Annotated in this window: 49 protein-coding genes and 1 pseudogene (1 of these 50 cut by a window edge); 22 read left to right on the top strand and 28 right to left on the bottom strand. The window is 73.4% G+C overall.

The annotated features are described in order from the left end of the window. Window positions 1-130 precede the first annotated feature (130 nt). Window positions 131-532, bottom strand: a complete 402-nt coding sequence (locus tag AB0F77_RS30485) for a hypothetical protein (protein WP_361954908.1) — start codon at window positions 530-532, stop codon at window positions 131-133. An 86-nt stretch (window positions 533-618) separates the two neighbouring features. Between AB0F77_RS30485 and AB0F77_RS30480 the strand changes: the two genes are divergently transcribed. Both AB0F77_RS30480 and AB0F77_RS30475 read left to right on the top strand, forming a co-directional pair. Continuing rightward, the gene (locus AB0F77_RS30480; protein WP_361954907.1) at window positions 619-1392 is read left to right on the top strand and encodes an MBL fold metallo-hydrolase; all 774 of its coding nucleotides are present in this window, start codon (window positions 619-621) and stop codon (window positions 1390-1392) included. Then, window positions 1389-2027 carry a VTT domain-containing protein gene (locus tag AB0F77_RS30475; RefSeq protein WP_361954906.1) on the top strand — a complete coding sequence of 213 codons (639 nt, stop codon included), beginning with the start codon at window positions 1389-1391 and terminating at the stop codon, window positions 2025-2027. The genes AB0F77_RS30480 and AB0F77_RS30475 overlap by 4 nt, the downstream gene beginning before the upstream one ends. Window positions 2028-2154: 127 nt before the next feature. Here the strand turns inward: AB0F77_RS30475 and AB0F77_RS30470 are convergent, their stop codons facing one another. The 6 genes from AB0F77_RS30470 to AB0F77_RS30445 form a co-directional block, all read right to left on the bottom strand. Continuing rightward, complete coding sequence (locus AB0F77_RS30470) at window positions 2155-3219, bottom strand: MBL fold metallo-hydrolase (RefSeq protein WP_361954905.1); 1065 nt, start codon at window positions 3217-3219, stop codon at window positions 2155-2157. Continuing rightward, the gene (locus tag AB0F77_RS30465; RefSeq protein ID WP_361954904.1) at window positions 3216-4475 is read right to left on the bottom strand and encodes an aminotransferase class I/II-fold pyridoxal phosphate-dependent enzyme; all 1260 of its coding nucleotides are present in this window, start codon (window positions 4473-4475) and stop codon (window positions 3216-3218) included. Before AB0F77_RS30465 ends, AB0F77_RS30470 begins: the two co-directional genes overlap by 4 nt. A 68-nt stretch (window positions 4476-4543) precedes the next feature. Next, a complete protein-coding gene (locus AB0F77_RS30460) occupies window positions 4544-5851 on the bottom strand; it encodes a hypothetical protein (RefSeq protein ID WP_361954903.1) in 1308 nt (435 codons plus the stop codon). A gap of 186 nt (window positions 5852-6037) precedes the next feature. Then, window positions 6038-6295 carry a DUF6158 family protein gene (locus tag AB0F77_RS30455; RefSeq protein WP_361954902.1) on the bottom strand — a complete coding sequence of 86 codons (258 nt, stop codon included), beginning with the start codon at window positions 6293-6295 and terminating at the stop codon, window positions 6038-6040. A 137-nt stretch (window positions 6296-6432) separates the two neighbouring features. Next, on the bottom strand, window positions 6433-8052 hold the full coding sequence (locus AB0F77_RS30450; protein ID WP_361954901.1) for an ATP-binding cassette domain-containing protein: 1620 nt from the start codon (window positions 8050-8052) through the stop codon (window positions 6433-6435). 42 nt (window positions 8053-8094) lie between these two features. Continuing rightward, on the bottom strand, window positions 8095-8769 hold the full coding sequence (locus AB0F77_RS30445) for a histidine phosphatase family protein (protein WP_361954900.1): 675 nt from the start codon (window positions 8767-8769) through the stop codon (window positions 8095-8097). Between the two features lie 70 nt (window positions 8770-8839). Between AB0F77_RS30445 and AB0F77_RS30440 the strand changes: the two genes are divergently transcribed. The 4 genes from AB0F77_RS30440 (at window position 8840) to AB0F77_RS30425 (ending at window position 12157) form a co-directional block, all read left to right on the top strand. Further along, window positions 8840-10363: a phosphatase PAP2 family protein gene (locus tag AB0F77_RS30440; protein ID WP_361954899.1), complete on the top strand. Its 1524-nt coding sequence runs from the start codon at window positions 8840-8842 to the stop codon at window positions 10361-10363. An 80-nt stretch (window positions 10364-10443) separates the two neighbouring features. Next, a complete protein-coding gene (locus AB0F77_RS30435) occupies window positions 10444-11265 on the top strand; it encodes a methyltransferase domain-containing protein (protein WP_361954898.1) in 822 nt (273 codons plus the stop codon). A gap of 97 nt (window positions 11266-11362) precedes the next feature. Continuing rightward, the gene (locus AB0F77_RS30430) at window positions 11363-11710 is read left to right on the top strand and encodes a VOC family protein (RefSeq protein WP_361954897.1); all 348 of its coding nucleotides are present in this window, start codon (window positions 11363-11365) and stop codon (window positions 11708-11710) included. A gap of 99 nt (window positions 11711-11809) precedes the next feature. Continuing rightward, window positions 11810-12157, top strand: coding sequence for a DUF6204 family protein (locus AB0F77_RS30425; RefSeq protein ID WP_361954896.1), 348 nt, complete (start codon window positions 11810-11812; stop codon window positions 12155-12157). Here the strand turns inward: AB0F77_RS30425 and AB0F77_RS30420 are convergent. The 8 genes and pseudogenes from AB0F77_RS30420 to AB0F77_RS30385 all read right to left on the bottom strand — a co-directional run bounded on the left by AB0F77_RS30420 (window position 12129) and on the right by AB0F77_RS30385 (window position 21860). Next, on the bottom strand, window positions 12129-12680 hold the full coding sequence (locus AB0F77_RS30420) for a GNAT family protein (protein ID WP_361954895.1): 552 nt from the start codon (window positions 12678-12680) through the stop codon (window positions 12129-12131). The genes AB0F77_RS30425 and AB0F77_RS30420 overlap by 29 nt on opposite strands. A 36-nt stretch (window positions 12681-12716) precedes the next feature. Then, window positions 12717-13640, bottom strand: coding sequence for an LD-carboxypeptidase (locus AB0F77_RS30415; protein WP_361954894.1), 924 nt, complete (start codon window positions 13638-13640; stop codon window positions 12717-12719). Beyond that, window positions 13637-15601, bottom strand: coding sequence for a prolyl oligopeptidase family serine peptidase (locus AB0F77_RS30410; protein ID WP_361954893.1), 1965 nt, complete (start codon window positions 15599-15601; stop codon window positions 13637-13639). Before AB0F77_RS30410 ends, AB0F77_RS30415 begins: the two co-directional genes overlap by 4 nt. 18 nt (window positions 15602-15619) lie before the next feature. Continuing rightward, window positions 15620-16933 carry a M20/M25/M40 family metallo-hydrolase gene (locus tag AB0F77_RS30405; RefSeq protein WP_361954892.1) on the bottom strand — a complete coding sequence of 438 codons (1314 nt, stop codon included), beginning with the start codon at window positions 16931-16933 and terminating at the stop codon, window positions 15620-15622. Beyond that, window positions 16926-17759 carry a M55 family metallopeptidase gene (locus AB0F77_RS30400; RefSeq protein ID WP_361954891.1) on the bottom strand — a complete coding sequence of 278 codons (834 nt, stop codon included), beginning with the start codon at window positions 17757-17759 and terminating at the stop codon, window positions 16926-16928. The genes AB0F77_RS30405 and AB0F77_RS30400 overlap by 8 nt, the downstream gene beginning before the upstream one ends. Window positions 17760-18011: 252 nt before the next feature. Then, window positions 18012-18662 (bottom strand): annotated as a pseudogene (locus AB0F77_RS30395) (PAS domain-containing protein); the annotation flags it as partial. A 164-nt stretch (window positions 18663-18826) separates the two neighbouring features. Further along, window positions 18827-21235 (bottom strand): MFS transporter, encoded by a 2409-nt coding sequence (locus AB0F77_RS30390; RefSeq protein ID WP_361954890.1) that lies wholly within the window; start codon window positions 21233-21235, stop codon window positions 18827-18829. A gap of 181 nt (window positions 21236-21416) precedes the next feature. After that, the gene (locus AB0F77_RS30385) at window positions 21417-21860 is read right to left on the bottom strand and encodes an SRPBCC family protein (protein WP_361954889.1); all 444 of its coding nucleotides are present in this window, start codon (window positions 21858-21860) and stop codon (window positions 21417-21419) included. Window positions 21861-22018: 158 nt separating this feature from the next. Between AB0F77_RS30385 and AB0F77_RS30380 the strand changes: the two genes are divergently transcribed. The 3 genes from AB0F77_RS30380 (at window position 22019) to AB0F77_RS30370 (ending at window position 25653) form a co-directional block, all read left to right on the top strand. After that, window positions 22019-23068 (top strand): Rv2578c family radical SAM protein, encoded by a 1050-nt coding sequence (locus AB0F77_RS30380; RefSeq protein WP_361954888.1) that lies wholly within the window; start codon window positions 22019-22021, stop codon window positions 23066-23068. A 135-nt stretch (window positions 23069-23203) separates the two neighbouring features. Continuing rightward, entirely contained in the window at window positions 23204-24781 is a 1578-nt protein-coding gene (locus tag AB0F77_RS30375; protein WP_361954887.1) for an alpha/beta hydrolase, read from the top strand. Window positions 24782-25257: 476 nt separating this feature from the next. Continuing rightward, a complete protein-coding gene (locus tag AB0F77_RS30370) occupies window positions 25258-25653 on the top strand; it encodes a RidA family protein (RefSeq protein WP_361954886.1) in 396 nt (131 codons plus the stop codon). A 12-nt stretch (window positions 25654-25665) separates the two neighbouring features. On the opposite strand, the gene AB0F77_RS30365 is transcribed toward AB0F77_RS30370, so the two are convergent. Beyond that, window positions 25666-26241: an adenylosuccinate lyase gene (locus tag AB0F77_RS30365; protein ID WP_361954885.1), complete on the bottom strand. Its 576-nt coding sequence runs from the start codon at window positions 26239-26241 to the stop codon at window positions 25666-25668. Window positions 26242-26582: 341 nt separating this feature from the next. Between AB0F77_RS30365 and AB0F77_RS30360 the strand changes: the two genes are divergently transcribed. From AB0F77_RS30360 to pssA, 9 genes are all read left to right on the top strand, one after another. Beyond that, window positions 26583-28388 carry a 3-hydroxybutyryl-CoA dehydrogenase gene (locus tag AB0F77_RS30360; protein ID WP_361954884.1) on the top strand — a complete coding sequence of 602 codons (1806 nt, stop codon included), beginning with the start codon at window positions 26583-26585 and terminating at the stop codon, window positions 28386-28388. Between the two features lie 172 nt (window positions 28389-28560). Then, entirely contained in the window at window positions 28561-29376 is an 816-nt protein-coding gene (locus AB0F77_RS30355; RefSeq protein ID WP_361954883.1) for a TetR family transcriptional regulator, read from the top strand. 421 nt (window positions 29377-29797) lie between these two features. After that, a complete protein-coding gene (ccrA, locus tag AB0F77_RS30350; RefSeq protein WP_361954914.1) occupies window positions 29798-31135 on the top strand; it encodes a crotonyl-CoA carboxylase/reductase in 1338 nt (445 codons plus the stop codon). A gap of 8 nt (window positions 31136-31143) precedes the next feature. Further along, a complete protein-coding gene (locus AB0F77_RS30345; RefSeq protein WP_361954882.1) occupies window positions 31144-33171 on the top strand; it encodes a protein meaA in 2028 nt (675 codons plus the stop codon). Next, window positions 33168-34130 carry a CoA ester lyase gene (locus AB0F77_RS30340; RefSeq protein WP_361954881.1) on the top strand — a complete coding sequence of 321 codons (963 nt, stop codon included), beginning with the start codon at window positions 33168-33170 and terminating at the stop codon, window positions 34128-34130. The genes AB0F77_RS30345 and AB0F77_RS30340 overlap by 4 nt, the downstream gene beginning before the upstream one ends. A 5-nt stretch (window positions 34131-34135) precedes the next feature. Further along, window positions 34136-34660 carry a MaoC family dehydratase gene (locus AB0F77_RS30335; protein WP_361954880.1) on the top strand — a complete coding sequence of 175 codons (525 nt, stop codon included), beginning with the start codon at window positions 34136-34138 and terminating at the stop codon, window positions 34658-34660. A 3-nt stretch (window positions 34661-34663) separates the two neighbouring features. Further along, window positions 34664-35869, top strand: coding sequence for an acyl-CoA dehydrogenase family protein (locus tag AB0F77_RS30330; protein ID WP_361954879.1), 1206 nt, complete (start codon window positions 34664-34666; stop codon window positions 35867-35869). 169 nt (window positions 35870-36038) lie between these two features. Next, the gene (locus AB0F77_RS30325; protein ID WP_361954878.1) at window positions 36039-36695 is read left to right on the top strand and encodes a phosphatidylserine decarboxylase; all 657 of its coding nucleotides are present in this window, start codon (window positions 36039-36041) and stop codon (window positions 36693-36695) included. A gap of 22 nt (window positions 36696-36717) precedes the next feature. After that, window positions 36718-37536, top strand: a complete 819-nt coding sequence (pssA, locus tag AB0F77_RS30320) for a CDP-diacylglycerol--serine O-phosphatidyltransferase (protein WP_361954913.1) — start codon at window positions 36718-36720, stop codon at window positions 37534-37536. Window positions 37537-37761: 225 nt separating this feature from the next. Here the strand turns inward: pssA and AB0F77_RS30315 are convergent, their stop codons facing one another. Further along, window positions 37762-38898, bottom strand: a complete 1137-nt coding sequence (locus tag AB0F77_RS30315; protein WP_361954912.1) for a glycerate kinase — start codon at window positions 38896-38898, stop codon at window positions 37762-37764. Between the two features lie 151 nt (window positions 38899-39049). On the opposite strand from AB0F77_RS30315, the gene AB0F77_RS30310 reads away from it, so the two are divergent. From AB0F77_RS30310 to AB0F77_RS30300, 3 genes are all read left to right on the top strand, one after another. Then, complete coding sequence (locus AB0F77_RS30310; RefSeq protein ID WP_361954877.1) at window positions 39050-40123, top strand: ADP-ribosylglycohydrolase family protein; 1074 nt, start codon at window positions 39050-39052, stop codon at window positions 40121-40123. Window positions 40124-40215: 92 nt separating this feature from the next. Next, complete coding sequence (locus tag AB0F77_RS30305; protein WP_361954876.1) at window positions 40216-40710, top strand: NUDIX hydrolase; 495 nt, start codon at window positions 40216-40218, stop codon at window positions 40708-40710. Window positions 40711-40776: 66 nt separating this feature from the next. After that, a complete protein-coding gene (locus AB0F77_RS30300) occupies window positions 40777-41511 on the top strand; it encodes a Sir2 family NAD-dependent protein deacetylase (RefSeq protein WP_361954875.1) in 735 nt (244 codons plus the stop codon). Between the two features lie 46 nt (window positions 41512-41557). On the opposite strand, the gene AB0F77_RS30295 is transcribed toward AB0F77_RS30300, so the two are convergent. From AB0F77_RS30295 to AB0F77_RS30280, 4 genes are all read right to left on the bottom strand, one after another. Further along, window positions 41558-42043, bottom strand: a complete 486-nt coding sequence (locus tag AB0F77_RS30295; protein ID WP_361954874.1) for a methylated-DNA--[protein]-cysteine S-methyltransferase — start codon at window positions 42041-42043, stop codon at window positions 41558-41560. A gap of 10 nt (window positions 42044-42053) precedes the next feature. Continuing rightward, window positions 42054-43553 (bottom strand): AlkA N-terminal domain-containing protein, encoded by a 1500-nt coding sequence (locus AB0F77_RS30290; protein WP_361954873.1) that lies wholly within the window; start codon window positions 43551-43553, stop codon window positions 42054-42056. Between the two features lie 84 nt (window positions 43554-43637). Next, the gene (locus AB0F77_RS30285) at window positions 43638-44516 is read right to left on the bottom strand and encodes a methylenetetrahydrofolate reductase (protein WP_361954872.1); all 879 of its coding nucleotides are present in this window, start codon (window positions 44514-44516) and stop codon (window positions 43638-43640) included. Between the two features lie 352 nt (window positions 44517-44868). Beyond that, window positions 44869-45474: a GPP34 family phosphoprotein gene (locus AB0F77_RS30280; RefSeq protein WP_361954871.1), complete on the bottom strand. Its 606-nt coding sequence runs from the start codon at window positions 45472-45474 to the stop codon at window positions 44869-44871. Window positions 45475-45679: 205 nt separating this feature from the next. Here AB0F77_RS30280 and AB0F77_RS30275 point away from each other — a divergent pair, with 205 nt between their 5' ends. Then, entirely contained in the window at window positions 45680-46444 is a 765-nt protein-coding gene (locus AB0F77_RS30275; protein ID WP_361954870.1) for a DUF4142 domain-containing protein, read from the top strand. An 82-nt stretch (window positions 46445-46526) separates the two neighbouring features. Here AB0F77_RS30275 and AB0F77_RS30270 read toward each other — a convergent pair whose 3' ends face one another. The 7 genes from AB0F77_RS30270 to AB0F77_RS30240 all read right to left on the bottom strand — a co-directional run. Next, complete coding sequence (locus tag AB0F77_RS30270; protein ID WP_361954869.1) at window positions 46527-49280, bottom strand: alkaline phosphatase family protein; 2754 nt, start codon at window positions 49278-49280, stop codon at window positions 46527-46529. A gap of 4 nt (window positions 49281-49284) precedes the next feature. Beyond that, complete coding sequence (locus AB0F77_RS30265; RefSeq protein WP_361954868.1) at window positions 49285-50664, bottom strand: ABC transporter permease; 1380 nt, start codon at window positions 50662-50664, stop codon at window positions 49285-49287. Further along, window positions 50661-51695, bottom strand: a complete 1035-nt coding sequence (locus tag AB0F77_RS30260; protein ID WP_361954867.1) for an ABC transporter ATP-binding protein — start codon at window positions 51693-51695, stop codon at window positions 50661-50663. The genes AB0F77_RS30265 and AB0F77_RS30260 overlap by 4 nt, the downstream gene beginning before the upstream one ends. Window positions 51696-51909: 214 nt before the next feature. Next, complete coding sequence (locus tag AB0F77_RS30255; RefSeq protein ID WP_361954866.1) at window positions 51910-52419, bottom strand: O-acetyl-ADP-ribose deacetylase; 510 nt, start codon at window positions 52417-52419, stop codon at window positions 51910-51912. After that, on the bottom strand, window positions 52416-53825 hold the full coding sequence (locus AB0F77_RS30250; RefSeq protein ID WP_361954865.1) for an NAD(P)/FAD-dependent oxidoreductase: 1410 nt from the start codon (window positions 53823-53825) through the stop codon (window positions 52416-52418). Before AB0F77_RS30250 ends, AB0F77_RS30255 begins: the two co-directional genes overlap by 4 nt. Before the next feature lie 283 nt (window positions 53826-54108). After that, entirely contained in the window at window positions 54109-54957 is an 849-nt protein-coding gene (locus AB0F77_RS30245) for an inositol monophosphatase family protein (RefSeq protein WP_361954864.1), read from the bottom strand. Between the two features lie 86 nt (window positions 54958-55043). After that, window positions 55044-56015 carry the 3' portion of a gamma-glutamyltransferase gene (locus tag AB0F77_RS30240; RefSeq protein WP_361954863.1) on the bottom strand. It continues 840 nt past the right edge of the window, so only the last 972 of its 1812 coding nucleotides appear in the window; its start codon lies off the right edge, out of view; its stop codon occupies window positions 55044-55046.

The raw sequence follows: 56015 nt of genomic DNA, 5'->3' as shown, positions 1-56015 counted from the left end.
CCGCGGCGTCTGGTGCGTGCAATCGCAAGGCGGAGGATCGCCCTCGTACTGGATGTACTCGGGCGTTCCGACAACGCAGCGAGTGTGCGTGCCAGACGCCGCGGGCCAGGCGGGACTTTCGAAACACGCCCTAGCGGCCGTCGTAGCCGGCCGTGGGCATCGAGAGGCGGCGGTGGACGCTGGCCTTCATCTGGGCGTCGTAGCGGGGCTCCGCACAGCCGACCGTCTCGACGCGCACCCCGCGCCGCGCGCACTCCGCGGTGAACTCCTCGACCGACGACAGGGCGCTCTCCAGCACCCGCCGGCTCGGCGCGACGAACAGGTCCGCGCCCGGCCGCACCCCGTCCCACAGGATGCTGTGGTCCGCCCGCAGCCCCCGCACGAGCAGTTCACGCGCGACCACGTACCCGCGCTCCACGGCCCAGCGGGCGCACATCGCGTGCTGGCTGCGCGAGTCCACGAGGAAGGGATCGGCCTCCAGCTCCTCCAGCGGAGTCAGGCTCGCGATCGCCGTGACGCGCACCGGTCCCATGGCGTCCCCCCTCACCTCCGGGTTTCGCCGCCGACCCTACTCCTGCCCGTAGGCTTCGGGGGAGTCGCGCGAAGGGGGCAAAGAAGGTGCCGGTGGAGATCACGTGGTGGGGTCACGCCACCTGCACGCTGGAGGACTCGGGCGTGCGCGTCCTCACGGACCCCCTTTTCGCGCGCCGGCTCGCGCATCTGCGCCGCCGCCGGGGCGCCCCGCCCCCGCCCGAGGCGGCCCTCGCGGACGTCGTCCTCGTGTCCCATCTGCACGCCGATCACCTGCACGTCCCCTCGCTGACCCGGCTCGCCCCGGGCACCCTCCTGCTCGTGCCGCGGGGGGCGCCGCGGGCGGTGCCGGGGCTGCGCCGGCTCTCCCACCTGCGGATCACCGAGGTGGCGCCGGGCGACGAGACGCCGGTGGGCGACCTGGTCGTGCGGGCGGTGCCCGCGCTGCACGACGGACGGCGGCTGCCGGTCGGCCCGCGCCGCTCCCCCGCCCTGGGGTACGTCGTGGAGGGCGAGGCGCGTACGTACTTCGCCGGGGACACCGGGCTGTACACGTCGATGACCGCGGAGGTCGGCCCGGTGGACGTGGCGCTGCTGCCGGTCGGCGGCTGGGGACCGTACCTCGGCCCGGAGCACCTGGACGCCGGGCGGGCGGCGCACGCCCTCGCCGCCCTTGCGCCCCGCAGCGCGGTGCCGGTCCACTACGGGACGTACTGGCCGATCGGGATGGACGCCGTGCGCCCCCATGAGTTCCATGCGCCGGGCGACGAGTTCGTGCGCCTGGCGGCCGAGCTGGCCCCGGGGGTGGCGGTGCACAGGCTCGGGCACGGCGAGTGCGTGCGCCCGAAGGTCGCCCGGTGAGCTGGTTCACGGCGGCGACGACGTCCGTGCCGCCGGAGTCGACCCAGCAGGCGCTCGGCTATCCGTCGTTGTTCCTGCTGGTGCTGATCGGCGCGCTGGTGCCGGTGGTCCCGACGGGGGCGCTGGTGAGTTCGGCGGGCGTGGTCGCCTTCCACCAGACGGCGCCGTTCTCGATGGCGCTGGTCTTCGTGACGGCGTCGCTGGCCGCGTTCCTCGGGGACGCCGCGCTGTACTGGCTGGGGCGGCGCGGCATGCGGTCGAAGAACGGCTCGCGCTGGCTGGAGGCCATACGGTCGCGGGCGCCCGAGGAGCGGCTGACGCAGGCGCAGGACAAGCTGGCCGAGCACGGGGTGGCGGTGCTGGTGCTGTCGCGGCTGGTCCCGGCGGGCCGCATCCCGGTGATGCTGGCCTGTCTGATGGCGGACTGGCCGCTGCGCCGCTTCGCCCGCGGCAACCTCCCGGCGTGCCTGGCGTGGGCGGCGACGTACCAGCTGATCGGCATTCTGGGCGGGTCGCTGTTCAACGAGCCGTGGGAGGGCGTGGTCGCGGCCGTCGCGCTGACGCTCGCCATCAGCCTGGTGCCGGGCCTCTGGCGGCGCCTGCGGGGAGCCACGCCGGCGCACCGGTCGGGGTGAGACCGGTCCGGGTGGGGTGCGTGGGGTGCGGAGCCGCGCCTGTGCCCGGCTCCACGGTCCCCGCGCTCCCCGGTCCGTCCGTCGTCAGCGTTGGTGCCACTGTCGGCGTCGGTGCCGGTGTCGGCGGCTAGTCGAGCACCCGGGAACCGCCCACCGGCAGGTCCCACAGGTCGTCCCGGTCCAGTCCCGCCCGTTCCCAGGCGGCCCGCACCCTGGTCAGGGGTTCGAGGACGGGTTCGGCGGACAGCACGAAGGTGCCCCAGTGCATGGGCGCCATCCGGCGGGCGCCGAGGTCGAGATGGGCCCGGACGGCCTCCTCCGGGTCGCAGTGGACGTCGCTGAGCCACCAGCGCGGGTCGTACGCCCCGATCGGCAGCAGGGCCAGGTCGATGCCGGGGTGGCGGCGGCCGATGCGGGAGAACCAGTGGCCGTATCCGGAGTCGCCGGCGAAGTAGACGCGCGGGCCGTCGGGCGCGGTGAGCACCCAACCGCCCCACAGGCTGCGGCAGGTGTCCGCGAGGCCGCGCCTGGACCAGTGGTGGGCGGGCACGAAGTCGAAGCGGACGCCGGAGAGTTCGGCCGCCTCCCACCAGTCCAGCTCGGTGACGGTGGTGAACCGGCGCCGCCGGAACCAGCGTCCGAGCCCGGCGGGCACGAACACCGGGGTGTCGCGCGGGAGTAGGCGCAGGGTCGGTGCGTCGAGGTGGTCGTAGTGGTTGTGGCTGATGACGACCGCGTCGATACGCGGCAGGGTGTCCCACTCCATGCCCACGGGGGTGATGCGGGCGGGGGTGCCGATGATGCGGCGGGACCACACCGGGTCGGTCAGGACGGTCAGTTCGCCGATCCGCACGACCCAGCTGGCGTGTCCCGCCCAGCCGACGGAGAGGGTGCCGGTGGCGACGGGGGGCGGCGGCCCCGGTTCGAACGGGATGTGCGGTACGTCGGCCAGGCCCTCGGGCCGGGGACGTACGGAACCCTCGCGGGCGAAGCGGGCGAGGGCCTTGAGGCCGGGGAGGGGAGCGGTGAGCCGGTCGTGGAAGGCCCGCGGCCAGACCCGGAGTTCGCCCAGCGGGCGGGGTTCGGCGAGCGGCGGGGACGGGGGCGCGAGGGGGGTGGCGGCCGCGGTGGCGGCCTCCGTGGGCGTCGTGATCGTGGTGGGTGACCCGGACTGCGGCAGCTGCTGCGTCATCGAGGAGGCTCCCATCGCTGAGCGTCGTCGCGGAGATCGTCGAAGACCGACCTCAAGGAGGTCAACGCGCGTTGCACGTGTGGCAGTTCCAACGGCGAGGGTGACGTGAGGCATTCCGCGCGCTCGGTGTCGCCACCGGCCAGGAGAGGCCCGGTGGACAGCCGTACGCGCAGCGCCGCGAGATCGTCGCCGAAGCGATGGCCGCCGGGGGCGGGCATGCCGAGCCGGGCGGTGAGGAAGTCCTCCAACTCCTGTGCGTCGCCCACCCCGTGCGCGCCGAGCGGGCCGCGCAGTTCGCCGAGGTCGATGTAGACGTGACGGCCGGCCCGCGGCGGGCGGGCGAGGGCACCCGCGGCGACGGCGGCGGCGTGGACGGCGGCGGCCAGGCGCGCGTGCAGCCGTACGACGGCGGCGCGGCGGTCGGCGACCGGGCCGGGTTCGCCGAGGGCGTGGGCGGCGGCGGCCGCGACGGGAGCGGCGACGGTCGCGTCCAGCGCGGTGAGCACGTCGAGCACGCGCGCGTGCAGGGAGCCGCCCTCGGGGCCCTCGGGGAAGCGGGCGACGGCGGCGGGCCAGCCGGGCGGCAGCAGGGCACCGGCGAGGTCGGTGACGACGGTGACCCGGTCGGGCAGCATCTCGGCCGGGCTGAGCAGCACCGTGTCGTGCGGGGCGTGCAGGGTGTCGCGCCAGGTCTCGTCGCTGACCAGGTGCATCCCCTCGCCCTGGGCGGCCTCGACGGTCTCGTGCAGGGCCTCGGGCGGGGCGACGGTGGCGGTGGGGTCGTCGGCGACGGACAGGACGAGCAGCCGGGGGTCGCCGCCCTCGGCACGGACCCGGCGGACGGTCTCCAGCAGGGCGTACGGGTCCGGGACGCCGCCGCTCTCGGGCGGGGTCGCGACGTGGAAGACCGGCCGGCCGAGCAGCCGCGCGTACGGCGCCCACCAGGCGGCGCAGGGGCGGGGCACCAGGACGTCGCCGCCGAGCGCCGCGGTCAGCGCCAGCAGCAGGGAGGGGGCGCCGGGTCCGGCGGCGACACGGGTGGGCCCGGCGGGGAGACCGCGTCTGGCCCAGTAGCCGCGGGCGGCATCGAGGAGCGTGTCCCCGCCGCCCGCCGGTTCGGCGTCCTCGCGGTGGGCGGCACGGGCCAGGGTCTCGGCCAGTTCGGGCAGGACGGGCAGTCCGTCACCGGGGAGGGAGGGGCCGTAGCGGACGGGGCCGTGGCTCTCGGTCGGGCTCTCGGGATCCGTGCGCCGCATGTCCGCCTCCGTGCCGTGGGTGCCGCCGTGTCGTATGCCCGCTGTCACGTGCGCTACGACCGTCCCGTTCAGCCGTGCGTGTCGTAGGCGTCCTGGCGGCGGCACAGGCGGTGCACGGCGGCGGCGAGGGCGCCGAGGACGAGGGCGAGGCCGGCGACGAGCGCGACGGTGGAACCGCCGAGGGACCCGCCCTCGCCGGCGTCCACACCCAGCAGCTCCCCGGCGGGGCGCTCCGCGGTCGGCCGGTCGCCCGCGGGGCGGCAGCCGGCGCCGTCGGCGGCCGGGGCGCACTCCCGCCCGTCCTCGCAGGACGCTCCGCGGGGTTCGGCGCAGGCGGAGGAATCGGCACAGGGCTCGGCACCGGCGCAGGCGTGGCCGCCGGAACAGGTCTGCCCGTCGTCACACTTCTCGGCGGAGCCGGTGCCGGTGCCGGTGCCCAAGCCGGAGCCGTCACCGCCGGTACCGGTGCCGTGGCCATTGTCGGTGCCCGTACCGGAGCCGGTGCCGTGGCCATTGTCGGTGCCCGTACCGGAGCCGGTGCCGTCGCCCTCCTCGGTACCGTCGCCGGTTCCGGTGCCCCGGCCGTCGCCCGTACCGGTGCCGGTTTCGTCGCCGTCCTCGGTGCCGGTGTCGGTGCCCCAGCTCTCGCCGGTGTCGGTGTCGGTGTCGTCGTCGGTGCCGGGTGCGGTCCGTTCCTGTCCTGCGCAGGACCTGGTTCCGGCGCACTCCCGCGTGCCGCCGATCCCGCCCCCGTCCTGGCCGACCCCGCCGGTCGGGTCCTGTCGCGGCCTGCCGGTCGGGTCCTGCCCGACCCCGCCGGTCCCGGCGCCTCCCAGGTCACCGGCGCCTCCCAGGTCACCGAGATCGCCCAGGTCGCCCAGGTCGCTGAAGTCGCCGAGCGGGGTGTCGATGTCGAACCTCCGGCTCCCGGTGTCGCCGTCGCCCTCGGTCCCGTCCTCCCCCTCCTCGCCCACCGCGCGTTCTCGGGGGACCCGGAACGTGGTCTCCCAGGATGTCCCCGTCGTGCCGGGTGCGGCCGGGCAGGTGCCGGTGACCGTCCGGGTGCCGTCCCCGGTGCCCCCGTCGGGGGCGACGCGGGCGGTGCCGCGGTAGGCGGCTCCCGTCGCGCCGCCGGCGCCGGTCACCCGGCTCAGCCGGACGACGCCCCCCTCGAAGGCGGTCGAGGCGGCGTTGACGGACACCGGGGCGGTGTCGGCGGCGGACGCGCAGGTCACGGAGACGGTGACGCTGCCGCCCGGTGCGGCGGTGGCGGGTCTGACCCGGGCGGCGGGGTCCGCCGACGCGGCCGGAGCGGTGCCCACGACCGCGCCGGCCAGGGCGACTGCGAGAACGACACGGGCTGCGGTGCGACGCATGGCGGGCTCCTTGGGGCCGACGGCGGCGGGAGCACGGCACTCGTGCTCCCGCCACCCATCACAGCCCGCCCGCGCCGGACCCGCCCGCCGCCGGGGTCCATTGGCGCAACGCGTCCGGCCTATCGGGTGACGCGCGGCCCCGGGCCGCCCGTAGCGGCGCCGGGTCCCCGGCCGGGCCCGCGGAGCTCAGGTCGCCGGGACCCCCGGGCCGGTCTCCCCGCCGCAGCCGCGCTCCCGGGCGCCCTCCCGGGTGCGGGACGCCGCGACCAGGCGGCGGGGGTTGCGGCGGAGGTACTCGCCCTCCAGTTGGGCCATGCGTTCGTTGTGGGCGCGCAGGGCGTCGTTCGAACCGTAGAGCAGCGTGTCGTGGCGGGTGCGGTGGATCGTCTCCAGCTCCTTCATGAGCTGCTGGTCGTCCAGCCGGTCCGGGTCGACTCCGGTCATGGTCTGCCCCGCTCGTCGTAGGGGTTCCAGGGGACCTCGCGTCCTGAGCTCCACTGTACGAATCCCCGCACAAGAACGCCCCGCACGGCAGCGCCCCGAAGAGGCGGCACCGGTGCGTCACGGCCGACCCGGCGGAGCTACCGCGCCCGCTCCACCCGGCGCTCGTCCCACACCGGCTCGGGCGTCTCCCGTACCCGTCCGTCGGAGCCGAAGACGAGGAACCGGTCGAAGGCGCGGGCGAACCACCGGTCGTGGGTGACCGCGAGCACCGTGCCGTCGAACGCCTCGAGACCCTCCTGCAGCGCCTCGGCCGACTCCAGGTCGAGGTTGTCGGTCGGCTCGTCCAGGAGCAGCGCGGTGACGCCCTGGAGTTCGAGCAGCAGGATCTGGAACCGGGCCTGCTGTCCGCCGGAGAGCCGGTCGAAGGACTGCTCGGACTGCTGGGTCAGTTCGTAGCGGCGCAGCCGGGACATGGCCGCGCCCCGGTCCTGGGAGTGCTCCTGCCACAGGATGTCGAGGAGTGTGCGGCCCGCGAGTTCGGGGTGCGCGTGGGTCTGCGCGAAGTGTCCGGGCAGCACCCGCGCCCCGAGCTTCCACTGCCCGGTGTGCGCGACGTCGTCGCCCGCGAGCAGCCGCAGGAAGTGCGACTTGCCGGACCCGTTGGAGCCGAGGACGGCGACGCGTTCGCCGTAGAACACCTCCAGGTCGAAGGGTTTCATCAGTCCGGTCAGCTCGAGTCCCGCGCAGGTGACGGCCCGTACGCCGGTGCGCCCGCCCTTGATGCGCATGGTGATGTCCTGCTCGCGCGGCGGCTCCGGGGGCGGCCCCGCCTCCTCGAACTTGCGCAGCCGGGTCTGCGCGGCCGCGTACCGGGAGGCCAGCTCGTGGCTGATGGAGGCGGCCTGGCGCAGGCTGAGCACCAGTTTCTTCAGTTGGGCGTGCTTCTCGTCCCAGCGTCTGCGCAACTCCTCGAAGCGGGCGAAGCGTTCGCGCCGCGCCTCGTGGTACGTGGCGAAGCCCGCGCCGTGCACCCACGCGTCGGCGCCGGCCGGGCCGGGCTCCACGGAGACGATCTTCTTGGCGGCGCGGGCGAGGAGTTCACGGTCGTGGGAGACGAACAGCACGGTCTTGCGGGTCTCCCCGAGGCGTTCCTCCAGCCAGCGCTTGCCGGGCACGTCGAGGTAGTTGTCGGGCTCGTCGAGCAGCAGCACCTCGTCGGTGCCGCGCAGCAGGGCCTCCAGGACCAGCCGCTTCTGCTCGCCCCCGGACAGGGTGCGCACCTGCCGCCACTGGGCGCGTTCGTAGGGCATGCCGAGCGCGGCCGTGGTGCACATGTCCCACAGGGTCTCGGACTCGTAGCCGCGCACCTCGGCCCAGTCGGCGAGGGCCTGCGCGTACCGCAGTTGGGCGTCCTCGTCGTCGACGGTCATGATCAGGTGCTCGGCCTCGTCGACGGCTCGGGCGGCCTCCCGGATGCGGGGCGGGGCGACGGACACCAGCAGGTCGCGGACGGTCGACTCGTCCCGTACGGACCCCACGAACTGCCGCATCACGCCGAGGCCGCCGCTCACGGTGACCGTGCCGCCGTGCGGCTTCAGCTCGCCGGAGATCAGCCGCAGCAGGGTGGTCTTGCCGGCGCCGTTGGGGCCGACCAGGGCGACCACGGCGCCCTCGCCGACGCGGAAGGACACGTCTCCGAGCAGCGTCCTCCCGTCGGGGAGGTGGTACTCGAGGTGCGCGGCTTCCAGATGTCCCATGGGCAGGCATTCTGCGGGGCCGGGCAAAGGTACGGCAAACCGTTATCCGGCCGCCGACGCCTCGCCCGGCGCGTCCAGGGGTTCCCCGGTGGGGCCGCTCGGCCCGGTGGGCGCCACGACCGCGCCGGCCCAGGACAGGGCCTTCCAGCCGTCGGCGGGCGAGCCCTCCAGGACGACGACCCCGGTGTTGTCGAGGTGGTGGGCGGCGGCGAAGGGCACGTCGACGTTGTCGGCGCGGGCGGCCGCCCACATCCGGATGGCGGCGCCGTGGCTGACCATCGCGACGGTGCCGGCGCCGGAGGCCGCGGCCTCCGCGATCACGGCGTCGTAGCGTCCGAGCGCCTCCTCGCCGCTCTCCCCGCCGGGCATCCGCAGCGCGGTGTCGCCCTCGGCCCAGGCGAACACGGTGGTCATGTACAGATGGGCGGCCTCGGAGTCGCCGGGCAGCATCTCCAGGTCGCCGGCCGAGATCTCGCGCAGACCGTCGCGGACGTACGGGTCGAGACCGCGGGCGGCGGCGAGCGGGGCGGCGGTGAGCCGGGTGCGGGTGAGGGTGGAGACGTAGACGGCCTCGATGTCCTCATCGGCGAGCGCCGCCGGCAGGGCGGCGGCCTGCCGTTCCCCGAGCGGGGTGAGGCCGGGGCCCGGGACCGCGGTGTCGAGCACCCAGGCCACGTTGGACGGCGTCTGGCCGTGCCGGATGAGGAGCAGTCGCATCCAGGGTTCCTCTCGCTCGTTCGCACCACCGGCGCACAAGAAACGGCGCGTTCAGGGTACCCGCCCCCGTATGAGCCCAGACGTCGACCTCACTGTCCCCAAGCCCGGCCAGCACGCCCTGCGCTCCTGGCTGCTCGGTCTCGACTCCCGGCTGTTCCAGGTGGCGGCGGACCACCACTGGCCGGGCGCGGAGCGTGTGCTGCCCCGGCTGAGCCGCAGCGCCAACCACGGGGTGCTCTGGTTCGCGACGGCGGCGGCCGTCGCGGCGTCCCGCACCCCGCGGGCCCGCCGGGCGGCCGTGCGCGGCATCGCCTCGCTGAGCCTGGCCTCCCTGACGATCAACACCGTCGGCAAGCGCTCGGTGCGGCGCGCACGGCCGCAGCTCGACCCGGTCCCGCTGGTGCGGCGGCTGAAGCGGCAGCCGATCACCACGTCGTTCCCGTCCGGTCACGCGGCGTCGGCGGCGGCCTTCGTGGCGGGGGTCGCGCTGGAGTCGCCGGCCTGGGGCGCGGTGGTGGCTCCGGTGGCGTTCTCGGTGGCGATGTCCCGCGTCTACACGGGGGTGCACTTCCCGAGCGACGTGCTCGCGGGTGCCGCCCTGGGCGCGGGTGCCGCGTTCGCGCTGCGGCGGCTGGTGCCGACGCGCAACCAGCTCGGCCCGCGCGCCGAGCCGCGTACGCGGGTGCCGTCCCCGGCCGACGGGGAGGGGCTGGTGATCGTCGCCAACCAGGGGTCGGGCACCGCCGAGCGGGTGCGGGCGCTGCGCGGCGAGCTGCCGGAGGCGGAGGTCGTCGAGTGCCCCGCGGAGGAGGTCGCCACGGAGTTGGAGAAGGCGGCGGCGCGGGCGCGGATCCTTGGGGTGTGCGGCGGGGACGGCACGGTGAACACGGCCGCCGCGACGGCGCTGCGCCACGGTCTGCCGCTCGCGGTGCTGCCGGGCGGCACCCTGAACCACTTCGCGTACGACCTGGGCATCGAGGACACACGGGACCTCGCCCGCGCGGTGCGGGGCGGCGAGGCGGTGCGGGTGGACGTGGGCCGCTTCCGCAGCGGCGGGCGGGAGGGCGTCTTCCTCAACACGCTGAGCCTCGGCGTGTATCCGGAGCTGGTGCGGGAGCGGGAGCACTGGTCGAAGCGGATCGGCTCCTGGCCGGCCGGGGTGCTCGGCGCGCTGCGGGTGCTGCGGGCCGACCGGCATCCCCTCCAGGTCCGTCTGGCCGGCCGGCGGCATCCGATGTGGCTGCTGTTCGCCGGGAACTGCGTCTACCACCGGCTGGGGCTCACGCCCGGACGCCGGCTCGATCTGGCGGACGGGCTGCTGGACGTGCGGGTGGTGCACGGCGACCGCAGGCCGGCGCTCCAGTTGCTGGCCGCGGCGCTCGCCGCGCCGCTCACCCGGTCCCCGGCCCATGCCTCGGTCCGGGTGGAGCGGCTGCGGCTGGCGTCCGTGGCCCCCGGCACGCTGCTGGCGTACGACGGCGAGGTCACGGAGGTGGCGGGCGAGCTGGTCCTGGAGAAGCTGCCGAGGGCGCTCACCGTGTACCGGCCCCACCGGGACCCCATGTTCCACCTGACACCCCGTCAGTCCACATGACAAAACGCGGGTCTCGGCATTCGGTCGGTCGGCGTACCGTGACCGGCACACCGGAAGGTCCGGAGGGAAGGGGCCGTGCCATGTCGACACCGCGCGAGACCGCCGTCTACACCCATGGGCACCACGAGTCGGTACTGCGGTCGCACACCTGGCGGACCGCCGCCAACTCGGCGGCGTACCTGCTCGGTTCGCTCAAGCCGCACATGAGGATCCTGGACATCGGCTGCGGCCCGGGGACCATCACCGCCGACCTGGCGGCGCTGGTCCCCGAGGGACACGTCACCGGGGTCGACCGGGAGCCGGGCATCCTGGAGCGGGCCCGGGCCACCGCCGCCGGACGGGGCCTGACGAACACGGACTTCGCGGTCGCCGACGTCCACGCCCTGGACCACCCGGACGACACCTTCTGCGTGGTCCACGCCCACCAGGTGCTCCAGCACGTGGGCGACCCGGTGCGGGCGCTGCGCGAGATGCACCGGGTGACGAAGCCGGGCGGGTTCATCGCCGTCCGCGACTCGGACTACGCGGCGATGACGTGGTACCCCGAACTGCCGGGCCTGGACGACTGGCTGGACCTGTACCGGCGGGTCGCGCGGGCCAACGGGGGCGAGCCGGACGCCGGGCGGCGGCTCAGGTCCTGGGCGCTGGAGGCGGGTCTGACGGACGTCACGGCGACGTCCGGCACCTGGACGTTCGCCACCGCGCCGGAGCGGGCGTGGTGGAGCGGGCTGTGGGCGGACCGCACGGTCGACTCCTCGTACGCCGAACGGGCCGTCGAGGGCGGCCACGCGAGCGCCGGGGAACTGCGGGCGATCTCGGCCGCGTGGCGGGAGTGGGGCGCCCGCGAGGACGGCTGGTTCGCGGTGCTGCACGGCGAGATCCTGTGCCGCAAGGCGGTCTGACGGGGACCGGTCCGCCGAGGTCGGGCGGGGTCCGGGGCGTGCGGCGATCCGGTGAAGCGATCACGGGGGCCGCACCGGCGCAACTAGGCTCGTGGGCATGGAGATTCTGGGCGCCACACTGCGCATCTGCGTCGACGACCTCGCCACCGCGGTCCCCTTCTACGAACGCCTCACGGGCAACACGGCGCAGCGCTTCGAACGCGGCGACGTGCAGGTCGCGGCGATCGGCTCCTTCCTTCTGATGAGCGGTCCCGAGTCCGAGCTGGAACTGCTGCGCAAGGTGGGCGCGACCATAGCCGTGAAGGACGTCGAGGAGGCCCGCCACCTGCTGACGGGCCTCGGGGCGCACGTCCTCGTCGGCCCGGTCGCCACCCCGGCGGGGCACAATCTGCTGGCCATGCACCCGGACGGCACGCTCTTCGAGTACGTGGACCGGCGGAGCTGACCGCCGTCGCCGAAATCCCGTGGCCGGGGCGGGGGCGGCCCGCATAGGGTCGGCCGTCCGGCACAGTCGTCCGGCACGGCACCGAGGACGGAACGGCACATGAGCGAGCGGCACACCTACCGGGTCATCGTCCGGGGCACCTGGGACGGCCTGACCGACGAGGGCCGCGCGCGGCTGCTCGCCGAGGCCCCGGAGCACGGGCTGGCGAGCATGCGCTTCACCGAGGAGGGGTCGCTGTCCTACGAGCCGTCGCCGCTCAAGCACTTCTCGATGCGGTTCGTGGTGGTCTCCGACGCGGCGGACGGCGACGAGATGGCGGCGGCGCTCGCCGAGGAGCGGGCCGAGACCCTGCTGCGGGACCTCGGCCATGGCTTCACCGGTCTGCGGTCGACGGTCACCGACCTCGACACGATGAAGGTCAACCGGAAGTCCCCGTCCCGGCGGTGATCGCCCACCGCTCGTGGTCCCGCCAGGCCCCGCCGATGAAGATCATGGCCGGGGAGAAGCCCTCCAGGCGGAAGCCCGCCCCGCGGGCGAGGGCGATGGAGGCGGCGTTGCCCGGCTGGACGTTGATCTCCAGGCGGTGCAGCCGCATCGGCCCGAAGGCGTGCGCCACGACCAGGCCCAGCGCCTCGCGCATCAGTCCGCGCCCGGCGGCGTGCGCGAAGGCGCCGTAGCCGAGGGCGCCGCACTGGAAGCCGCCCCCGACGATGTTGTTGATGTTGATGAACCCGGCGATGGCCCCGCCGTCCTTCTCGCACACCAGGAAGCCGGCCTTGGTGGGGTCCTCGATCAGCCGGCCCGCGTACGCGGCGTACGCCGCCTCCGTCAGCGGCGGGAACAGCCACGGCTGGTGCAGGTCCTTGCTCTCGCGCGCCCGCGCGGTGAACTCCGGGCCGTCCTCCGGGCGGAAGGGACGCAGCCCCACCCGGGGGCCCTCGGCGAGGTAGCGGAATGCGGTGTGCGGCACCCCGCCAGCGTACGCCGCCGCCGGGCCCCGCCCCGCTCAGCTCAGGGCGGGCTCGTCCAGGGTCAGCGTGCCCGCGTCGGCGTCGAGCTCGGCCGGGACGCCGAGGGGCACGGTCAGCGCCCCCGCGCAGTGCCCGAAGCCGAACTCCTCGACGACCGGGACGCCGAGCCCGCCGAGCCGGTCGGCCAGCATCGGGCGCAGCTCCTCGTAGGGTCCGCAGCGGTCCCAGGAGCCGAGCAGGACACCCTTGACGCCGTCGAACCGGCCCGCGCGCAGCAACTGCGTCAGGCTGCGGTCGAGGCTGTACGGGGCCTCCCCGACGTCCTCCAGCATCAGCAGCCCGTCCCGCGCGCCGGCGTGGGTGTGCGGGGTGCCGACGCCGCTCGCGAGCAGTCGGAGGCAGCCGCCGAGGGTGCTGCCGCGGGCCCGGCCGGGCACCAGCGCGGAGCCCCGGCCGGTGATCGTCAGGGTCTCCTCGGGGGCGAGGAGGGTGGCGCGCAGATGCTCCTGGGCCGCGCTGTTCTTGACGAAGTCGACACCGGCGACGACCGGCCCGTACAGGGTGACCAGGCCGAGGCGCACGGCGAACGCCTCGTGCAGCGCGGTCGCGTCGCTGAACCCGACGAAGACCTTGGGCCCGGCGGCGCGCATGGCGTCCCAGTCGAGCAGGTCGACGACGCGCTGCGCGCCGTAGCCGCCGCGGGCGCAGAGCACGGCGGCCACGGTGGGGTCGCACCAGGCGCGTTGCAGGTCCCGGGCGCGGTCGGCGTCGGTGCCCGCGAGGAAGCCGAGCCGGCCGTCGACGTCCAGGACGTGCGGGGCGACGACCGGTTCGAGGTCCCAGCCGCGCAGGATGTCGAGGCCGGCCTGGAGGCGTTCCTCGGCGACGGGTCCGCTGGGGGCGACGACGGCCACCTTGGCGCCCGGGGCCGGCCGGGGAGGGCGTACGAGACGGGTCACCGGGTCAGCTCCAGCGTCGGCACGCCGGGCGGGTTCAGCCCGAACACCTGGGCGTACAGGGAGAGTTCGGCCTCCAGGGCGCGCACCATGGTGTCCGCGCGCCGGAAGCCGTGCCCCTCCCCCTCGAAGGCGAGGTAGGCGTGCGGCACCCCGCGCTTCCCGATCCGGGCGAGGAAGCGCTCGCACTGGGCGGGCGGGCAGATCACGTCGTCCAGTCCCTGGAGCAGCAGGAAGGGCGCGGTGAGCCGGTCGGCGTGCTCGGCGGGGGAGCGCTCGACGTACCGGTCGGGCACCTCGGCGAGCGGTCCGACCAGGCTCTCCAGGTACTGCGACTCGAAGTCGTGGGTCTCCCCCGTGCCCCAGCCGGCGAGGTCGAGGACCGGATAGCTGATCGTGCCGCAGGCGTACACGTCGGTGCCGGTGAGGGAGGCGGCGGTGGTCCAGCCGCCGGCGCTGCCGCCCCGGACGGCGAGGCGGGCGCGGTCGGCGGTGCCCTCCTCGGCGAGGGCCAGCGCGACGGCCGCGCAGTCCTCGACGTCGACCACGCCCCACTGCTCGCGCAGCCGCTCGCGGTAGGCGCGGCCGTACCCGGTCGAGCCGCCGTAGTCGACCTGGACGACCCCGATGCCGCGCGAGGTGAAGTAGGCGATCTCCAGGTCGAGCACCATCGGGGTCCGGCTGGTGGGCCCGCCGTGCGCCCACACCACGTACGGGGGCAGTTCGCCGTCGGGGGCCGCGCAGGCGGGGTGGTGCGGCGGGTAGACGTGCGCGTGGACCTCGCGGCCGCCGGGCCCGGCGAAGGTCCGGGCCCGCGGCTCGGGCAGATGGGACGGGTCGACCGCGTCGTGGTGGCGGGAGCCGACCACCCGGGCGCGGCCGGTACGGGCGTCCAGCTCGACGACCTCGTACCCGCTGCGCGGTCCCGCGCCGACGGCGATCACACGTTCGCCGAGCGCGGCGAGCGCGGGCGCGAACTCGGTCCAGGGCCCCACCGCGTCGACGATCTCGCCGCTCTCGGGGTCGAGGACACCGAGGGCGGTGTCGCCGCGGCCGTGCAGCACGGCGATCGTGCCGTTGCCGAGCGGGGCGAACCAGCGGTGCCCGAGCTTCCACAGGGGGCCGCCGAACTCCTCCTCGCGCGGGCACAGCGGGACGCCGTCCCGGTAGAGGTTCCACCAGCCGTCGCGGTCGCTGGACCACAGCAGCCGTCCGTCGGCCGACCAGTCGGCCTGGGCGACGGACTCCCGGGGTCCGCCGGCGACGGTGCGCGCCGCGCGGAGGGTGCCGTCGTCCGTCACGTCGGCGAGGACGAGTTCGGTGCCGTCCCACGGCATGCGCGGATGGTCCCAGGCGAGCCAGACGGCCTGTCGTCCGTCGGGCGACAGCCGCGGTCCGGTCACGAACCGGTGCCGCTCGGGGGCGAGTTCGCGTACGGCGGCGCGGTCGCCCGCCGCCGAGCCGTCCAGCGGCACCGCGGCCGGCACCCGGCGCACGTCGCTCGGCCCCTCGCCGGTGAACTCCTCCAGGACGCACCAGACCTCGCCGCGCTCCAGGTCCAGCCGCGGCTCCGCCCAGCGCAGTCCGCCGCCCACCGGGGACACCGGGGTCAGCGGCACCGGCTCGCTGCCGGGCTCGTACCGGTAGAGCCGCTGGTCGGCGAAGTGCGCGAAGACCACCAGGGGGCGGCCGTCCCGGACGGCGCCGGCCCAGGGGTGGCCGCCGTACTCGAGGACCCGGCTGCGCACGTTCCACGGGGCGGGCAGCACCGCCTCCTCCGTGCCGTCGGCGCGCCGCCGCACCAGGGTGCGCCGGCCGCCCTCGTCGGGCCGGGGCTCGGTCCACCAGGTCTCGTCGCCGACGAAGCCCACCCACTCGGGGCGTCCGTCGTGGGCGGCGGCCAGGGCCGCGTCGATCGGCGAGGGCCAGGAGCCGTACGCCATGGTCCGCATCTCGTCCCCCATCTCTCCGTCCCCCGTCCCTCAGGCCGTCCGCAGGAAGCGGTCGAGCACCCGGACGCCGAAGTGCAGCGCCTCGACCGGCACCCGCTCGTCCACCCCGTGGAACATGGCCTGGTAGTCGTATCCCTCGGGCAGCTTCAGCGGGGTGAACCCGTACCCGGTGATGCCGAGCCGGGAGAACTGCTTGGCGTCCGTGCCGCCGGACATGCAGAACGGCACCACGTGCCCCTCGGGCGCGAACTCCTCGACGGCGGCCCGCATCCGGGCGAACGTCGGGGAGTCCACCGGCGCCTGGAGGGCGACCTCCCGGTGGACGAACTCCCAGTCCACGTCCGGCCCGGTCAGCCGGTCCAGGGTGGCGCGGAACTCGTCCTCGCCGCCCGCCAGGAAACGTCCGTCGACCTGGGCGACGGCCTCGCCCGGCACCACATTCACCTTGTAACCGGCGTCCAGCATCGTCGGGTTGGAGCTGTTGCGGACGGTCGCCTCGACGAGCTTGGCGGCCGGGCCGAGCTTCTCCAGGAGCAGATCGACGCCGTCCGGGTCGTCCGGCTCCGCCTCGATGCCGTAGAGGGCGGCCAGCGCGGTGAGCGCGGCCCGCACGGTCGGGGTGAGGCGCGGCGGCCACGTGTGCTCGCCGATGCGGGTGACCGCGGCGGCGAGCCGGGTCACCGCGTTCTCCCGGTTGACCTTGGAGCCGTGTCCGGCGCGTCCGCGGGCGGTGAGCCGGAGCCAGCCGGTGCCGCGCTCCCCTGCGGCGATCGGGTAGATCTGCCGTCCGGTGCCGTCGTGGAAGGTGTACGCCCCGGACTCGCCGACGCCCTCCGTGCAGCCCTCGAACAGGTGGGCGTGCCGGTCGGCGAGGAACCCGGAGCCGTCCTCGGCGCTGGCCTCCTCGTCCGCGGTGAACGCGATCACCACGTCCCGCCGGGGCCGGGTCCCGGTACGCGCCCAGGACCGCACGACCGCGAGGATCATCGCGTCCATGTTCTTCATGTCGACCGCGCCCCGGCCCCACACGACGCCGTCGCGGACCTCGCCGGAGAACGGGTGGACGCTCCACTCGCCGGCCTGCGCGGGCACGACGTCCAGATGACCGTGGAGCAGCAGGCCGGGCGCGGACGGGTCGGTGCCCTCGACGCGGGCGACGACGTTGGTGCGGCCCTCGGCGCGCTCCAGGAGCACCGGTTCCAGGCCCGCGCCGGCCAGCTGTTCGGCGGCGTACTCGGCGGCCGGCCGCTCCCGGCAGTCGCCGCCGCCCCGGTTGGCGGTGTCGATGCGGATGAGGTCGGACGTGAACCGGACGACCTCGTCGAGCGCCTGCTCGTCAGCCATACTGCTCCTCCACCGCGGCCGAGACGATCGTGGTGACCGCCTTGAAGGTGCGGATTGCCTCGTACATGGTGTCGTGGGTGTAGGCCACCCGCCGCTCCCCGGTCCGTTCGACGCCGGGCACGACGGTGGGGGCCATCGCCAGGTGTTCGGCGTCGAACTCCAGGGCGATCGTGAAGGGGCCCGCGGTGACGGGTTCGTGGCGCACGGCGAGCGTGACGGCCGCCGTGGCGGCGGCGCGGATGTCGGCGGCGGTGCGGGCCGGGGCGCGGCACACGGCGGCGTACCGCGACACATGGTCCTTGACGGCCACCTTCCGGGCCTCGGGCGCGTAGCCGAGCGCGTCCTCGCAGGCCACGTCGTCGCCGGTGACCAGGACGACGGGGACGCCGTACTCGGCGACCACGTGCGCGTTGAGCAGGCCCTCGCTGGCGCGGACGCCGTTCAGCCACACACCGGTGACGGAGTTGGCGAGGTAGGTGTGGGCGAGGACGCCCTCGGAGCCGGCGCCCGCGTGGTAGCCGACGAACGCGACGCCGTCCACGTCGCCGTGCTGCACGCCCTCCACCATGGACAGCGACTTGTGCCGCCCCGTGAGCAGTTGCGCCCGCTCGTCCAGCCGCTCAAGGAGGAGGTTGCGCATGGTCCAGTGGGCCTCGTTGACCAGCACCTCGTCGGCGCCGCCGTCGAAGAAGCCGCGCACGGCGGCGTCGACGTCCGAGGTGAACATCCCCCGGCACCGCTCCCACTGCGGCGTCCCCGGAAGCACGTCGGCGGGCCAGGTCACACCGGTGGCCCCCTCCATGTCGGCACTGATGAGGATCTTCATGCTGCGCCACGTTACGCGCCGCGGCGACGGCGAGCCACGCGCCTTCGACCGCACGGCACGGGAGCACCCCCCGGCGCGCCGCCGGGGTCGTCGTGGCCTCCCCGCTCGTTCGCACGAGTACGCCGGTGCGCCTCACCAGCCGGTCACGGGGCTCGCCCCGCACGCGCACCGCCTCGAAGGACACCCCGCCGAGTACTCGCGCCCGGTGCCTCAGGACGTACTCCGGTCGAAGGCGACCTGCACCCAGTCGACGCGGCTGAACTCCAGTACGGGGTAGCCGAGTTCGAGGACCTGGGCGACGACGCGGGCGCTCTCGGCGACGCTCATGCCGGGCAGGATCTCGGGCAGCCGGCGGGCGAGTTCGTCGGAGCCGGGGAAGTCGGTGTGCAGGGCGAAGCCGGGCGCCAGTCGCTCGTACGCCGAGGAGTACTCCGCGGCCCCGCCGTCGGCGCCCGAGGTGCCGTGGGCACGCAGCCGGCCGGCGTCGGCGGCCAGCACCAGCAGCCGCTCGCGCCCGGGGCCCACCAGCGGATAGGCCCACCACAGGACGTCGACCCGGTCGCGCTCGGCGACGGTGATCCGGGCCCGCCCGGCGGCCGGGTAGTCGAGCCGGCCGCCGATGGAGGAACCGAGGTCGGGTCCGAGTCCGTCGTAGCCGGTGCGGAGGTCGTACGCGGTGAGCTCGTCCTCCTCTGGGAGCGCTCCCGAGACGGGGAGCAGGTCGCCCACGGGACGCCCGATCGCCTCGTCCCTGGCGGCGCCGAACAGTCGGCCCGCACCGCTGCTCCAGTGGGACACGAGGCCGCCGCGGTCGACGACGACCACCGCGAGCGGGACGCGTCCGGCCGCTCTGTCCCCGGCGTCGCGGCCGGAAGGTGCTTCCCCCTCGGTGCCACGGTCCATGGCCCAAGCCCTCTCTCCGCACAGCTCAGCAAAGATCCGTTCCCCAACAGATCAGTTCCCCGCCGCCCACCGTACGGGGACGTCCGGTCGCGATGTGTGACAACGCCTGAATTGGGGCCGTGCGATCGCTCAGGCGTGCGGAAGCGCGCCCCGGGCGCCGGCGGTCAGTCCTCGTGGCCGAGCTGGAGGTCCCGCTCGGTGCGTCCGCCGCCCGCCACCTGGAGGACCGTGGCGACCGGCGGATAGCCGGCGGCGATGACCGTGTACTCGCCGGAGGAGAGGTCGACGAACCGGAACGTCCCGTCGGCACCCGTGGTGAGGGTGTCCACCACGTTGCCGGCCGCGTCGAGCAGGGTCACCCGGGCGTCCTCGACGGGCCGGCCGCCGCTCGCCCGCACGGTGCCGCGCAGCACGGCGCCGCCGGCGAGTTCGACGTCCTGGCGGGTCTCGCGGGACGCCTGCACGGTGACGGGGAGCGCGGCGGGGCGGAAGGCGGGCGCGCTGGCGGCGAGGGTGTACTCGCCGGCCACCAGCTCGGTGATGACGTAGCCGCCCTCGCGTCCGCTGCGGGTGGCGGCGACGACCTCGCCGTGCACGTTGGTGAGGGTGACGGTGGCGTCCCGCACGGGTGTGCCGTCGGCGGTGACCACACCGCCGGCGAGGCGCCCGGCGCCGCCGAGGACGACGTCGAGTTCGACGGGGCGTTCGCCGACGGTCACCGAGACGGCCTGCGGCTGGTGTCCGCCCGCGGCGGCGATCAGGACGTACGCCCCGGATCCCGGCGTGGCCAGCGCGTACCGCCCGTCCTCGCCGCTCGCGCCGCGGCCGATCTGCTGTCCGGAGACGTCGATGAGGGTGAGGGCCGCGCGGGGCACCACGGTCCCGTCGGGGTGCTGCACCGTGCCGCAGACGGGGATGCCGGCGGCGTGCGGGGCCCGGGCCTGGGGGATGGCGCCGTGCACGGTGGTGGGGTCCGTCTCGGCGGTGTGATGGGACGCTGTGCTGTTCAACAGGGGGGTCTCCTTGAGGAAGAAGGCGATGACCAGGCCGAGGACGAGCACCGGAACGAGATAGAGGAAGATCCGGGGCATCGCGTCGGCGTAGGCGCGGATGTACGCGTCGCGCAGGGCCGGGGGCAGGGCGTGGACGAGCTGCGGGGTGATCGACTCGGGGTCGGGCAGACCGGCGCCCGCCCGCGCGGGCAGGCGCTCCTGGAGGGCGTCGGTGAGGCGTCCGGCGAAGAGGGTGCCGAAGACGGCGGCGCCGACGCTGCCGCCGATCTGCCGGAAGTAGTTGTTGGCGCTGGTCGCGGTGCCGAGGTCGGCGGGGCGCACGGAGTTCTGCACGGCGAGGACGAGGACGGGCATCACCATGCCGATGCCGGCGCCGAGGACGGCCATCCACACGCTGTAGTGCAGCCGGGGCGTGTCGACCTCCAGCCGGGACAGCAGCCACATCCCGACGACGGACAGCGCGCCGCCGAGCACCGGGAAGACCTTGTAACGGCCGGTGCGGCTGATGAGCTGTCCGGAGATGATCGAGGCGGCGACGATGCCGCCCATCATGGGCAGCATGAGCAGCCCGGACTCGGTGGCGGAGGCGCCGTCGACCATCTGGAGGAAGGTCGGCAGATAGCTGGCGGCGCCGAACAGGGCGACGCCGACGACGAGTCCGACCAGTCCGGTGACATTGAAGACGGAGTCCCGGAACAGCCGCAGCGGGATGAGGGGTTCGGCGGCGAAGCGCTCGGCGACGAGGAAGAGGACGGTGGCGACCAGCGCGCCCGCGCCGAGCCCGAGGATCCGGCGCGAGTCCCAGGCGTACTCGGTGCCGCCCCAACTGGTCAGCAGGACCAGGCAGGTGGAGGCCGCGGCCAGCAGCAGCGAGCCGAGCACGTCGAGGCGGGCCCTCGTGCGCGGCCGGGGGAGCTTGAGGACCACCGTGACGACGGCGAGGGTGAGCAGGCCGAAGGGGACGTTGACGTAGAAGCACCAGCGCCAGGAGAGGTGGTCGGTGAAGTAGCCGCCGAGCAGGGGGCCCGCGACGGAGGCCAGGCCGAAGGCGGCGCCGATCAGGCCCATGAAGCGGCCGCGCTCGCGGGGCGGCACGATGTCGGCGATGATCGCCTGCACGCCGATCATGAGCCCGCCGGCGCCGACGCCCTGCACGGCGCGGAAGGCGATCAGCTGGTCCATGCTCTGCGCCCGGCCGGCGAGCGCGGAGCCGACGACGAAGACGACGATCGCGAACTGGAAGACGCCCTTGCGGCCGAACAGGTCGCCGAGCTTGCCGTAGATGGGCAGTCCGACGGTGGAGGTGAGCAGATAGGCGGTGATCGCCCAGGACATCTTGTCCAGGCCGTGCAGCTCACCGACGATCTTCGGGAGCGCGGTGGCGACGATCATCTGCTCCAGGGCGGCGAGGAGCAGCGCGAGCATCAGCCCGAGGAAGACCAACCGGACCTGGCGCGGGCCGAGTTCGGGAGGGGACGGGGGCGCGGGCGGGGGCGCGGTCACGGCCTCCGGTGGTGGTGCCACGACCGGTTCGTCCTGCACCAGAGTCGTCCCGCCCACGTACCGCTCCCCTCGTCGCACCTGTCACATATTTCCCGCGTATCGCGACAACTGCGAACAAGTACGGCGAGTTACGGCACAACCTCGGTCCGGCCGGAGTCTCACCCGAACCGGTGAGGGGCCAACGCCCCCGCACCGGCCGGTGCTTGGCGGCGCCGCGCCGCCCGTCGTCCCTCCGCCGCTACTTCTCCACCTCGGCGGCGAGGTTGGCGAGAATCGCGTCGTAGATCCGGCCGAGGCCCTTCGGCGCGAAGGTGCGCTCGAAGAAGCCGCCGATGCCGCCGGCGCCCTGCCAGGTGGAGGTGACGACGACCCGGGAGCCGCCCTCGCCGGCCGGGGTGACGCGCCAGACGGTGACCATGGAGGAGTTGCGGTCCTTCTCGACCAGTTCGCCGTCGGTCGGCTCGGTGACCTCCAGGAGGCAGTCGCGCACCCGCTTGCTGGTGGCCTGGAGCCGCCAGTGGACGAGGGTGCCCTCGCCGTCGCCGCCCTCGCGCACCTCGTACTCGCTGAACTGCTCGGGAAGGATCTTCGCGCGTGCGTCCTGGTAGTCGGCGAGGGTGTCGAACACCGTCTCCGCGTCCGCCGCGACGACCCGCTCCGTTGTGGCCTCGACCTGCGCCATTGCGTTCCTCCAGGACCTGGTTTCTCGGGGTTGGGGCAAGCCAACCACCCCGGCGCCCGGCGGCCCAAATCGGGGTGCCCGAGTCGATCGGAAACGAACCTTGCACGATCATGCGAACAGATGTTCTATTCTGGGGCCAGCGCTACCGAGGAGGCGTGATGCGCTGGGAGAACCTCACAGTGGAGCCCGAGCACGGCCGGGCGGACGCCGCGCTGTTCGGCGCGGACGCGGTGACCACGCGTACCTTCGACACGCCCGAGTTCGCCGGGATCACGTTCCACGAGATCCGGGCGCGCTCGATCATCAACCGGGTGCCGGGCGCCTCACGGATGCCGTTCGAGTGGACGGTCAATCCCTACCGGGGCTGTTCGCACGCGTGCGTCTACTGCTTCGCCCGCAAGACCCACAGCTACCTGGACCTGGACACGGGCCTGGGCTTCGACACCCAGATCGTGGTCAAGGTGAACGCGCCCGAACTGCTCGCCCGCCAGCTCGGCTCGCGGCGCTGGCAGGGCGAGCACATCGCGATGGGCACCAACGTCGACTGCTACCAGCGCGCCGAGGGCCGCTACCGGCTGATGCCGGGCATCCTCGCGGCCCTGCGCGATCGTGCGAACCCCTTCTCGATCCTGACCAAGGGCACGCTGATCCTGCGCGACCTCGATCTGCTGGAGCAGGCGTCGGCCGTCACCGACGTCGGGATCTCGGTCTCGGTCGGCTTCACGGACCAGGCCCTGTGGCGGACCGTGGAGCCGGGCACACCCGCGCCCGAGCGGCGCCTGGAGGTCGTCAGGACCCTCGGTGAGCGCGGCATCGCCTGCGGGGTGCTGATGGCGCCCGTCATCCCCTTCCTCAGCGACGATCCGGCCCAACTGCGCGCCACCGTGCGGGCGATCGCGGCGTCCGGGGCGACCTCGGTCACCCCGCTGGTGCTGCATCTGCGGCCGGGGGCCCGCGAGTGGTTCATGGCCTGGCTCGCCGCGCACCACCCGCACCTGGTACGCCGCTACGAGCGGCTGTACGCGGAGGGCGCCTACGCGCCGAAGTGGTACCAGCGGCGGATCACCCGTCAGGTGCACGAACTGGCCCGCGAGTACGGCATCGGTCCCGTGCCCGCGGGGATGCCCCGCCGGATCCGGCCGCCCGAGCCGGAGCCGCCGGACGCGGGGGCACCGGTGTCCGGACCGACGCAACTCACGCTGATCTGAGCGCGTTCGAGGGCATCCCGCGCGCCAATCGGGTCAAGTATCGGCAGAACGGGTTCTTCCGGGCGCCCATTCCGGGACGATGCGGCGTGGACCGCGACACTCGCCGTCCACGCACCCTCCGTCCTGGGAGGACCCATGAGAACTCGCGCAGCCGTGCTGTGCGCTGCCGCCGCCGTCGTCGCCGGTTCGGTCACGGCCGTCCCCGCCGGTGCGAGCCCGCGCCTTCCCGAGCCGGCCGTCCGGACCGCCGCGATCGCCTGGAAGAAGTGCGGCTCCACCGACCTCCCGACCCTGCAGTGCGGGTCGCTGACGGTGCCGCTCGACCACGCCCGGCCCGACGGCCGGCGGATCACCCTCGCCCTCTCCCGTGTCCCGCACACCGCGAAGACGTTCCAGGGGCCCCTGCTCGTCAACCCGGGCGGCCCCGGCGGCAGCGGGCTGTCCCTGGCCGGGTTCGTCGCGTCGGCGCTGCCCGCGAAGGTGGCGGCCCAGTACGACGTGATCGGCTTCGACCCGCGCGGGGTCGGCCGGAGCACCCCCGCGCTGGACTGCGCGCCCGGCCACTTCGCCCCGGTGCGCGCGGACTCCCTGCCGGACACGGCGGCGCGTGAGAAGGACGACGTCGCCCGCGCGCGGTCGTTCGCCGCCGCCTGCGGCCAGAAGTACCCGGACGTGCTGCCGTACATCAACACCGTGGCGGTGGTGCGGGACATGGACGCAATCCGGGCGGCGCTCGGGGCGGGGCGGATCAACTACTTCGGCTACTCGTACGGCACCTATCTGGGCGCGGTCTACGCCAAGCTGTACCCGGAGCGGGTCCGCCGGCTCGTCCTGGACTCGATCGTCGACCCGACGGGCGTCTGGTACGAGGACAACCTGGGCCAGGACCTCGCGTTCGACGACCGCCACCGGGCGCTGATGGCGTGGATCGCCAGGTACGACACGACGTACCGGCTCGGCACCGACCCCGCACGGGTCGAGGCCGAGTGGTACGCGATGCGGGCGGCGCTCGCCCGGAAGCCGGCCGGCGGGAAGGTCGGCGCCGCGGAGCTGGAGGACACCTTCATGCCGGGCGGCTACTACAACGGCTACTGGCCCCGGCTCGCCGAGGCGTTCGCGGCCTACGTCAACGACAAGGACCCGGCCCCGCTGGTGAAGGTGTACGACGCCCTGGCCGCGGTCGGCTCCGAGGGGGACAACGGGTACAGCGTCTACACCGCGGTGCAGTGCGGTGACGCGCCCTGGCCGCGCGACTGGGACCGGTGGCGCCGGGACACCTGGGCGGTGTACGGGAAGGCGCCCTTCATGACCTGGAACAACACCTGGTACAACGCGCCGTGCGCGTTCTGGCCCACGCCGTCGTCGCACCCGGTGGACATCACCAACGACAAGCTGCCGCCTGCGCTGCTCCTCCAGGCGACGAACGACGCGGCGACGCCGTACCAGGGCGGTGTGACGGTCCACCGGCTGCTGCGCGGCTCCGGCCTGGTCGTCGAGGAGGGCGGCGGGAACCACGGGGTCTCGCTGAGCGGCAACACGTGTCTGGACCGGCACCTGGCCGCGTATCTGACCGACGGCACGGTGCCGCGCGGGCGCGGGACGGTGGACGCGGTGTGCGCGCACACGCCCGATCCGAAGCCGTCGGCCGACAAGGCGGCCGGCGCGTCGTCCCGCGGCTCAGCCCTGCACGGCCTCCTCGGCTTCCACGGCTGACGCCCCGCCAGGTCACCGGGCCACAGGCCCGCCGGGGCCGCCGGGCCTACCCGGACCGCCAGGGCCACCGGGACCGCAGGGTCGCCGGGCCGCCCGGCCACCCGGACCGCCGGGGCCACCGGGGCCACCGGGGCCACCGGGCCACCCGGACCGCCAGGGCCACCGGGACCGCCAGGGCCGCAGGGTCGCCCGGCCACCCGGACCGCCAGGCCGCCCGGGACACGGGGGCCGCAGGCCCGCCGGGGCCACCGGGCCGCCGGGGCCACCGGGCCGCCACGCCACCCGGACCGCCAGGGCCGCCAGGCCGCCACGCCACCCGGACCGCCAGGGCCACCGGGGCCACCGGGGCCACCGGGCCACCCGGGACACTGGGGCCGCCAGGCCACCCGGCCACCCGGGCCACCCGGGCCACCCGGGCCACCGGGGCCGCCGGGGCCGCCCGGGTCACTGTCGGCCGGATGGTCCACGATGGCCCCATGACCACTCGCACCAGGATCACCCCGGCCGGGGTCGCCCCCGCCGCCCAGTACACCCACGTCGTGACGGCGACCGGCCGACTGGTCGCCGTCTCCGGCCAGTTGGCCCTGGACGAGCACGGCACCCCGGTGGGCGCGGGCGACCCGGCGGCGCAGGCACGTCAGGTCTTCGAGAACCTGCGGCGCTGCCTCGCCGCCGCGGGCGCGACCTTCGAGCACGTCGTCAAACTCACCTACTTCGTCACGGACATGGCCCACCTGCCGGCCGTCCGCGAGGCCCGCGCCGCCCACATACCCGACGACCGCCTCCCGGCCTCGACCGCCGTCCAGGTGGCGGCCCTGGTCTCCCCCCACTTCCTCCTGGAGGTCGAGGCCCTGGCGGTGATCGAGGCGTGACACCCGCTCCGGTCAGCGGGGAGCCGGGATGCGGGCGAGGGCGTGCACCGCGGCCTCGGCCAGGGCGGGGTGGGCCAGGGACTCGTTGAGGACGCGGCGGGCCCGGACGTCGCCGAGTTCGCCCAGTCCCTCCACACAGGCGAGGGCAACCCTGCGGTACGGGTCGTGCGGGTGCAGCCGCCGCTCCAGGGTGGTGATCAGCGCGGGCACGGACTCGGGGGCGCGCAGCTCGACCAGCAGCCGTACCGGGTGCAGGGCGTAGGCGACACGGAGTTCGTTGGTGGCGAGGGCCGCTGCGGCGCGTGCCGTACGGGGGTCGCGCAGCCGGGCGAGGGCGCGGGCGGCGCAGGCGCAGCGCGGCGGGTCGCGGTGGTTGAGGAGCAGCACCAGGGACTCGAAGGCCCGCCGGTCCCCGGCCACGCCCAGCCGGAACGCGGCCAGTTCCCGGGCCCACAGCGGCTGTCCGGCCGCCGTCAGCACCTCCGCCAGCTCCTCGTGGTCGTCGGTCGCCACCAGCCGCTCGTACGCCGGCGCCCCCTGCGACTCCTGCCGTAGACGCTCCGTGAGCGAGCGCAACTCTTCGTCCACGACGCCCAGCGTAGGCGGGTCCCCGGGCGGGCGGGACCCCCCTCACGAACTACGGGGGGCTGGCGCGCTCGTTACCCGCCGGTTAAGCTCATACGAGCGGGTTACCCACTCGCACCCCTGCTCGCGGCGGTCTGGTGACGCGGCCGTCGTGAGTGCTGATCGGTTCGGTACGCACGTACCGCGGCAGGACCCGGCTCCGGGACAGGGCCGGTCGGTCCGGGCCGCTCCCCGGCCGCGCGCCCCTGCGGCCGGATGACACCCGCACCCCTCTTCTCCGCACCCGGTGCGCCTCCGGCGTCTCGGGCGCCTTCCGTCGTCACCCTCATTCCTGGAGTCCCGCGATGGCCGCTCCCCTGTCCCCCGTTCCCCCGTCCCCGCTGCGCACCGTGGCCGTCGTCGGCCTCGGCACCATGGGCACCGGCATCACCGAGGTCCTGGCGCGGGCCGGCCGCGAGGTCGTCGGCATCGACGTCAGCGAGGCCGCCGCAGCCCGCGCGGTCGCCGTCCTGGATGCCTCGACCGCCCGCGCCGTGGCGCGCGGCCGGCTCACCGAGCGGGAGCGCGCCGACGTGCTCGCCCGGGTGCGCACCGCCACCGACCTGGGGGCGGCGGCCGACGCCGACCTCGTCATCGAGGTGGTCCCTGAGTCGTACGGGATCAAGCAGCAGGTCTTCCGTGAACTGGACGCCGTCGTGCGCCCGGAGACGATCCTCGCGACCGGCACCAACGCCCTCTCGGTGACCCGGCTGGCCGCCGACTCCGCCCACCCCGAGCGCGTGCTCGGCCTGCACTTCTTCAACCCGGCGCAGGCGATGCGGCTCGTGGAGGTCGTCTCCTCGGTGCTGACCGCGCCGCAGGCCGTCGCCGCGGTCACCGACCTCGCGCTGGCGCTGGGCAAGGAGCCGGTGGCGGTAGGGGACCGTCCCGGGTTCGTCGCGGACGGGCTGCTGTTCGGTTATCTGAACCAGGCCGCCGCGATGTACGAGGCCAAGTACGCCTCCCGCGAGGACATCGACGCGGCGATGCGGCTGGGCTGCGGCCTGCCGATGGGCCCGCTGGCGCTGCTCGACCTGATCGGCGTGGACACCGCGCGCACCGTCCTGGAGGCCATGTACGCGGCCTCCCGGGACCGGCTGCACGCGCCCGCCCCGATCCTCAAGCAGCTCAGCGAGGCGGGTCTGACGGGCCGCAAGGCGGGCCGCGGCTTCTACACCTACGAGGCGCCGGGCAGCGCGACGACCGTGCGGGACGCGCTGACCCCGCTGGACGGCGCGGTGCCGACCGCGGGCCGCGACGTCCGCTCCGTGGGCGTCGCGGGCTCCGGGACGATGGCGTCCGGCATCGCGGAGGTCTTCGCGAAGTCCGGCTACGAGGTCGTCCTCGCCGCCCGCGGCAGCGAGAAGGCGCAGGCCGCCAGGGCCCGGGTCGGCGCGTCCCTCGCACGGTCGGTCGACAAGGGCCGCACGACCGCGGAGGCCGCGGCGCGGACCCTGGAGCGGATCGTCCCGGCGGGCTCGTACGACGCCTTCGCCGAGGTCGACCTGGTCGTCGAGGCGGTCGCCGAGGACCTGGACGTCAAGCGGCAGTTGTTCGCGACGCTGGACAAGGTGTGCAGGCCGGGCGCCGTGCTGGCCACCACCACGTCCTCGCTGCCCGTCGTCGCCTGCGCCCGCGCCACCTCGCGCCCGCAGGACGTCGTCGGACTGCACTTCTTCAACCCGGCGCCCGCGATGAAGCTGGTCGAGGTGGTCCGTACGGTGCTGACCGCGGACGACGTCCACGCGACGGCCCGCGAGGTGTGCGCCACCCTCAGGAAGCACCCGGTGGACTGCGGCGACCGGGCCGGGTTCATCGTGAACGCGCTGCTGTTCCCGTACCTGAACAACGCGGTCAAGATGGTGCAGGAGCACTACGCCTCGCCGGACGACATCGACGCCGCGATGAAGCTGGGCGGCGGTTATCCCATGGGGCCGTTCGAACTGCTGGACGTCGTCGGCCTGGACGTCTCCCTGGCCATCGAGAAGGTGCTGCACCGCGAGTTCCGGGACCCGGGGCTGGCTCCCGCGCCGCTGCTGGAGCACCTGGTGGCCGCGGGCTGCCTCGGCCGCAAGACCGGCCGGGGCTTTCGCGAGTATGCCCGCCGCTGACGGTGGCGACCGGCTGCGCACGCGGGCCGGACGGACGGAGGCCGACTGGGGCGGGCTGCTCGACCCGGGCGCCCGCCCCCCGTCCGGACGGCCCGGCGATCCCCCGCCCGCGGAGGGCGGGGGAAACCCCGGACATGCGCAGCAAGCTGCGCACATGCAGTACGTTCGGGTCATGTCCCAGCCCGCCAAGTCCGCACGAACCCCAGCAACATCCGACGCGCCCGAGAGCACCGCAGGCAGTCGCGCCGCCGCCCAGCGGCTGAAAATGCGGCGAGAACTGGCGGCCGCCGCGATGGAGCTGTTCGCCACCAAGGGGTACGAGGCGACCACCGTCGACGAGATCGCGGCCGCGGCCGGGGTCGCGCGCCGCACCTTCTTCCGCCACTTCCGCTCCAAGGAGGAGGCGATCTTCCCGGACCACGACGACACCCTGGTCCGGGCCGAGGCGGTCCTCAACGCCGCACCCGCGCACGAGCATCCGCTCGACACCGTGTGCCGCGGCATCAAGGAAGTCATGAAGATGTACGCGGCCCACCCGGACATCTCGGTGGCCCGCTACCGGCTCACCCGCGAGGTGCCCACCCTGCGCGAGGCGGAGATCGCGTCGGTGGCCCGTTACGAGCGGCTGTTCACCCGCTATCTGCTCGGCCACTTCGACGAGCACGCGCACGACGACGACGCCAACGACGACCCGCTGCTCGCGGAGGTCGCCGCGTCCGCGGTGGTCACGGCCCACAACCACGTGCTGCGGCGCTGGCTGCGGGCGGACGGCAAGGGGGACGTGGAGGCCCAGCTGGACCACGCGTTCGCGATCGTGCGCAAGACGTTCGGCACGGGGATCGGCGCCGGGCGCACCGCGGTCGCCCGGCCGGCGGCCGTCCCCGCCGCCGTCTCCGCGCACGGTGAGGTCCTGGTGACGGTGGCCCGCACCGACGCTCCGCTGGACGAGGTCATGCGGACCATCGAGGAGGCGCTCCGCGACCGCTGACCGGGTGAAACGCCCCCTGTGACGACGGCCACCCCCTCGGGGTGGCCGTTTTGGCATCTCGGAGCCGCTTTTCTGGGGGATTTCCGGGCCCGTTCGATCGATCATCGCTCATCTGTAGCGTAAAGATTTCATCTGAGCCCACTTTCTGGCACTCAGTGCCTTGCGGGCTGACACGCGGTGTCATACGTTGAAGAGGTCCGGGCGGGCCGGCGCGCAGCGACCGCAGGCGTGCCGACTGTCCCCGGGGGCCATCCGGCCCGTGCGCCCGGACGCCTGCGTCACAGGCAACCTCCCGCGCCACAAAGCGCTGCCGAAGCACCGTCCGCCGGACCGACGGCATCCCTTCCACCCCTCAGCAGCACCCGACGCAACCCTCACGCCCCTCCCCGGGGCGCGCACCGCCGGAGGCAACACCGTGACCGTGAAGGACATCCTGGACGCGATCCAGTCGCCGGACACGACGCCGGACGACTTCGCCGCTCTCCCGCTGCCCGAGTCGTACCGCGCGATCACCGTCCACAAGGACGAGACGGAGATGTTCGCGGGCATCGAGACCCGCGACAAGGACCCCCGCAAGTCGCTGCACCTCGACGAGGTGCCCGTGCCCGAACTGGGACCGGGCGAGGCCCTGGTGGCCGTCATGGCCTCCTCGGTGAACTACAACTCGGTGTGGACGTCGATCTTCGAGCCCATGTCCACGTTCGGCTTCCTGGAGCGCTACGGCCGCCTCAGCGAGCTGACCAGGCGGCACGACCTGCCGTACCACGTCATCGGCTCCGACCTCGCGGGCGTCGTGCTGCGCACCGGCCCCGGCGTCAACGCCTGGAAGCCCGGTGACGAGGTCGTCGCACACTGCCTGTCCGTCGAGCTGGAGTCGTCCGACGGCCACAACGACACCATGCTCGACCCCGAGCAGCGCATCTGGGGCTTCGAGACGAATTTCGGCGGGCTCGCCGAGATCGCGCTGGTGAAGTCCAACCAGCTGATGCCGAAGCCCGGCCACCTCAGCTGGGAGGAGGCGGCGGCCCCGGGTCTGGTCAACTCGACCGCGTACCGCCAGCTGGTCTCCCGCAACGGCGCCGACATGAAGCAGGGCGACAACGTGCTCATCTGGGGCGCGAGCGGCGGACTCGGCTCGTACGCCACCCAGTTCGCGCTCGCCGGCGGCGCCAACCCGATCTGTGTCGTGTCCTCGCCGCAGAAGGCGGACATCTGCCGGTCGATGGGCGCCGAGGCCATCATCGACCGCACCGCCGAGGACTACGCGTTCTGGCGGGACGGGACCACCCAGGACCCGCGCGAGTGGAAGCGGTTCGGCAAGCGCATCCGCGAACTCACCGGCGGCGAGGACGTCGACATCGTCTTCGAGCACCCCGGCCGCGAGACCTTCGGCGCCTCGGTGTACGTCACCCGCAAGGGCGGCACGATCGTCACCTGCGCCTCGACCACCGGCTACACCCACGAGTACGACAACCGCTACCTGTGGATGTCCCTGAAGCGGATCATCGGCTCGCACTTCGCCAACTACCGCGAGGCGTGGGAGGCCAACCGGCTGGTGGCCAAGGGGAAGATCCATCCGACGCTCTCCAGGGTCTACTCCCTGGAGGACACCGGCCAGGCCGCCCACGACGTGCACCGCAACGTCCACCAGGGCAAGGTCGGCGTGCTGTGCCTGGCCCCCGAGGAGGGCCTGGGCGTGCGCGACGAGGAACTGCGCGCCCGGCACGCCGACGCCATCAACCGCTTCCGGAACGTCTGAGGTCTTCGATGACAGAGCGTCAGAAGGACCGGCCGTGGCTCATGCGCACCTACGCCGGGCACTCCACGGCCGAGGCGTCCAACGAGCTGTACCGGCGCAACCTCGCCAAGGGCCAGACCGGCCTTTCGGTGGCGTTCGACCTGCCCACGCAGACCGGCTACGACCCCGACCACGTCCTCGCCCGCGGTGAGGTCGGCCGGGTCGGGGTGCCCGTCTCGCACCTCGGTGACATGCGCCGGCTGTTCCAGGACATCCCCCTGGAGCAGATGAACACCTCCATGACCATCAACGCCACCGCCATGTGGCTGCTGGCGCTCTACCAGGTCGTCGCCGAGGAGCAGGGCGCGGACATCACCCGCCTCCAGGGCACGACGCAGAACGACATCGTCAAGGAGTACCTGTCCCGGGGCACGCACGTCTTCCCGCCGGGCCCCTCGCTCCGGCTGACGACCGACATGATCGCGTACACGGTCGCCCACATCCCGAAGTGGAACCCGATCAACATCTGCAGCTACCACCTCCAGGAGGCCGGTGCCACACCGGTCCAGGAGATCGCGTACGCGATGTCGACCGCGATCGCCGTCCTCGACGCCGTGCGCGACGGCGGCCAGGTCCCCGAGGAGCGCATGGGCGACGTGGTCGCGCGCATCTCCTTCTTCGTGAACGCCGGCGTCCGCTTCATCGAGGAGATGTGCAAGATGCGCGCGTTCGGCCGCATCTGGGACCGGATCACCCGCGAGCGGTACGGCATCGAGGACCCCGGGCAGCGCCGCTTCCGCTACGGCGTCCAGGTCAACTCCCTGGGCCTGACCGAGGCACAGCCCGAGAACAACGTGCAGCGGATCGTCCTGGAGATGCTGGCCGTGACCCTCTCCAAGGACGCCCGCGCGCGGGCCGTCCAGCTGCCCGCCTGGAACGAGGCGCTGGGCCTGCCCCGGCCCTGGGACCAGCAGTGGTCGCTGCGCATCCAGCAGGTCCTCGCCCACGAGAGCGACCTGCTGGAGTACGAGGACGTCTTCGCGGGCTCGCACGTGATCGAGGCGAAGGTCGACCGGCTCGTCGAGGACTCCCTCGCCGAGATCGACCGCATCCAGGAGATGGGCGGCGCGATGGCCGCCGTGGAGTCCGGCTACCTCAAGGCGCGTCTCGTGGCCTCGCACGCCGAACGCCGGGCCCGGATCGAGTCGGGCGAGGAGAAGATCGTCGGCGTCAACGTCTTCGAGACCACCGAGCCGAACCCGCTCACCGCCGACCTGGACACCGCGGTCCACACCGTCGACCCGGCGGTCGAGGCCCGCGTCGTGGAGGCGATCGGGCACTGGCGCGGCACCCGCTACCAGCCGCCCTTCAACCACCCGCGCCCCTGCAAGGCGCTGGAGCGGCTGAAGGAGGCCGCCAAGGGCACCGACAACCTCATGGAGGCCACCCTGGAGTGCGCCCGCGCGGGTGTGACCACCGGCGAGTGGGCCGGGGCGCTGCGCGAGGTGTTCGGCGAGTTCCGGGCGCCGACCGGAGTCTCGTCGGCGCCGGTGGCCGTGCCGGCCGAGGAGGGCTCGGCGCTCGCCGGGGTCCGCCGCGCGGTGGCGGAGACGGCGCGCGACCTGGGCGTCGGCAAGCTGCGCTTCCTGGTGGGCAAGCCGGGCCTGGACGGGCACTCCAACGGCGCCGAGCAGATCGCCGTACGCGCCCGTGACGCCGGGTTCGAGGTGGTCTACCAGGGCATCCGGCTGACGCCGGAGCAGATCGTGGACGCGGCGCTCGCGGAGGACGTCCACGCGGTCGGCCTGTCCGTCCTGTCCGGCTCCCACGCGCGGCTGGTCCCGGACGTGCTGGAGCGGCTGCGCGAGGCCGGCGCGTCCGACGTCCCGGTGATCGCCGGCGGCATCATCCCGGGCGCCGACGCCGACCGGCTCAGGGCCGCCGGAGTGGCCGCGGTGTTCACCCCGAAGGACTTCGACATCACCGGGATCATCGGCCGTATCGTCGACGAGATCCGCACAGCGAACAAGCTCGACCCCCTGGAGGTCCCCGCATGACGACCGTCGACCGCCTTCGCCCGCGGCGCTCCTGCCTGGCCGTGCCGGGCAGCAACCCGCGCTTCCTGGAGAAGGCGCAGGGCCTCCCGGCCGACCAGGTGTTCCTGGACCTGGAGGACGCGTGCGCGCCGCTCGCCAAGCCCGAGGCCAGGCACACCGTCGTCAAGTTCCTCAACGAGGGCGACTGGACGGGCAAGACACGTGTGGTGCGTGTCAACGACTGGACGACCGAGTGGACGTACCGCGACGTCGTGACGGTGGTCGAGGGAGCGGGCCAGAACCTCGACTGCATCATGCTGCCGAAGGTGCAGGACGCCCAGCAGATCGTCGCCCTCGACCTGCTGCTGACGCAGATCGAGAAGACGATGGGCTTCGAGGTCGGCCGCATCGGCATCGAGGCGCAGATCGAGAACGCGCGCGGTCTGAACAACGTCAACGCGATCGCCGAGGCGTCCCCGCGCGTGGAGACGATCATCTTCGGTCCCGCCGACTTCATGGCGTCCATCAACATGAAGTCGCTCGTGGTGGGCGAGCAGCCGCCGGGCTACCCGGCGGACGCCTACCACTACATCCTGATGAAGCTCCTCATGGCCGCCCGCGCCAACGACCTCCAGGCGATCGACGGCCCCTACCTCCAGATCCGCGACGTGGAGGGCTACCGCGAGGTCGCGCGGCGCGCCGCGGCCCTCGGCTTCGACGGCAAGTGGGTGCTGCACCCGGGCCAGGTCGAGGCGTCCAACGAGATCTTCTCGCCGTCGCAGGAGGACTTCGACCACGCCGAGCTGATCCTGGACGCGTACGCCCACTACACGTCCGAGGCGGGCGGCCGGAAGGGCTCCGCGATGCTGGGCGACGAGATGATCGACGAGGCCAGCCGCAAGATGGCCCTGGTGATCTCGGGCAAGGGCCGGGCCGCGGGCATGCGGCGCACCAGCACGTTCGAGATCCCGGAGGACTGAGGGCCATGCAGTTCGGACGCACCTACGAGGAGTTCGAGGTCGGGGCGGTGTACCGGCACTGGCCCGGCAAGACGGTCACGGAGTACGACGACCACCTGTTCTGTCTCCTCACGATGAACCACCACCCGCTCCACATGGACGCCAACTACGCCGAGAACACGACCGACTTCGGCAGGAACGTGGTCGTGGGCAACTACGTCTACTCGCTGCTGCTCGGCATGTCCGTGCCCGACGTCTCCGGCAAGGCGATCGCCAACCTGGAGATCGAGTCGCTGAAACACGTGGCCCCCACGTTCCACGGGGACACGATCTACGGCGAGACGACCGTGCTCGACAAGCGGCCGTCGAAGTCGAAGGACGACCGCGGGATCGTGCACGTCGAGACCAAGGGCTACAAGCAGGACGGCACGCTCGTGTGCGTGTTCCGCCGCAAGGTGATGGTGCCGACCGGAACGTACGTCAAGGAGCGCGGCGGCGAGCAGCCCGGCCGCCCGGAACCGCGCGACACCTCGGAGAGGACGGAGAAGTAGGCCATGGCCCGTCTCGCCCAGACCGCCGGTCTGACCGACGTCCAGCAGGAGATCGTCTCCACCGTCCGGGACTTCGTCGACAAGGAGATCATCCCGGTCGCGACCGAGCTGGAGCACCGCGACGAGTACCCGCAGCAGATCGTGGACGGCCTGAAGGAGCTGGGCCTCTTCGGTCTGATGATCCCCGAGGAGTACGGGGGCCTCGGCGAGTCGCTCCTCACCTACGCCCTGTGCGTCGAGGAGATCGCCCGCGGCTGGATGTCGGTGTCCGGCATCATCAACACGCACTTCATCGTGGCGTACATGCTCAAGCAGCACGGCACGCAGGAGCAGAAGGACCACTTCCTGCCCCGCATGGCGGCCGGCGACGTCCGCGGCGCGTTCTCGATGTCGGAGCCGGGCCTCGGCTCCGACGTGTCCGCGATCACGTCGAAGGCGGTCAGGGACGGCGACTCGTACGTGCTCGACGGCCAGAAGATGTGGCTGACGAACGGCGGTACGTCGTCCCTGGTGGCCGTGCTCGTGCGCAGCGACGAGGGACACCCGGAGGGGACCGCGCCGCACCGGTCCATGACGACGTTCCTCGTGGAGAAGGAGCCCGGCTTCGGCGAGGTCCGCCCGGGCCTCACCATCCCGGGCAAGATCGAGAAAATGGGGTACAAGGGGGTCGACACCACCGAGCTGATCATGGACGGCCTGCGCATTCCGGCCAATCGGGTCCTCGGGGGCGTCACGGGCCGAGGTTTTTACCAAATGATGGACGGAGTCGAGGTCGGGCGCGTGAACGTGGCGGCCCGTGGCTGCGGTGTCGCGCAGCGCGCCTTCGAGCTGGGCGTTCGCTACGCCCAGCAGCGCCACACCTTCGGCAAGCCGATCGCCGAGCACCAGGCCGTCCAGTTCAAGCTCGCGGAGATGGCGACCAAGGTCGAGGCGGCCCATGCGATGATGGTGAACGCCGCACGCAAAAAGGACTCCGGCGAACGAAACGACCTGGAAGCGGGAATGGCAAAGTATCTCGCCTCCGAGTACTGCAAAGAGGTCGTCGAGGACTCCTTCCGCATCCACGGCGGCTACGGATTCTCCAAGGAGTACGAGATCGAGCGCCTCTACCGGGAGGCCCCCATGCTGCTGATCGGGGAGGGAACAGCCGAGATCCAGAAAATGATCATCGGTCGCAGACTGCTCGAAGAGTATCGATTCCAGGGCTGAATGTCCGCGTACGGGGTGTTTTCTTCGAGAAGAAGATCACACCCCGTCAACGGTCTTCGGCCGCCGACTCGGCTTCCTGGCTTGCCCAGTTGTGGCCCGCGACCGGTACGATCCCGGGAAAGCCGCCGTCCCCCGTTCAGAGCGGCATCATCCGCTACGAAGGTCATCCATGCCCCACAGCCAAACCTCTGCACCTCGCGACAGCCTGGTCGGCGTACGCCTCGCGCGCGGAGCATCGCCGTGGCTCCTCCCGACCGTCGCCACCGCAGCCCTCAGCCTGGCCCGCTCCCGCCGTTCCGGCGTCGCCAAGGCGGTCGCCGTGCCCGCCACCGCTCTCGCGGCGGGCATGCTGTGGTTCTTCCGCGACCCCGAGCGCGAGATCGCCACGGGCCGCGTCATCTCGCCCGCCGACGGTGTGGTGCAGAGCATCATGCCGTGGAAGGACGGGCGCACCCGCGTCGCGATCTTCATGAGTCCGCTCAACGTCCATGTGAACCGCGCCCCGCTCTCCGGCGAGGTCACCTCCGTGGAACACGTCCCCGGCGGATTTGTTCCCGCTTTCAATAAGGAGAGCGAGAACAACGAGCGCGTAGTCTGGCATTTCGACACCGAACTCGGCGACATCGAGATGATCCAGATCGCCGGCGCGGTGGCCCGTCGCATCGTGCCCTACGTCCCGCAGGGCACGAAGGTCGAGCAGGGCGACCGGATCGGTCTGATCCGTTTCGGCTCGCGTGTCGACCTCTACCTGCCCGAGGGCGTGGAGGTCGCGGTCGAGGTCGGCCAGAAGACCGTGGCTGGGGTGACTCGCATTGACCGTGATTGATCCGGAGACACAGGCGGGCTGGGTGCCCGAGGCCGACGAGGTCGACGAAGAGGAGGAGATGCCGCTCTCTCTCCGCCTCTCGATAGCGGACACCCTCACGCTCGGCAACGCCACGTGCGGCTTCATGGCGGTGTACTTCACCACCACCGGCATCCTGATCCCGCACCTCACCGGCGACCAGGAGACCGGCATGGCCCGCCACAGCGCGGCCACGGCGGTCATCCTCATGCTCTGCGCCGCGGTCTTCGACCTGTTCGACGGCCTCGTGGCGCGCAAGCTGCGCTCCTCTCCGATGGGCGCGGAGCTGGACAACCTCTCCGACCTGATCAGCTTCGGTCTGGCCCCCGCGTACTTCGTCCTCGTCTACGGCATGGTCGCCGACGACGCGCACCAGAGGATGGCGGCGCTCGGGGCGATCGTGGTGCTGCTGGCGGTGGTGCTGCGGCTGGCGCGGTTCTCGTGCGTGACACTGAAGGACGGCATGTTCCAGGGCATGCCGTCCCCGTTCGGCGCGCTCACGGTCGTCTCGATCGTGCTCCTCGAGCTGCCGTTCGTGGCGACGCTGCTCGCGATCCTCGGCACCGCCTGGCTGATGGTGAGCCGGGTGGAGTACCCGAAGCCGCGGGGGCGGCTCGCCGGGGGTGTGCTCCTCTGGATCGTCGTGTCGATGGGGCTGCTCGTGGCGTGGGCGTTCGACGCGCCGAGCGGGCAGCTGCTGCTCCAGACGGGGTGTGCCCTCCAGCTGGTGATGGGCGCGGTGATTCCGCTGTTCGCCACGGCCAGGCGGGTGAACAACTTCCGCGACAACCGCCGCGAGGCGCGTGCCGCGCAGCTTCCGTAGGACAGCTCAGCCGAGGGCCCGGGACCACACTGGTTCCGGGCCCTCGGCTTTTGGGCGCCGTCGGCTGCCGCTGCCCCATTCCTTTCCCACCCACCCGCCCGTCTCGGTAAGTGACATGGGCACCGACTCGGTGGGGTGTGGGCTCGGCCGGTCACCTTTTTGCCTGCCGAGTCGGGTGGTGGGTGGGCAGAGGCCGGGGGTCTGGGGGCGGAGCCCCCAGGGGCGTCAGCTCAAGTGGTCCTCGGCTATTCGGGCGGCGACGCGTTCCAGGATCGGCCCCGCCTCCGCGATGCACCGCGCGACGTCGGGCTCCACGGACGTGAGCGGATACGCCCGCGAGATCCCCGCCCCCACCAGCGCCTCCTCCGACAGCGCGACCCTCCCGCACACGGCGACGACCACCTTCCCGCCCGCCCGAGCCGCGGCAGCGACCCCCGCGGGCGCCTTCCCGTGCAGCGTCTGCTCGTCCAGCGACCCCTCCCCGGTGATCACCAGCGACGCCCGCTCCAGCGCGTCCGCGAAGCCCAGCACGTCGAGCATCACCTCGATGCCGGCCCGGAACCGCGCCCCGAGCAGCAGCGCCCCGTACCCGATCCCCCCGGCGGCCCCCGCCCCGGGCGACAGCGCGTAGTCCGCGGCCCGCGGCCCGACCGTCTCCTCCAGCACCGAGGCGAAGTGCGCGAGCGCCGCGTCGAGCGCGGCGACGTCCTGCGGCGAGGCCCCCTTCTGCGGGCCGTACACCGCGGGCGCCCCCTTCGGCCCGGTCAGCGGATTGTCCACGTCGCTGGCGAGCACCAGCTCCACCGACGCCAGCCGGGGATCGAGCCCGGACAGATCGGCGCGGGCCAGCGCCGCGAGCCCGCCGCCGCCCGGCCCCACCGGCTCCCCGTCGGCGTCCAGGAACCGCGCGCCGAGCGCCGACAGCATCCCGGCGCCGCCGTCGGTCGTCGCGCTGCCGCCGACACCGAACACGACGCTACGGGCGCCCGCGTCCAGCGCGGCCCGCAGCAGCTCCCCGGAGCCGTACGTGGTGGCCGTGAGCGGTGCGAGGACCCCGGCAGGCAGCCGCTGGAGCCCGCTCGCCTCCGCCATCTCCACGACCGCGGTGTCCCCGCGCAGCGCGAACGCGGCGGTCACTTCCCGGCCCACCGGCCCGGTGACCCGTACCTCCCGGCGTTCGAACCCGGCGGCGACGGCCGCCGCCACGGTCCCGTCCCCTCCGTCGGCGACGGGCAGCGACTCCACCTCCACGCCGGGCACCACCCGGCGCAGTCCGGCCGTCACCCGCTCGGCGACCTCCACGGCCGTCAGCGAGCCCTTGAACTTGTCCGCGGCGACGAGCACCCGTCGGGTCCCGTCCACGGCAGCGTCCGCCACTTGTTTCCCCTCGCTCTCCGGGCCCCGCGCACGTCAGGGCCAGTCGCGCCGCTGCGACCATAACCGGCGCGCCCGCCCGCCGTCATGCCCCGGAAGGCCGCTGTGCGGGGGCGCCGGAACGGGGTAGACCGGAGCCATGACCTCTGCGGCCACTCCCACGGAACTCGCCGACCGCGTCCTCGGGGGCTGGCTCGGCCGGATCGCGGGCAACATGCTCGGCAAGCCGGTCGAGAACGGTGACGTGTGGACGCGCGACCGCATCGACGGCTATCTGCGCCGGGCCGGCGCGCTGCCGCTGACCGACTATCTGCCCGAGCCCGCGGACCCGTCGGACGAGGCCGCGCTGCGCCCGGAGTGGCGGGAGTGCGTGCGGGGGCGGGTGCGCGGGAGCTGCCGGGACGACGACGTGGACTACGCGGTCCTCGGTCTGCACCTGCTGGAGACCCACGGCTTCGGCTTCAGCACCGAGCAGGTGGGCGACCTGTGGCTGCTGCGGCTGCCGTACCTGCAGACGTTCACGGCGGAACGGGCGGCGTACCGCAACCTCGCGAACGGGCTGAGGCCGCCGCTGACGGCGACGTACGAGAACCCGTACCAGGAGTGGATCGGGGCGCTGATCCGCGCGGACGTGCACGGCTGGACCCGTCCGGGCGATCCGCGGCGGGCCGCCGCCCTCGCCCGCCGGGACGCGGTGCTGTCGCACACCGGGAACGGGGTGTACGGGGCGATGTGGGCGGCGGCGCTGATCTCGGCGGCGTTCACGGCGCCGACCGTGCGGCACGCGGTGGACAGCGCGCTGGAGGTGATCCCGGCTGGCTGCCGACTGGCGCGGACCGTGCGCCGGGCCGCCGCCCTGCACGAGAGCGGGCTGGGCTGGGCGGACACGCTCGACACGCTGGCGGCGGAGACGGCGGGGCTGCACTGGATCCACACGGTCCCCAACGCGGCCGTCCTGACCGCGGGGCTGCTGTACGGTGACGGCGACTTCACCCGCACCGTCGCCCTCACCGTGCGCGGCGGTCTGGACACCGACTCCAACGGGGCGACGGCCGGATCGGTGGCCGGGGTGATGACGGGCGCGGCGGCCATCCCCCGCCACTGGACCGACCCCCTGGAGAACACGGTCCGCACCGCGGTCTTCGGCTTCGACAACACCCCGATCAGCACCCTCGCCGAACGCACGGTCCGGCTCGTCGGGACGGAGGGCTGAACAGTGGACCGAACAGAGGACCGGACGGAGGACCGGACGGAGGACCGGACAGACGGACAGGGGGGCGGGCCCGGGGTGGTTACCCTTTCCGGATGGTCACCACTCAAGACTTCGCCACCTATGTCGCGGGGCTGCCCCGGGTGCTCGCCGGGGCTGCCACGCTGTTCCGGGACGCGGCGGGCAGGGTGTTGCTCGTCGAGCCCAACTACCGTGCGGGATGGGCGCTTCCGGGCGGCACGATCGAGTCCGACGACGGGGAGACGCCGCGTGCGGGCGCCCGCCGGGAGACCGCCGAGGAGATCGGTCTCGACCGCGAGCCGGGCCGGCTGCTCGCGGTGGACTGGGTGCACGGCACGGACCGGCCGCCGCTGGTGGCGTACCTCTACGACGGCGGGACCCTCACGGACGACGACCTCGCCTCGATCCGCATCCAGGAGGAGGAACTCCTGTCCTGGCGCCTGGTCCCCCGCGAGGACCTGACCGCCCACCTGCCCGGCGAGCTGGGCCTCCGTGTCCTGGTCGCCCTGGACTGCCTGGAGACCGGCACGGGCCCCGCCGAGTTGGAGAACGGCAACCGCGTCTCCTGAGCCGGCCCGGCGCTCCGGCAGATAAGCGTTCGCCGGTCCGGCTCGTGGCAGCCTACGCTCGGAAACATGGTGAAGCCGCTCGTCGCGATCCTCAGTGGGGCCGGGATATCCACCGACTCCGGCATTCCCGACTACCGCGGGCCGAACGGGCTGTGGCGCAAGGACCCCGAGGCCGAGAAGCTCGTGACGTACGAGTTCTACATGGGCGACCCGGAGATCCGGCGCCGGGCCTGGCAGCTGCGGCGCGCGGCCCGGACGCTGAGGGCCGAGCCCAACGCCGCGCACCGGGCCGTCGCCGAACTGGACCGGTCCGGAGTGCCCGTGCGGGTCGTCACGCAGAACGTCGACGGACTGCACCAGCGCGCCGGGACGCCCGCCCGCAAGGTGCTCGAACTGCACGGCTCCGCACGGAGTTTCGTGTGCACGAAGTGCCACTCCCGCGGGCCGATGGAGGACGCGATCGCCCGGGTCGAGGCCGGGGAGACGGACCCGCCGTGCCTGGAGTGCGGCGGCATCCTCAAGTCGGCCACCGTCATGTTCGGCGAACGCCTCGACCCCGTCGTCCTCGGCGAGGCCCTGGCCATCACCAAGGCGTGCACCGTGTTCATCGCCGTCGGCACCAGCCTCCAGGTCCAGCCCGCCGCCGCCCTCGCGGGAGTGGCCGCCGACAACGGCGCCCGCCTGATCATCGTCAACGCCGAACCGACCCCGTACGACGACCTCGCCGACGAGGTCGTGAGAGAACCCATCGGCACCGCCCTCCCCACGGTCCTACGCCGCCTCGGCGCACAGACCGACTGATCACACCACACACCTCCGAGCCCCCACTCACGACCTCGACCGCGACTTAGAACAGGGTCGTTGCTCTTTCCAGGTCCAGGAGGCTGCGTTTGCGGGGGAGGCCGCCGCCGTAGCCGGTGAGGCTGCCGTCGGAGCCGACTACGCGGTGGCAGGGGACGACGATGCCGAGGGGGTTGCGGCCGTTGGCGAGGCCGACCGCGCGGGACGCCCGGGGATTGCCCAGGGCGTCGGCGAGTTGGCCGTAGGTGCGGGTCTCGCCGTACGGGATGAGCGTCAGCTGGTGCCACACCTGGCGCTGGAACGGGGTGCCGTGCAGCCGCAGTCGGAGCGTGAACTCCTTCAACTCGCCCGCGAAGTAGGCGTCGAGCTGTTCCTCGGCCTCGCCGAAGGGTGTGTCGTCGCGGGGGCCGAAGGTCTCCTCGGGCGGCCGGTGGCGCTGGTCGGTCATATAGAGGCCGCGCAGGGCGCCGTCCTCGTCGGCGACCAGGGTCAGGGGCCCGTACGGGCTGTCGGTCACGGTGTGCCGTGTCATCGGAACGTCCTCACGCGGGCAGGAAGTTGATGGGGTGACTGTCCGTCGCCCACAGGTACTGGACGGCGTACGCCCGCCAGGGCCGCCAGGCCGCCGCGCGGGAGGTGAGCGCGGCCGGGGTGGAGGGCAGGCCCAGCTCCCGGGCGGCGCGCCGGACGCCGAGGTCGGTGGCGAGGAAGGCGTCGGGGTCGCCGAGCGCGCGCATCGCGACGACGTCGGCCGTCCAGGGCCCGAAGCCGGGCAGCTCCAGCAGCCGGGCGCGGGCCTCGGGCCAGTCGCTCTCCACGCCCAGGCGCAGGGTGCCCTCGGCCAGTCGGCGCACGAGGGTGGTGAAGGTGGTGCGCCGGGTGCGGGGCATCGCCAGACCGTCCGGGTCGACGTCGGCCAGCGCCTCGGGCGACGGGAAGAGGTGGGTGAGACCGCCCTCGGGATCGTCGACCGGTTCGCCGTACGCGGTGACCAGCCGGGCGGCATGGGTGCGGGCGGCGGCGGTGGAGACCTGCTGGCCGAGGACGGCCCGTACCGCGAACTCCGCCTCGTCCACCGTGCGCGGCACCCGGCGCCCCGGCGCCTTGTCCACCAGCGGCGCCAGCACCGGGTCCGTGCGCAACTGGTCGTCGACGGCGACCGGATCGGCGTCCAGGTCGAGCAGCCGCCGGCAGCGGCTGATGGCGACGGGCAGGTCCCGCAGGTCGCCGAGGGCGAGCCGGCACGCGATGTGGTCGGGCGCTGGGGTGAGCGCGACGGTCCCGTGCCCGTAGGGCAGCCGCAGCGTCCGCCGGTACGCCCCGTCCCGCCACTCCTCCACACCGGGGACGGCGGTCGCCGCGAGGTGGCCGAAGAGGTTGTCGGGGTTGAGCGGGGCCCGGAAGGGGAGGCGGAGCGACAGCACGCCCGGTGTCCCGGGCGGGTGCGGGGAGCCGACGGGCGTTCCCCTCGGGGCGCGGGCGCGCAGTTCGCTCGGGGAGAGCGCGAAGACCTCGCGCACCGTGTCGTTGAAGGTGCGGATCGACGCGAAGCCCGCCGCGAAGGCGATCTCCGCCATGGGCAGCGCGGTGGTCTCCACCAACAGCCGCGCCGTCCGGGCGCGTTGGGCGCGGGCGAGCGCCAGGGGTCCCGCGCCGAGTTCGGCGAGCAGCTGGCGTTCGATCTGGCGGGTGCTGTAGCCGAGGCGGGCCGCGAGTCCGGGCACGCCCTCGCGGTCGACGACGCCGTCGGCGACGAGCCGCATCGCGCGGGCGACGAGGTCGGCGCGGTGGTTCCACTCCGGGGAGCCGGGGCTGGTGTCGGGCCGACAGCGTTTGCAGGCGCGGAACCCGGCCTGCTGACAGGCCGCGGCGCTGGGGTGGAACGTCATGTTCTCCGCCTTGGGCGGCACCACCGGGCAGCTGGGCCGGCAGTAGATGCGGGTGGTCAGTACGGCGGTGAAGAACCAGCCGTCGAACCGCGCGTCCTTGGAGCGTACGGCCCGTACACAGCGCTCCCGGTCGAGGTGCATCCCTGTCTGCATGGCTCCAGCATCGGACACGGGCCGGGCGGGGGCTGGCGGGAAAACGACATGGAGGTGGGGGCCGAGTCTCATGGGAGGCCGTGTCTAGTGGGCGGCCCGGGCCTCGTCGCGGAACCGGGTGATCCACTCCGCCGTGGTGCGCAGCCCGCCGAACGTGTAGAAGTGCACCTTCAGATCGCCGTGCCGCGCGGGGTCGTACCCCTGGGCGAGGTCGCGCAGGAAGCGGTCGGGGCCGGCCGTGCCCATGAGGTGGGTGAGCGAGAAGCCGTACTTGCGGGCGAGGGAGGCGCTGGTGCCGACGCCGAAGCGGGTGGCGTAGGCCATCAGGCGGCGCACCCCGGCGGGGCCGGGGACGCCGACGCGCACCGGCAGGGTGACACCGCGGGCGCGCACGGCCGCGACCCAGTCGAGGACCGCGGCGGCGTCGAAGCCGAACTGGGTGATGACGTCGCCCGCGAGGCGCTCCGCGCCGAGGACGTCGTGCTTGCCGGTGAGCGCGGACCAGAGGGCGTCGTCGGTGATGGCGGGGTGGCCCTCGGGGTAGCCGCTGATGCCGACGTGGCGGACGCCGTGGTGCTGGAGCAGTCCGGTGCGCAGCACGGCGAGGGCGTCCTCGTAGGGGCCCTCGGGGCGGACGGGGTCGCCGCCGACGACGAAGACGTTCTCGCCGGTGCCGTCGGCCGCGAGGGCTTCGAGGAAGCGTTCCAGGTCGGCCCGGGAGGCGAGACGGCGGGCGGAGACGTGCGGGACGGGGACGAAGCCGAGCCGCTTGACGGCGCGGGCGGCGGCGAGGCGGGTGTCCAGGTCCTCGGTGGCGAGGTAGGTGATGTTGATGCGGGTGCCCAGGGGGATGCCGGCGCCCGCCTCCTCAAGCCCTGGGACGTCCTTGCCGGTCATCTCCAGCGAGAAGTCCTCCAGCAGCGTGCCGACCGGCGCGGACAGGGCCGTGCTCCCCGGGTCCATGCGTGCTCCTCCGTCCGGGACCGGCCGTGTGCGCGCCCCGGACACGGAACGGGAGGAGGAGGCCCGCTATTCCGGCCGCCGCCCCGGCCGCCCCGACGGGCGCGCACGCCCAATGGTCGCCAGGCGTGCACGTCACGCGGTCGCTCAGGCGTACACGTCACGCGGCCGGCGGGCGCAGACATCCGTGCGACCGGCAGGCGCACACATCCCATCTGTGCGGCCGGCAGGGCGCATACGTCCGCACGGCCGGCGGGGCGCACACATCCGCACGGCCGGCAGGCGTGCACGTCCGTGCGGCCGGCGCGTGCGTCCTCGCGGCCGGCCGACGGGGACGCCGGGGCAAGAGGTCGGGTCACGGCGCCCGCCACACGTTGTCGAAGGCCGCCTCCTCGATCTCGCGGCGCCGACGGGTGGCCTCCAGTTCCATCACCGCGTCGTTGACGGTGGCGACCACGGCCACCACGGCGTCCGTGACACGGTCCGCGAAGTCCTCGGCCGGGTCGTCGTGGAGGCCGATGGCCGCGGCGAGGGCGGCGAGGACCGGCTCGTCGGACTCCCAGCGGTCGGCCGCCCGCCGCCGCTCGGGCGAGTCGACCAGCTCGGTACGGCCGGTGCGGATCGGGAAGCGGGGATGGCGCTGCCGGGTGACGAGCCGGTCCTGCTCCAGCGCGGCGAAGTAGGTCGTGTACAGCCCGCGCCCGCGCCGCCACAGCCAGTCCTCGACGGACTCGTACGGCGTCTGCCGCCGCAGCGCGTCCGCCGCCGCGTCCAAAAGCCTGTCGTCCAGGGCAGGACGCGCGCGGGGCACGATGAGGTCGCCGTCCAGGTCGAGGGCCTGCGCGTCGAGGAGGTCGAGGAGTTCCGCCCCGGCGAGCGCGAGCGACAGGTCGCCCTGCCCGACCGGTGGAGCGGGCGCGGCGTCGAGGGTGGCGATCAGCAGGTCCCGCGATGTGCTCATGGGCGAACTCCACGTCAGAGGCGTCGATGGCATGCGGTACGCCACCCCCAGCACACACCCTCCCGGCCCGCTCCGCACCACGCAAAGCCTCAAGCGCGTGACGCACACCACACGGCGGCGCGCATTTTTTTGCGCGACGCGGTGATCAGGCGGTACATCCGCTACGTACCCCTGGGCACAGCCGCCCCTCGTCCCTGGAGTCGCCATGCCCCTGTCCCGCAAGACGATCGGAACCGTCGTCGTGGTCGGTGCGCTGGGAGCGACCCTCACCGCTCTCGCCTACCCGGCCATGCTCGGGGTGCAGACCGCGTCCACCGACGGGTCGCGGGTGATCGCGAGCACCCAGTACGGTCCGCTCACCGAGGCCGACCGCGACTTCGTCGTCAAGGTCAGGTCGGCGGGGCTGTGGGAGTACCCCCTGGGCGAGATCGCGCTGAAGAAGGGCTCCACGAAGGAGATGCGCGAGGCGGGCAAGCACCTGATCGTGGGACACGCGGGGCTGGACGAGATGTGCCGCAAGATCGCCCCGATGCTGAACATCACGCTGCCCAACCAGGCCACTCCGCAGCAGCAGCAGTTCGTGGCGACGTCGGCGGCGCAGTCGGGCCCGCAGTTCGACACCACGGCCTCCAACATCATGCGGATCACCCACGGCCAGATCTTCCCGACGATCGCGAAGATCCGCGCCAGCACCCAGAACAGCCTGGTCAGAGCCCTCGCCGACCTGGCGAACGACACCGTCCTGGATCACATCACCGTCCTGGAGAAGACCGGCACGGTCAACTTCGACCAGGTCAACTTCCAGCAGACCACCCCGCCGAAGCTCCCCAAGGACCAGCTCACCCCGCCCCCGCCGCAGCCCGGCTCCCCGGTCGTCGTCCTCACGCCCCGTCCGGACCTGAACATCAAGACGTCCGCCCCGACACCGACCCCCGTGTCGGCCCCGACGGACCCTCCGACGATCGGCTGACACGAACGGCGGGCACGAACGGCAGAGGCCCCGGCCTGGACGGCCGGGGACCTCTGAGGGGGGTTGACGGATCAGCCCGCTGTCAGCCGTCGGACTCCGAGGACGGGAGGAAGGCTCCCGGGACGTCGTCCGGGGCGAAGATCTTCTTCTCGCCGGGGTACGGCTTCGCCCAGCCGTGCGTCTGGTACCACGTGAGGTGGTTCATCTGCGCCGGGTTGGCGTAGTCGGGCACGGCGTTCGGGCCGGTCAGCCGCTGGTGCGACTTCCACGTGTCCCACTGCGCCGCGAGCGACCGCATGTCCGCCGGGACCTTGGTGGACGGCACGGGGGCCGCCGCCGGGTCCTGCGCGGCCGGGGTGTCCACACCGCAGGACGGCGGGGTGCTCAGACCGTCGGTCAGCGACGTCCGGTTGGGCAGCGCCGTGAACGGCCTGAAGTCCGGGTGCTGGGTGAAGGCCGCGCTCATCGGGGTGGCCGCGCTGTCCTTCTGGTTCATCGGGTGGACCCCGAGGATCTGCTCGATGGTCCGCATCATCGTGATCTGGGAGTAGTAGTGGCTGTCGACCACACCGTGCCGCGACCAGGGGCTGATGATCTGGATGGGCGCACGGTGGCCGTCGACGTGGTCGAGACCGGCCTGGGAGTCGTCCTCGACCACGAAGATCGCGGAGTCCTTCCAGTACTTGCTGTGCGAGATCTCGTCCACGATCCTGCCGGTGGCGAGGTCGTTGTCCGCGACCTGGGCCGCGGCGCCCGCGGGACCGCCGGTGTGGTCGCTGGAGAGCCAGAACATGTTCAGGTTCGCCGGACCGTTCTTCTCGAAGTCACGCTTCCAGATCTGGTACCGGTAGATGTCCGGGACGCTGGTGTCGAACTTCGGGAAGCCGTGCACCGACACGTCGTTGAGCGAGGGGATCGGCGACGACGAGTTCAGGGTGTACGCGGTGTCCTGACCGGTCGTCTGCATGGACTTGGCGTCGCAGTACAGGTTCTGCCAGCTCGCGCCCGACGGCTTGGTCAGGAACTGCTGGAACTCGCCGAAGTCGCGCACCGACTTGCCGGCCGCCTGCGCCCCGGTCCAGATGAACCCGCTGCGCTGGTGGCCGAGGGCGTCGTCCTCGGTGTCGTAGCTGCGCTGGTACTCGCCGGCCGAGGACTCGGTGTACTCCGGGTTGTCGGCCTGCATCAGCCAGTTGTGGCCCTCGGCGGAGTTGGTGCCGATGTCGTACGTGTTGTCGTACAGCCCGAACTGCTCGGCCAGGGCGTGCTGGTTCGGCGTGACGTTCTCACCGAACTGGGCCAGCGAGGCGTCGCCGTTGCCCTGCGGCATGTCGCCGAAGAGCTGGTCGTAGGTGCGGTTCTCCTTGACGAGCAGGAAGACGTGCTTGATCGTCGAGGGGTCGCCGAGCCGCGCCGGGACCGGCACCGGCTTCGCCTTCTTGCCCTGGGACAGCTTGACCGAGCCGCCGTTCCAGCCGTTCTGCTTGAAGACCTTGGCCGTCTCGGACTTGATGACGCGGTCGCTCGGCAGCGTGAACCGGGTCAGGCTCGACGTGGTGTCGTGCGTGCCGTGCCCGGCGCTGCTGGTGGGCCGGCGCGCGTCGACGCCGCGGGTGTTGGAGACCACGATCTGCTTGCCGACGGAGGCGATCTCCGCGGGGAAGTAGTCCGTGGGGAGCAGACCGACGTAGCTGACCGGCTCCTGGGCAGAGCCGTACTTGTAGACGGCGACCGCGTTGGCGCGGCCGAGCGTCACCAGCAGATGGCCGTCGTCGGTGAGGGTCACCGCGTCGGGCTCGTAGCCGACGGACGCCTCGGGCCACGGCCGGGTGGCGATGGTCTGCACGACCTTGTCCGTGGCGGTGTTGACGACCGACACGTCGTTGGTGGCGGTGTTGGTGACGAACAGCGCGCCCTTCTTGGCGTACAGGGCCGTCGGGTGCAGACCGACGTCGATGCTGGACACCGCGGCGGTCGGGTTCGCCAGGTTGATGACGCTGACCGTGCCGGTGGTGGTGGCGGCGGTCACCTGGCTGGCCGGGACCTGGGTGCCGTACGAGTTGACGGTGGGGTCGCCCGGCTTGGCCGGACGTCCGCCCTCGTTGCTCACGTACAGCTTGGAGCCGACCACGGTCATGTCGCGCGGGGCGTTGCCCACGGCCCAGCTCTGCTTGATCGCGCCGGTGGCGGCGTCGATGGCGACCACGCGGTTCTGGCCGTTGACCGCGGAGTACACGGTCGAGCCGTCGGCGGAGAACACGGCTTCGCCGACGAGTGCGTGCTTCGACCCGTCCGCCGGGATGCTCACGGTCTTCGGGTCGGCGACCGTGCCGTCCGCGTTCACGGTGAACCGGGTGTAGCCGTCGGTCTGGCCGAGCCACAGCTGTGTACCGTCGGGCGAGTACGTCGGGCCTTCCTGGCCCACGCTGTTGTTCGCTATGCGCGGGTTCGAGGACGCCGCGGTGCTGACGACCTGCTGGACCTTCCAGGTCTTCAGGTCCACGAGCTCCAGCGTGCCCGCGCCGTCGGTCACCGAGGCGGCGAGGTGTGTGCCGTCCGGGCTGACCGAGGACGACATGATCTTGCCCTCGTTCATGACGAGACGGTCGCCGTACGGGGCGATGTACTGGTCGCTGGAGACGACCTGTCCCTGATCGGTCGTCTGACCGACCTGGTCGAAGCCGAACTGGTGGGTCTGGGCGAACGCGGTGCCGGTGGCGACGAGGGCGACGGCGGTGGCCCCTGCGGTGAGCAGGGGGGCTCGGCGGCCGACTCGTCTACCGAGAAGGACGGACCGCTCCTTCTCGACACGCCTGCGGCGGCGTGTTACCTGCATGGAGTCATCCCTTCGGGGTGGAGGACAGCAGCTCGACGTTGCCGTCGAACTGCCAGAGCGGGTTCGGTGCGTCCCCGTCGGGGGTGCGCACCAGGAAGTAGCCGTTCACTTCCTTCGGTCCGTCGCCGTCGGCGACGAACCGCCCGTCAGCGGTGACGTCGAGTTGGTAGATGGCCGTCCCCACGGCCTCGACGTCGGGAAGGTGCCAGGACACGACACAACGCCAGTCGTTCCCGGCTCCTTCGGCGGCGCGCTGGCCCGCGCCCTTGTCGCACGCCGCCGACGCCCGCAGCCGGGCCTCGGTGACGGCTGGTCTGTTGAGCTCCTCGGTCTGGAGGCGGTAGAGGTGGGCGAACGCCGTGGCGACCGACCGCTGCACCTCGTCCTGCCGGATCCCGGAGCCCATGGAGGGGGTCGCCAGGCCGATGACCGTCACGGTGACGGCGACCAGGGCGACCAGCGGCAGCAGTCCTGCGGTGACCGCGCGGCGCGCGGAGCCGTCGTAGGTCAGGTCGGTGAAGTCCCGCCGCAGGAAGAGCAGATACGCGAGCGTGGCCGCGACGGCGGCCCACACCAGGCTGACAACGATGCCCATGAGCAGGGGGGCGATCTGGGCGGGGCTGGTGAACAGCCCGTTCCAGGCGATGAAGGCGTAGCCGGGCAGGGCGAGGCGTACGGCGACGGGCAGCGGCAGCATCTGGGCGATCTGCATCGCGAGCGCCACCAGCGCGGGCAGCAGCAGTCCCATCGGGGAGCGGCCCAGCGCGACCGAGCCGAGCAGGCCGATGCCGGCGAGGGCGAGCGTCGGGGCGAGCACGCAGGCCCAGGCGAGCAGGACCTTGCCCGCGGCGTCGGACGGGGCGAGGAGATGGCCGTCGAGGCCGACCAGCGGCTGACGGCCCACGGCCAGCACTCCGCCGACCGTGCTGGAGAGGGCCAGTCCGGCCACCAGCAGCAGGATGACGGTGAGGCTGGCGAGGGCCTTCGCGACGAAGATCCGCCGCGGCGAGCGCACGGCCACCAGCAGATGGCGCCAGGTGCCGAGCCGGTCCTCGGAGGCGAACACGTCGCCGGCGACGACGGAGGTCAGCAGCGGCAGCGCCCAGGTGCCCGCGAAGCCGAGCATCACCAGGGGTCCGGCCCATCCGGTGGCGTGCATCCAGCGGCCGAAGAGGGTGTCGGAGGGCAGGGTGCTCTGCCGGCTGACCCCGGCGACGAACAGCGCGGGGGCGATCCAGCAGGCGAGGACGAGCAGCCGGATGCGCCACTGCGAGACGAGTTTGACGAGTTCGAAGCGATAGCCGCGGGTCACCGGGACACGGCGGGCGGCGCCTGCGCCGGTCGCGGGGGCGGGGGCGGGGGCGGGGGTGAGGGTCGCGGTCATCGGCCGGCCTCCTGGTGTTCGACCGGCCGTGCGGTCTCCTGTCCGGCCGACCGCGCGGCAGGGCGGTCGGCCCGGGGCTCCGCCGGCTCCTCCGACTCCTGTTCCGTGAGGGCCAGGAAGGCGGCCTCCAGCGGGGACACGACCGGGGTGAGCTCCCGTACGGCGATGTCCGCCCGGACGAGCCGTGCCACCAGGGTGTCGAGGGCGGGCACCAGGGCCCGGACGACGAGCCGTTCGGTGTCCTGGCGCGTCCGGATGTCGTCCACGACGCGGACGCCCGCGGTGTCCTCGGCCTCCCGGCGCGCGGCCCGCGCGTCGGAGGTGAGGAGCCGGTAGTCGAGTTCGCGGTTCTCGGCCGCGAGTTTGCTCACCGGTCCGGTGAACACGACCCGCCCGGTGGCGAGGATGGTGACCTCGGAGCACAGGGCCTCCAGGTCGTCCATGCGGTGACTGGAGAGGACGACGGCGGTGCCCTCGGCCGCGAGCCCGGTGAGGACCCGGTGCACATGCCTCTTGCCCGACGGGTCGAGGCCGTTGGCGGGCTCGTCGAGCACGAGCAGCCGGGGCCTGGTGAGCAGGGCGGCGGCGAGCCCGAGCCGCTGGCGCATGCCGAGGGAGAAGCCGCGGGTGCGGTCGTCGGCGACGTCGGTGAGTCCGACCTGGGCGAGCACGTCGTCGATGTCCGTCGTCCGCGCGTCGCCGCCGCGCAGTGTGACCAGGGCGGCGAGGTTCTGCCGGGCGGTCAGCGAGGGGTAGAGACCGGGGCCGTCGACGAAGCCGGCGACGCCGTCCGGTGCGGTGAGGGCCCGGCCGACCGGCGAACCCAGGATCTCCAGGCTGCCGCTGTCGGCGACGGCCAGGCCGAGCAGCAGACCGAGCAGGGTGGTCTTGCCCGCGCCGTTCGGACCGACCAGGCCGTGGATCCGGCCCTGTGCCACGTCCAGGTCGACGCCGTCGAGGGCGACGACGTCGCCGAAGCACTTGGTGACGGCGCGTGCCCGGAGTGCGAGGGGTGTGTCCGGTGTGTCCATGGGTCCCTTCTTTCGAAGCCTCCAGGGACCATAAGGAGGGCATAAAGCTCAGGCGGGAACCGCGGGTTGAACGTTCCCGGAACGGAACCCCATGGAATTCCCATGTACCGATGGACACATGGACCCCACGACGCACGGCGCGGGGGCGCGAACCGACGGGTGAGCAGGGGTCACGCGGGGCGGGCGGGGCGGGCGGGGTGCGGCGGAGGTGTGCTCAGCCGAGCAGCCGGGCGAACGCGTCGTAGGCCCGGTCGTCGAAGAGGACGAAGCCGACCGTCTCCACGGCCGTGTCCGTCGCACGGACGGTCTCCACCGCGATGCGGGCGCCGTCGTCCATGGGCCAGCCGTAGACGCCGGTGGACACGGCGGGGAACAGGACGCTGCGGGCGCCGAGTCCGTCGGCCACCTCCAGCGAGCGGCGGTAGCAGGAGGCGAGCAGCGCGGAGCGGTCCTCGGTGACGGACCAGACCGGGCCGACGGTGTGGATCACCCAGCGGGCGTCCAGGTCGCCCGCGGTGGTGGCGACGGCCTCGCCGGTGGGCAGGCCCTTTCCGTAGTGCGAGGCCCGCAGCCTGCGGCAGGCGTCGAGGACGGCGGGGCCCCCGCGGCGGTGGATCGCGCCGTCGACGCCGCCTCCGCCGAGGAGGGAGGAGTTGGCGGCGTTGACGATGGCGTCGGCGCTCTGCCGGGTGATGTCGCCCCGTACCAGCGTGAGGGTGGTCATGCCTGTCGCAGCCTCCTCCACACGGCCTTCGCCGCGTTGTGTCCCGACATGCCGTGCACACCGGGGCCGGGCGGGGTGGCCGAGGAGCAGATGAACACCGCGGGGTGCGGTGTGTGGTACGGGAACAGGGAGGGCTTGGGGCGCAGCAGGAGCTGGAGTCCGGAGACCGCGCCGGAGGAGATGTCGCCGCCGACGTAGTTGGCGTTGCGGGCGGCCAGTTCGGGCGGTCCCGCGGTGGCGCGGGCGAGGACCCGGTCGCGGAACCCCGGGGCGAAGCGCTCCAGTTGGCGTTCCATGGCGTCGGTGAGGTCGCCGGTCCAGCCGTTGGGGACATGGGCGTAGGCCCAGAAGACGTGCTTGCCCTCGGGGGCGCGGGTGGGGTCGGCGACGCTGGGCTGCACGGTGATGAGGAACGGCGGTTCGGGGGCGCGGTCCTCGCGGGAGGCGGCGCGCAGCGCGGCGCCGATCTCGGCGCTGTCGGCGCCGATCTGCACCGTGCCGGCGGCGCGCGCCTCGGGGGCGGTCCAGGGCACCGGGCCGTCGAGGGCGTAGTCGATCTTGTAGACACCGGGGCCGTAGCGGTAGTTCGCGTAGTGGCTGCCGAAGCCCGCGATGCGGGCGAGGGCGGTGGGCGAGGTGTCGAAGACGTAGGCCCGCGCGGGCGGCAGGTCGTCGAGCCGCTTGACCTCGTAGTCGGTGTGGACGGCGCCGCCGAGGTCGAGGAGGTACGCGGCGAGGGCGTCGGAGATCGACTGGGAGCCGCCGCGGGCGACGGGCCAGCCGCGGGCGTGCGCGGCCAGGGCGAAGACGAGGCCGACGGCGCCGGTGGCGAAGCCGCCCAGGGGTGCCATGACGTGGGCGACGAGCCCGGCGAACAGGGTGCGGGCGCGTTCGTCGTGGAAGCGGCGGGTCAGCAGGGTGGAGGGGGGCAGTCCGACGAGGCCGAAGCGGGCGAGGGTGACCGGGTCGCGCGGGAGCCTGGTCAGCGGCAGGGACATGAAGTCGTGGGCCAGGGTGTCCCACTTGGTGAGGAACGGTTCGACCAGTCGGCGGTACGTCCCCGCGTCGCGCGGTCCGAAGGAGGCGGCGGTCTCGGCGACGGAGCGGGCCAGCACAGCGGCGGTGCCGTCGGGGAAGGGGTGGGCCATGGGCAGGGGCGGCTGCGCCCATTCCAGGCCGTAGCGCTCCAGGGGCATCGCGCGGAAGGCGGGTGAGTTGATGCCGAGGGGGTGGGCGGCGGAGCAGGGGTCGTGGCGGAAGCCGGGGAGGGTCAGCTCCTCGGTGCGGGCGCCGCCGCCGACGGTGTCACGGGCCTCGAAGAGGGCGACGGAGAAACCGCGGCGGGCCAGCTCCACGGCAGCCGTCAGCCCGTTCGGTCCCGCTCCCACCACGACCGCATCGAGCATCGACGGCACCTTCGGACCCCTTCGTCAACCGACGGCCACTGAGATCAGCATATGCCGCCCCACCGACAGCCCGGCCGCCCCGGTGACACCGGGGAACCCCGCGGCCACGCCCCGTTCCCAAGCGGAATCGGCGCCCCGACGATCCCGCCCCGGCCGAGCTGCCCGCACCGGGCGTAAGCGGAACCCTCGCCCGCCGCTGCGGCCGGGGCCGGTCGTCCGGCGGCGGCCGCAGCCCTCGGAGCGCTCGGCGGCGCTCGGCGACTTCCGGCGGCTCCCGGCGGCCTCAGATGTCCTCGCCCGAGAGCAGGCGGCGTATCCGCTCGGCCGTCGCGGTGTCGCGGGCCGCCGTGAACGGCAGGGTGTTGTCGCCCGCGACGCGGAACGGCTCACCGGTGAGCGTGACGTGCGTGCCGCCCGCCTCCTCGACCAGGAGCAGCCCCGCGGCGTGGTCCCAGGCTGCCTCCCAGGAGAAGGCGGTCGCGTCCAACTCGCCGCGGGCGACGGCGAGGTACTCCAGCCCGGCCGATCCGCACGAGCGCGGGGCGACGCCGTCGGTCCACAGCCGGAACAGGACCCGCTTCTGCGCGTCCGTCGTGTAGTCCGGGTGCGAGGCGGCGACGCGCAGGTCCTTCCCGGGTTCCGGCGCCCCCGCGAACAGCCGGACGCCGTCCAGGTACGCGCCCCTGCCCCGGACGGCCGTGGCGAACTGCTCGCGGGCCGCCGCGTAGGTCCAGGAGGCGAGGACCACGCCCCGGTGGGCGAGCGCGACCAGCGTGCAGAAACCGGAGTCGCCGTGCACGAACTGCCGTGTGCCGTCGACCGGGTCGACTATCCACACGGGCGCGTCGCCGCGCAGCGCGTCGTAGGTCGCCGGGTCGGCGTGGACCGCCTCCTCGCCGACCACGACCGAGCCGGGCAGCAGCCCGCCCAGCACCTTGGTGAGATACCGCTCGGCGAGGCGGTCGGCGTCGGTCACCAGGTCGTGCGGCCCGCTCTTCTGGTCGACCTCGTGGTCGGCGAGCCGGCGGAAGCGGGGCAGGATCTCGGTCGCCGCGGCCGTACGGACCGCTTCCTCGACGTCGGCCGAGCGGTGCGCGAGAAACTCGTCGATGGTTTCCGTGTCTGCGATCATGCCTCCATGAGAGCACGCGGCGCTGACAATCCCCGCCGGTCCGGTGCACCGGGGATGGAATCAGGACGAACAGCCGGTGGCGGGGCTCAGCGGCCCACGGCGTAGCCCTGCATCCCGCGCGGGTTGGCCGCCGCCGACAGGATGCCGGTGCGCGGGTCCCGGGCCACCGCGCACAGCCGCCCCTCGGACCAGGCGTCGCCGACGGTGACGTCGTGGCCGCGCCGGCGCAGCTCCTCGACGACGGCGGGGTCGGTGCGTGCCTCCACGGTCACGCTGCCGGGGCGCCGGCCGCGCGGGTAGAAGGAGCTGGGGAAGCTGTCGTTGTGCCAGTTCGGGGCGTCGACGGCGCCCTGGAGGTCGAGTCCGCCGCGCACGGGGGCGCGCTGGGCGACGGCGAGGAAGAAGTGCAGCTGCCACTGGTCCTGCTGGTCGCCGCCCGGTGTCCCGAAGGCCAGGACCGGCACCCCGTCGCGCAGCGCGAGGGACGGGGTGAGCGTGGTGCGGGGGCGGCGGCCGGGGGTGAGGGAGTTGGGCAGGCCCTCCTCCAGCCAGGTCATCTGGAGCCGGGTGCCGAGCGGGAAGCCGAGTTCGGGCACGACGGGGTTGGACTGGAGCCAGCCCCCGCTGGGCGTGGCCGCGATCATGTTGCCCCACCGGTCGACGACGTCGAGGTGACAGGTGTCCCCGCGCGTGGAGCCGTCGGCTGCGACCACCTGCTCTCCGGGGAACGTCGCGACCGTGGGTTCGCCCGCGCCGAGGGGGTCGAAGCCCCGCTCGCCGGCCGTCGCCAGGCGCGCGTGGGCGGGCAGCCGCGGGGTGCGGCCGCCGGGGCTGCCGGGCCGCAGGTCGAGGGCCGCCCGGTCGCCGACGAGGGCGCGGCGGACGGCGTTGTACTCGTCGGAGAGCAGGTCGGCGAGGGGTACGTCGGCCGCGTCGCCGTACCACGCCTCCCGGTCGGCCATGGCGAGCTTGCAGCCCTCGACGAGCAGATGGATGTGGTCGGCGGTGCCGGGGGCGGGCAACTCCGGCGGGAGCAGGGCGAGTTGCTGGAGGAAGGC

Origin of the sequence: Streptomyces sp. NPDC026672, from assembly GCF_040638185.1 — a bacterium.
Lineage (GTDB): Bacteria > Actinomycetota > Actinomycetes > Streptomycetales > Streptomycetaceae > Streptomyces.
The sequence above is the reverse complement of the archived record's forward strand: the minus strand, read 5'-3'. Positions and strand labels throughout refer to the sequence as shown.

Coding starts and splice junctions, on each gene's coding strand:
- AB0F77_RS30375 (WP_361954887.1), top strand. CDS start 23,204: ATGAGAACTCGCGCAGCCGTGCTGTGCGCTGCCGCCGCCGTCGTCGCC.
- AB0F77_RS30340 (WP_361954881.1), top strand. CDS start 33,168: ATGACGACCGTCGACCGCCTTCGCCCGCGGCGCTCCTGCCTGGCCGTG.
- AB0F77_RS30335 (WP_361954880.1), top strand. CDS start 34,136: ATGCAGTTCGGACGCACCTACGAGGAGTTCGAGGTCGGGGCGGTGTAC.
- AB0F77_RS30435 (WP_361954898.1), top strand. CDS start 10,444: ATGTCGACACCGCGCGAGACCGCCGTCTACACCCATGGGCACCACGAG.
- AB0F77_RS30285 (WP_361954872.1), bottom strand. CDS start 44,516: ATGGACCCGGGGAGCACGGCCCTGTCCGCGCCGGTCGGCACGCTGCTG.
- AB0F77_RS30385 (WP_361954889.1), bottom strand. CDS start 21,860: ATGGCGCAGGTCGAGGCCACAACGGAGCGGGTCGTCGCGGCGGACGCG.
- AB0F77_RS30265 (WP_361954868.1), bottom strand. CDS start 50,664: ATGACCGCGACCCTCACCCCCGCCCCCGCCCCCGCCCCCGCGACCGGC.
- AB0F77_RS30245 (WP_361954864.1), bottom strand. CDS start 54,957: ATGATCGCAGACACGGAAACCATCGACGAGTTTCTCGCGCACCGCTCG.
- AB0F77_RS30305 (WP_361954876.1), top strand. CDS start 40,216: ATGGTCACCACTCAAGACTTCGCCACCTATGTCGCGGGGCTGCCCCGG.
- AB0F77_RS30445 (WP_361954900.1), bottom strand. CDS start 8,769: ATGCGACTGCTCCTCATCCGGCACGGCCAGACGCCGTCCAACGTGGCC.
- AB0F77_RS30260 (WP_361954867.1), bottom strand. CDS start 51,695: ATGGACACACCGGACACACCCCTCGCACTCCGGGCACGCGCCGTCACC.
- AB0F77_RS30430 (WP_361954897.1), top strand. CDS start 11,363: ATGGAGATTCTGGGCGCCACACTGCGCATCTGCGTCGACGACCTCGCC.
- AB0F77_RS30255 (WP_361954866.1), bottom strand. CDS start 52,419: ATGACCACCCTCACGCTGGTACGGGGCGACATCACCCGGCAGAGCGCC.
- AB0F77_RS30370 (WP_361954886.1), top strand. CDS start 25,258: ATGACCACTCGCACCAGGATCACCCCGGCCGGGGTCGCCCCCGCCGCC.
- AB0F77_RS30270 (WP_361954869.1), bottom strand. CDS start 49,280: ATGCAGGTAACACGCCGCCGCAGGCGTGTCGAGAAGGAGCGGTCCGTC.
- AB0F77_RS30455 (WP_361954902.1), bottom strand. CDS start 6,295: ATGACCGGAGTCGACCCGGACCGGCTGGACGACCAGCAGCTCATGAAG.
- AB0F77_RS30325 (WP_361954878.1), top strand. CDS start 36,039: ATGCCCCACAGCCAAACCTCTGCACCTCGCGACAGCCTGGTCGGCGTA.
- AB0F77_RS30345 (WP_361954882.1), top strand. CDS start 31,144: ATGACAGAGCGTCAGAAGGACCGGCCGTGGCTCATGCGCACCTACGCC.
- AB0F77_RS30440 (WP_361954899.1), top strand. CDS start 8,840: ATGAGCCCAGACGTCGACCTCACTGTCCCCAAGCCCGGCCAGCACGCC.
- AB0F77_RS30250 (WP_361954865.1), bottom strand. CDS start 53,825: ATGCTCGATGCGGTCGTGGTGGGAGCGGGACCGAACGGGCTGACGGCT.
- AB0F77_RS30330 (WP_361954879.1), top strand. CDS start 34,664: ATGGCCCGTCTCGCCCAGACCGCCGGTCTGACCGACGTCCAGCAGGAG.
- AB0F77_RS30485 (WP_361954908.1), bottom strand. CDS start 532: ATGGGACCGGTGCGCGTCACGGCGATCGCGAGCCTGACTCCGCTGGAG.
- AB0F77_RS30460 (WP_361954903.1), bottom strand. CDS start 5,851: ATGCGTCGCACCGCAGCCCGTGTCGTTCTCGCAGTCGCCCTGGCCGGC.
- AB0F77_RS30280 (WP_361954871.1), bottom strand. CDS start 45,474: ATGAGCACATCGCGGGACCTGCTGATCGCCACCCTCGACGCCGCGCCC.
- AB0F77_RS30300 (WP_361954875.1), top strand. CDS start 40,777: ATGGTGAAGCCGCTCGTCGCGATCCTCAGTGGGGCCGGGATATCCACC.
- AB0F77_RS30425 (WP_361954896.1), top strand. CDS start 11,810: ATGAGCGAGCGGCACACCTACCGGGTCATCGTCCGGGGCACCTGGGAC.
- AB0F77_RS30355 (WP_361954883.1), top strand. CDS start 28,561: ATGTCCCAGCCCGCCAAGTCCGCACGAACCCCAGCAACATCCGACGCG.
- AB0F77_RS30310 (WP_361954877.1), top strand. CDS start 39,050: ATGACCTCTGCGGCCACTCCCACGGAACTCGCCGACCGCGTCCTCGGG.
- AB0F77_RS30400 (WP_361954891.1), bottom strand. CDS start 17,759: ATGAAGATCCTCATCAGTGCCGACATGGAGGGGGCCACCGGTGTGACC.
- AB0F77_RS30450 (WP_361954901.1), bottom strand. CDS start 8,052: ATGGGACATCTGGAAGCCGCGCACCTCGAGTACCACCTCCCCGACGGG.
- AB0F77_RS30465 (WP_361954904.1), bottom strand. CDS start 4,475: ATGCGGCGCACGGATCCCGAGAGCCCGACCGAGAGCCACGGCCCCGTC.
- AB0F77_RS30360 (WP_361954884.1), top strand. CDS start 26,583: ATGGCCGCTCCCCTGTCCCCCGTTCCCCCGTCCCCGCTGCGCACCGTG.
- AB0F77_RS30405 (WP_361954892.1), bottom strand. CDS start 16,933: ATGGCTGACGAGCAGGCGCTCGACGAGGTCGTCCGGTTCACGTCCGAC.
- AB0F77_RS30380 (WP_361954888.1), top strand. CDS start 22,019: ATGCGCTGGGAGAACCTCACAGTGGAGCCCGAGCACGGCCGGGCGGAC.
- AB0F77_RS30275 (WP_361954870.1), top strand. CDS start 45,680: ATGCCCCTGTCCCGCAAGACGATCGGAACCGTCGTCGTGGTCGGTGCG.
- AB0F77_RS30470 (WP_361954905.1), bottom strand. CDS start 3,219: ATGACGCAGCAGCTGCCGCAGTCCGGGTCACCCACCACGATCACGACG.
- AB0F77_RS30295 (WP_361954874.1), bottom strand. CDS start 42,043: ATGACACGGCACACCGTGACCGACAGCCCGTACGGGCCCCTGACCCTG.
- AB0F77_RS30410 (WP_361954893.1), bottom strand. CDS start 15,601: ATGGGGGACGAGATGCGGACCATGGCGTACGGCTCCTGGCCCTCGCCG.
- AB0F77_RS30290 (WP_361954873.1), bottom strand. CDS start 43,553: ATGCAGACAGGGATGCACCTCGACCGGGAGCGCTGTGTACGGGCCGTA.